Below are 57099 nucleotides of genomic sequence, written 5' to 3' on the forward strand. Positions count from 1 at the left end.
ACCCAGCGGACGCCGTCGGGGTCGAGGCCGTTGACCGGTTCGTCGAACATCAGCACACCCGGGTCGCCCAGCAACGCGCCCGCGATCCCGAGCCGCTGCCCCATGCCGAGTGAGAACGTCCCGGCTCGTTTGCCCGCGACGTCGGTCAGGCCGACCGTCGCGAGCACCTCGTCCACCCGGCTCGCCGGGAGCCCGTTGCTGTGCGCCATGGCCAGGAGGTGCTTGCCCGCGCTCCGCCCCGGGTGCAGCGCCTTGGCTTCGAGCAGCGCGCCGACCTCGCGCAGTGGATACCGCAGGTCGGCGTATGTCTTGCCGCCGATCCGGACCTCACCCGCGCTCGGCGCGTCGAGGCCGAGCGTCATCCGCATGGTCGTCGACTTGCCCGCGCCGTTGGGACCGAGGAAACCGGTCACCTTGCCCGGCTCGACGGCGAACGTCAGCCCGTCGACCACCGTCTTCTCGCCATAGCGCTTCGTGAGTCCTCGAAGCGTGATCATCCGCGTCCTCCTTCGTGTCCCCGAATCCTCTGACGCGGGGGCACCCGAGGGCATTGCCCTGAAGTCATCGGCCATCCCTTACTTTCGACAGGTGCCGCTCGGCACGAGTCGCCGCGGAAAGGCACAATCGGCGCCATGACCACCCGCGAACAACGGCGCGTGAATCCGCTCGACCTGGTGATGCTCGTACTCGCCGTGTTCTCCGTCGGGTTGCTCGCCTACGTGACGTTCTTCCCTCATTCGGAGGAGACGGCGCATCGCGTCTTCGTCATCGACACCGTGGTGTGCGGGATCTTCGCGCTGGAATTCCTCTGGCGGTGGCGGCGCACCGGCTGGGAGAAGCGATTCCCGCTGCGCAACTGGTACGAGATCCTCGGCATGATCCCCATCGCGCATCCGGCGCTGCGCGGGTTCCGGCTGCTGCGGATCGTCGTGGTGCTGGTGCGGCTCGCCCGTACGGCGGACCGCGCGTTCGGGGAGCGGTTCACGCAGCGGCTGGTCGAACGGCTTTCGCGGCCGATCGTGCTGGCGATCAAGAAGCCGATCACGATCGCCGTGCTCGACGAGGTCGTGAAGGTACTGGAAACCGGGAACTATCCGCAGAACCTCGCGCGCTCACTCGGGGAGAACCAGTCGCTGCTGCGGGGGATCATCGCCGAGAAGCTCAAGAACGATCCGCAGGCGGGACGGCTTTCGAAGCTGCCGTTCCACGACGAGGTGGTGCGTTCGGTGATCGACACCGCGATGCGCGTGATCCTCGAGGTGCTGACCGATCCGCGGACCGACGAGTTCTTCGCGCACGTGGTGCGGGAGAACCGGGAGCAGATCCGGAGCGCGGTGCAGCTGGGGTTGAACGAGCGTGAGGACGACGAAGAGCTGGCGGCGCAACTGCCGACCCGGCCGCAGCACCAGCTGATGGACTGAGCGGTCAGGTCCCGCCGCGCCGCGCGGTGCGACGGGTGGGCGCGGCGGTCATCGGGTCTTCGGGCCAGGGATGCTTCGGATAGCGGCCGCGGAGATCGGCACGCACTGCCGCGTAGCCGTTGCGCCAGAACGATTCCAGATCAGCCGTGACCGCGGCCGGCCGTCCGGCGGGTGACAGCAGGTGCAGTACGACGGGCACGCCCGCCAGCTCTGGCGTCGCGAGCCAGCCGAAGGTCTCCTGCAGTTTCACGGCCAGCACCGGCTGCTCACCCGAGTAGTCGACGCGGATCCGCGAACCCGACGGTACCTCCAGCCGGTCCGGCGCCAGTTCGTCCAAACGCGACGCTTCGGGCCAGGGCAGCAGTCCGCGCAGGGCGGCGCCCGCGTCCAGTGAAGCCAGATCCGACCGGCGGCGCGCCGTCCCGAGGTCGAGCCAGCTATCCAAAGTGGACAACAGTGTCGTCGAATCGACCGCGGGCCAAGGCGATCCCAGCACTCGATGCAGGAACGCCAGCCGTTCACGCAGTCGCCGGCCGTCCTCCGGCCATCGCAAGAGGCCGAGCCCTTCGGTGCGCAAGCCGTCCAGCAGTGCGGCGCGGATCGCGTCCGGCGCGGGCGAGCGCAACGGTTTCTCCGCGAGCACGATCGCTCCGAGCCGTCGCACCGAACGTGCCACGACGTCACCGGAAGACCAGTGCACTTCGTCCACAGAGGACACCAGATTCGGCGCCGCGCGGACGGCGAGGTCCTCGTCCGCGGGCGCGGCCAGCCGGATGACGCCCTGCGCGCGGCCGGGATCCCTGGTCGCTTCGGCCACCGCCAGCCATTCGACGTCGGCCAGTCCGCTGCCGCGCGGAAGTTCGGCCGCCGTCCCGCCTGCCATCAGGTACACCGGTGCCCCCGCGGAACGCCGTCGTGCGAGCCGCTCGGGATGGGCCAGCGCCACGACCAGCGCCGGATCGGAGGCCTTGCCGCCGTCGGGCACCAGCTTGGAAAGCCGCCGCACGTCACGCTTCCAGCGCTCGTCGCCGCGCACTCGCCGCAGTTCGGCTTCGAGGTCGGTCAGCGTGCCACCGCTGTCCAGCAGTGCGACGACTTCGGCCGCCGAACGCGCGTTGGTCCGCGCCGCGCCGTCCAGCAACGCCCTCGCGAGCCGCGGATGCAGGCCCAGCCCGGCCATTTTCCGGCCGCGTTCGGTCACCGTCCCGTCTTCCGCGGTCGCCCCGAGGGTGGTCAGCAACGCGCGACCGGCGGCCAGCGCGCCTTCGCCGGGCGGATCCCACCACGAGAGGGCGGAACCATCCGGAGTGGACCAGCACGCCAGCTCCAACGCGAACCGTGCCAGTTCGGCCGTCCGGATCTCGGGTTCGGGGTAGGCGGGCAGGGAACCTTGTTCGTGCGCCGCCCAGCACCGGTACGCACGGCCCGGCGCCTCGCGTCCGGCGCGGCCGGCGCGCTGCTCGGCGACCGCGGCCGAAACGCGGACCGTCGCCAGACCCGGCAGGCCGCGCCGATGATCGACACGGGGCACGCGCGACAGTCCGCAGTCCACCACCGCGCGCACGCCCGGAACGGTCAAGCTGGACTCGGCGACCGAAGTCGACAGCACCACCCGGCGGCGGGCGCGTTGGCGCAACGCGTCGTCCTGGCTCGCCGCCGAAAGCCGTCCGTGCAGGGGCAGCACATCGGAGTCCAGGCCGCTGAGCAGCCCGCTCACCCTGGCGATCTCGCCCGCGCCAGGCAGGAACGCGAGCACGTCACCGTCCCCTTCGGACAGTGCTTTGTGGATCACGCGGGCGACGGTCGCCTCGACCCGCTCGCCGCGCGCGGGCGGGGAGTACGAGACGTCGACCGGATAAGTCCTCGCGTGCGCGGTGATCACCGGCGCGTCCCCGAGCAGCGCGGCCAGCCGCCCGGAGGCCACGGTGGCGGACGTCGCGAGCAGGCGCAGGTCGTCCCGCAATCCGGCGCGCACGTCGAGAAGCAACGCCAGCAACAGGTCCGCGTCGAGATGCCGCTCGTGGCATTCGTCGAGCAGGACGGTCGAAACCCCGCTCAGTTCGGGATCGCCCTGCACCCGCCGGACCAGCAACCCCGACGTCACCACTTCGATCCGGGTCGAAGACGACACCTTCCGGTCCCCGCGGACCGAATAGCCGACCGTCTCGCCGACCCGTTCGCCCAGCAGGGACGCCATCCGCGCCGCCGCGGCCCGCGCGGCCAGCCGCCTCGGCTCGGCGACGACCACCCGGCCTTCGCCGTTGTCCAGCGCGAGCGGTACCAAGGTGGTCTTGCCGGTGCCAGGGGGCGCGACGAGCACCGCGGTGCCGTGTGCGTCGAGAGCGGCTTCGAGTTCGGGCAGGACGGCGCGAACCGGCAGATCGGGAAGGGTCACTGCTCGGTGACCTGCGGCGGAGGCGGGATCCGGTAACCGGACGGGCCGATGTTGCGGTTCAGCGATGCGAGCCACTCCCCGGACGAGATCATCTTCTGGATGGCCCTGGCCACCGCGGCCCGGCCCTCGGTGTCGTCCTTGCGCAGGCCGACACCGTATTTCTCCTTCGAGAACGGCTTGCCGACGACCCGCAGCAACTCCGGGTTCTGCGCCACGTAACCGGCCAGGATGACGTCGTCGGTGGTCACCGCGTCCACCTGTCCTGCGAGCAACGCCGTGACGCAGTCCTGATAGCGCGGGTACTCGACGAGCTGGACGGCTTGGGCGAACTTGTCGCGCACCTGCTCGGCCGAGGTGGTGCCGCCCACGGCGCACAGCTTGCGGCCGTTGAGGTTCTCGGGGCCGGTGATGTCGGTCGACCGGAGGCGGACGAGCAGATCCTGGCCGGTGTCGAAATAGGGCCCGGCGAAGGCGACCATCTGTTTGCGTTTCTCGGTGATCGAGTAGCTCGCCACCATCAGATCCGTGGTCCCGGAAGTAATGTCCGTCTCGCGGGACGAGGGCTTGCTGTCGTGCCAGGTGATGTGATCCTCGTCGACACCCAGTTCACTCGCGACGTACTTCGCCACATCGACGTCGAAGCCGACGTACCGGCCGTCGATCGTCCGTTTGGAGAGTCCCGGCTGGTCGAAGCGGATGCCGATGGTGAGTTCGCCGGACCCGACGGCGCGTACGACGAGGGAATCCGACGGACCGGTCTCAGTGGAACAGGCCGCCATTGTGACCAGCATCAAGCAGGCCACCAGCAGGCCGCGTCCCCTCATCGGGTGCCTCCGTCCGCCGCCTCACGTTGTTCTCAGGGTCGACGGTTAGCCTAGGCCCGTGCGTAGACCGCCCCAAGTCGTACTCGACGCCGTGGGCACACTCGCCCGGCTCGGACTGGCCGCCGTCTGGTTGGTTTCCGGAGCGCTGAAGATCAGCGATCCGGGACAGACCTACATCGCGGTCCAGGCTTTCGATGTCCTGCCGGACGGGCTCGTCCGCCCGGTCGCGATCGGGATGCCGCTCGTCGAACTGGCGCTCGGCCTGTTCCTGCTCGCCGGGTTCGTGACCCGGTGGGTGTCGGTGCTGTCGGTGCTGATGCTCGCGGTGCTCATCGCCGCGATCGCCCAATCCTGGGCGCGCGGGCTGAGCATCGATTGCGGCTGCTTCGGCGGTGGCGGTCAGATCGCCGCGGATCAGACGAGGTATCCGCAGGAGATCGCCAGGGACCTCGGGTTCGCGCTACTGGGTGTCTGGCTGATCGTGCGGCCGCGGACCTGGCTGTCCGTGGACGGCTGGCTCGGGAACTCTCGCGCCCCCGCGGACGACGACTATGTGGGTATCGCTGAAGGGAACGAATAATCGTGGGTGGAGCTGAGCGCAACGCTCGGAAACGCAAGCAGCAGCAGACGGCGTCGCGCTCGGTGGCACAGGCCAGGGGCGTCGCCGGCGGCGACAAGAAGAAGGTCGTCGCGATCGCCGTCGCGGTGGTCGTGCTCGCCGCGCTGGTGATCGGTGGCGTGATCTGGACGACGTCCAGCAAGGACAGCACCGAGGGCAAGGTGATCGGGGCACAGCCGACCGCCTCGGCGCCGGGTGTCGTGGAGAAGCGTGACGGGGCCGCCGTGGTCGTCGGCAAGCCCGACGCGAAGAAGACCATCGACATCTATGCAGACTTCCTTTGCCCGGTCTGCAAGCAGTTCGAAGAGTCGTTCAAGGGCCAGATCGAGGAGCAGGTGAACAACGGGACCCTGCAGGTCCGGTACCACATGCTGCCGATGCTCAACCAGCGTTCCGACCCGCCGGGCTATTCGCTGGACTCCGCCAACGCCTCGCTCGCCGCGGCCGACGCGGGCAAGTTCCTCGCCTTCCACGACGCGCTGTTCAAGGATCAGCCGGAGGAAGGCGGACGCGGGTTCGACAAGGCGCAGCTGATCAAGCTCGGCCAGGACGTCGGCATCACCGACCCGGCCTTCGCGATGGCGGTCAACGGTGGCGCCTACGAGCAGCAGATCCAGGACGCGTACAAGAAGATCTCGACGGATCCGGCGCTGCAGCAGGACTTCGGCAACGGACCGGGCTTCGGTACACCGACCGTCACCGCGAACGGGCAGGTCGTGAAGCTCGAGGCGGACTGGGTGCAGAAGGTCGTCGGCTAGTTCTCGAAGTACATGAAGGCCCCCTTCCTTGCGCCTAGGTACAGGAAGGGGGCCTTCATGTACTTAGGGCGGGGCGCGGCGTGGGGTGCGCGGCCGGGCGATAGCAAAGGTCCCTTGCTCCCTTTCCGCAGGTCTCGCCGCAAGTAGATGACGAATTGCGGGGGAGTCAGGGGAGCGAAGCGGAGGCGACAGCCGCGAAGGCCTGTACGCGGGCTGTCTCGGCGGAGCGCGGCCAGACGAGGCCCCACTCGACGTCGGGCGAACCGGCGAAGGGTACGAAGCGGATTCGCGGGTGGCTGAAGTACTCCTGTGCGTGTGCGGCGAGCGGGCAGATGCCGGCGCCGGTGGCGATCGCGGCGAGCAGTTCCTGAAACGTCGCGAAGGGCTTGCCTCGCGTCACGGGGTGACCGGCCGGTGTCAGCCACTGGCGTGGCTCTTCGATCCAGTACGGCTCCGGAGGATGCGCCGCACGAAGGACGGTGTCGCGGGCTAGGTCGTCGAGGGTGACTGATTTCCGTCGCGCGAAAGGATGTTTCGAGGACACCGCGAGCACCATCGGTTCGGTGTACACGGCCGGTCCGGTCGTCAGCTCGGGTTCGTCGGCCGGGAGCAGCGTCACCAGCGCGTCGATCTCACCCGAGCGCAGCATCGCGACCGGGTCGGCGAAATCGGCCTCACGGATGAGCAGTTCCGTGTCCGGGTGGCGCTGCCGGAAGCGGGCCAGCAGGTCTTCGATCAGATCGGCGACGCCGGGTGCCTCGAAGCCCAGCCGCAGTACGCCGCCGATCCCGCGCCCGGCCGCGACGGCGCGGTCGATGCCTTCGTGCAGCGCGCGGTAGGCGGGGCCGAGGTCGTCCCGCAACCGTTCGCCGATCGGCGTGAGCCGGACCCGCCTGCTGGTGCGGGCGAACAGTGGTGCGCCGATCCGGCGTTCCACCTGTTTGATCGTCTGGCTCACCCGTGCCTGCGAGACGTGCAGGTGTTCCGCGGTGCGGCCGAAATGCAGTTCGTCGGCCAGCGCCAGGAAGATCTCGATATCCCGCAGTTCCATAATCTCCAGGTTATCGATAGTGGCCGGTGCCGGTCAGCGGGAACCGTCTTTGTCGCAGGTCTAGACCATCGCTGCCGTGTCATGTGTTAATTCAAGCAATGAATTTACGCACTCGGCATGGGTGGTGAGGTATGACGAAATTCGTGGTCCGGCTCGCTCTGCTGTTCGTTTCGTGTCTCGCGTTGGCGTTGGCGCCGGTTTCGGCGCAGGCGGCGCCCGCGTTCAAGGTGCTGGCCTTCTACAACGGGACCTACGACGCGGCGCACATCAGCTTCGTCAAGGAAGCCAACCAGTGGTTCCCGAAAACCGCTTCACAGAACAACTTCGGCTACACCGCGACCAATGACTGGAACCGGCTGAACTCGCTGCAACCCTCGCAGTACCAGGTCGTGCTGTTCCTGGACGACCTGCCGCAGACCTCGTCGCAGCGCGCGGGCTTCGAGCGCTACATGAAGGCCGGCGGCGCGTTCTTCGGTTTCCACGTGGCGGCGTTCACCACGAATCCGTCCGGCTGGGACTGGTACCACAACAGGTTCCTTGGCACGGGGGCGTTCAAGTCCAACACCTGGGGGCCGACGACGGCGACGCTGAAGGTGGAGAACCGGCCGCATCCCTCGACCACGCGGCTGCCCGCGACGTTCACCTCGTCGGTGAGCGAGTGGTACGCCTGGAACAGTGACCTGCGCAGGAACCAGGACATCCGGATCCTCGCGTCGGTGGACCCGGTGAGCTTCCCGCTCGGGACCGATCCGAATCAGTCCTGGTACAGCGGGTACTACCCGATCCTCTGGACCAACACCAAGTACAAGATGCTCTACGCCAACTTCGGGCACAACAAGATGAACTACGAGACGAATCAGCCGCTTTCGTCGACCTTCGCCAGTGAGGTGCAGAACCGCTTCGTCGTCGACGGCCTGCTGTGGCTCGGCGGCGTGAAGGCCTCCTGACTGGGGTGCCGAGGGCCTGACAAGGCGCGTTTTCGCTGGTCAGGCCCTCGGTGATAGCAAAGGTCCCTTGCTACTCCTCGATGGCGCCGCCCACCGCGCGCAGGTGCTCCCGGAACGTCAGCGAAGGCGACTTCGCGCGCTCCGCGAGGAAGTCGGCGAAGCGCACCTGCTCGCGAAGGGACTCTCCGGCGCGGATCCGGTCGGCCTGGAGCCGTTCGGTGTCGCGGATGGCCTCGGCGCGGTCCAGGACCTCGTCCGCCCGGTCGGCAGGGATGAACAGGACGCCGTCCTCGTCGCCGAACACGAGATCTTCCCGCGTCACCGTCCAGTCCCCGACGACGGCCGAGTCGAGCGCGCCGTCCGGGCGGGCGGAGACCGAGAGCGGACCTGTCGGGATCGAGCCGAGGCTGAACACCGGCAGCCCGATCTTCTTGATGTCGGCGGTGTCGCGGTGCAGTCCCCAGATGACGACGCCGCTCAACCCAGCCCCTTCCGCTTCGAGAACCGCGAGGTCCCCGACGCAGCTCTCGTCGAGCCTGCCACCGTTGTCGACGACGAGGACGTCGCCGGGGTTCGCGGTTTCGTACGCCTCCAGGAAGACGTCGACGCTGCCGACGTGCCGGGCGGGGGTGACCCGCCCGGCCACGCGTCCGCCGGGTACGACCGAGTGCGTGCCGACGGGCGCGCATCGAACCGGGACGCCGGCGCGGACGCAGCCATCGGTCAGATGCGCGGTGGTCAGCTGGGAGAACCGCTGCCGAAGCTCCTCGGGATCCATATCCCGACTTTAGCCACGGCGCCACACCACGGGAGTGTTGTCGTGGCCGCGGCCCTGCAGCGCTCCCGGAAGATCTTGCCGAAGGCGCCGGTGTTGACGACTGTCGCCAGGTCGAGCATCGCGTCGATCCCGCTCTCGTTGCCGACGAATAGCCTCCGCGCTCGGGAGGGGCTCTGATAGCCCGGTTTCCTGCCAGACTGGTTCCTCACGGTGAGGAAACAGTCGACGGGGAGGTCGTGCGGGTGAACGCGGACGAGGACGCGAGGCGGCCGGCGTGGCTGCTCGACCAGCTGATCGACGCCGCCCGGTCACCGAGCACAGAAGCCTTCCGAGAGACACGCGAAAGGCTTCTGGTGGAGACGGCGAAGTTCGTGGCCACCGTGTCCCCTGAGCGCAGCGAACAGTTCGCCAGGTCGAACGGGCGCGATTCACTGCTGGCGACGATGGCCGCCCGGCTCGCGGTCACCGATCCCGCCCGTTCCGAGCGGCTGCTCGGCGGCGTCGGTCCGCTCTGGGACCGGTGGACGCTGGTGGCGATGGCCGAACTGGCGGTCGCGGTGGCACCCTCAGACCCCCGCCGGGCCAAGAAGCTGCTCAACGAAGCGGCATCTCGTGCCCACCAGGCCTCGTGGGCGGCATCGAAAGCACTGGCGGACATGGCGACAGTGGTGGCGCCCAGCGACCCTCGCCGCGCGACGCGCCTGATCGAGTCCGCTGCCAGGGTGGGCGAGGAGAACCGTCAAGTGGGTGTCCACTACGCGGCGATGGCCGCGACCGCGCTCGATCTCCGACTGGCCGAACGGATCGCCACCTCGGCGGGCCCTCGGCGGCATGGTCGCCTCCTGGCCGAGGTGGCGAGGGCGGCCGCGGCGACCGATCCCGATCGCGCCGTGAGAATCGCCCGTTCGTTCAAGGAACCGGCCGAGCTCGCACCCCTGCTGGCCGATATAGCGGCGAAGATGGCCTCTCGCACGGGGTCCCGTGCCGACAGTCTGATCTCCGAAGCCGATCAGCTGGCACGGCGGATCATGGACCAGCACGACCACACCGTGGCGATGACGTCCGTGATCAAGGCCCTCGCCACGCGCGATCCCGACCGGGCGGTGGAACGGGCCAAGGCGATCGCGAAGGAGACCGGAAGCCCGTGGCCGACAGGTGTCGTGGCGGGCGCCATCGGCGCCGCACAACCCGAGCGCGCCGAACGCATCGCGAAGTCCATCGAGAACGACCTCGAACGGACCGCAGCCCTGGCGGCGGCTGCCGAGGCCATGGCGGCAGTGGATCCTGAACGCGCGGAACGGCTCTGCGAATCCCTTCCTGACACCTACTTCGCGCTCCAAGAAGCCTTGGCGCACACGGCGATCGCCATGGCCCACGCCGACATCGACCGGGCGGAAGAGCTCGCGCTGTCGGTCACCCACCCCCACCACCGAGCCGAGGCCCTGCTCGAAGTACTGAAGGTGGTGACCGCCTGAGGTCAGCAGAACTGCTCGACCACCACCGCCGCGCCAGCCAAACGCACCGCGCCGACCCCCCGACGCGCCGTCAGCCATGCCGACCAGTGCCTGCCAGGACCAAGCTCGTACGTTTCATCGAATCCCCTGAGTTGTGTTCGTCCTGGTTAACGGGGGTGTAAGCCGCCTGTTTGAGTCACCTGACACGCAACGTGCCGTAAGTAACATCCGTTCAGACCTGTATGTAAGGGTTGATAAATACAGTCCTGTCTGTATCTTCAGTGGCAGCAGCGACCCGGCAACGGACAAGGAGCGTCGTGGTGGCCAACAAGGTGTACGTCGTCGGCGTGGGCATGACGAAGTTCGAGAAGCCCGGACGTCGTGAGGGCTGGGATTACCCGCAGATGGCCAAGGAATCCGGGACCAAGGCGCTCGAAGACGCCGGGATCTCCTTCGACGAGGTGCGGCAGGCCTACGTCGGCTACGTCTACGGAGAGTCGACCTCGGGACAGCGGGCGGTCTATGAACTGGGCATGACCGGGATCCCGGTCGTCAACGTCAACAACAACTGCTCGACCGGGTCGACCGCGCTGTACCTCGCCGCGGAAGCGATCCGGGGCGGCCGCGCGGACTGCGCGCTCGCGCTGGGCTTCGAGAAGATGCAGCCGGGATCGCTCGGCTCCACCTACGACGACCGCGAGCAGCCGATGGGCAGGCACCTCCAGGCGCTCGCGGAGATCTCCGAGGTGCTCTTCCCGCCGGCGCCGTGGATGTTCGGCGCGGCCGGCCGGGAGCACATGAAGACCTACGGCACCACCGCCGAGCATTTCGCCAAGATCGGCGAGAAGAACCACCGGCACTCGGTGAACAACCCGTACGCGCAGTTCCAGGAAAGCTATTCGCTGCAGGACATCCTCGACTCGCGGATGATCTACGACCCGCTCACCAAACTCCAGTGCTCGCCGACCTCGGACGGTTCCGGCGCGGCGATCCTCGCCAGCGAGTCCTTTGTGGACTCGCATGGGCTGGCGGAGCAGGCCGTCGAGATCGTCGGGCAGGCGATGACCACCGACTTCGCCAGCACCTTCGACGGTACCGCGAAGAACATCATCGGCTACGACATGAACGTCCAGGCCGCCCACCAGGTGTACGACCAGGCCGGGCTCGGCGCCGAAGACTTCCAGGTCATCGAACTGCACGACTGCTTCTCCGCCAACGAACTCCTGCTCTACGAAGCGCTGGGACTCTGCGCCGAAGGGGAAGCCGGGAAGCTCGTCGACTCCGGGGACACCACCTATGGCGGCAAGTGGGTCGTCAACCCGTCGGGCGGGCTGATCTCCAAGGGGCACCCGCTCGGCGCCACCGGTCTCGCGCAATGCGCCGAACTGACCTGGCAGCTGCGCGGAACCGCGGACAAACGCCAGGTCGACGGCGTCCAGGCCGCGCTGCAGCACAACATCGGACTCGGTGGCGCCGCCGTCGTCACCGCCTACCAGCGCGCCGAGCGCTGATCCCACCGAAAGGACGAACCATGGGCAAGATCAGTGCCTCCGTCGAACTCCCCGCCGCCCCCGACAAGGTGTGGGCGGAGTTCTCCAACCCCAACAACTTCGAGAAGTGGCTGACCATCCACACCAAGTGGAAGGGCGAGGTCCCGGCCGAATTCTCCAAGGGGGCGCAGGCTTCCGAGGTCGTCACGATGCTCGGGATGCCGAACACGATCACCTGGACGGTCGACGAGTTCGAGGCGCCGTCGAAGCTGGCGATCTCCGGCACCGGGATGGCCGGGGTGAAGGTCAAGTTCGAGCTGACCGTGGCGGCGTCCGGCGAGGGATCGCTCGCCAGCATCAACGCGGAGTTCGCAGGCCAGATGATCGTCGGCGCGCTCGGCAAGGCCGTCGAGAAGGACGGCAAGAAGAACCTCGACGCCTCCCTCGAGAACTTCAAGGCGCTGGTCGCGTGACCGACGAGCGATTCGATCCCGACGGCCTCGGCAAGTGGACCGAGGAGTCCCGGTTCGAGGTGACCCGCGAGCGGCTGATCGAGTACGCGAAGGCCACCAACGACCCGATCCCGGCGCATCTCGCCGGGGACGTCGCGAGCCCCGTGTTCGCGATCGTGCCGGTGTTCGAGTCGCTGATGGAACCCGCGCTCGAGGTCGTCCCGGTCGGGCTGTTCGGCCGGATCGTGCACGGGGAACAGGAATTCCGGTTCCACCGGCCGATCCGCCCCGGCGACAAGCTCGTTTCGCGGGCGCGGATGACGGGCTACGAAGGCTTGTCGAACGGCACGCGCGGCACCATCCACCTCGAATGCCGCACTGAAGACGACGACCTGGTCAACGAGCAGTACGTGACCTTGTTCGTGCGCGGGTTCGACACCGGTGAGACGCGGGGCGAACTCGGGCCGGAGCACAAGTTCGACGAAGGCCTGCGTTCGCGGGCACCGGTGGCGAAGGTGAACCAGCACGTCGACGACGACCAGACGTACCGGTACGCGCCCGCCGCAGGCGACCCCATGCCCATCCATCTCGACGAAGAGGTCGCGAAGGATTCGGGACTGCCGGGGATCATCGCGCACGGCCTGTGCACCATGGCGTTCACCTCGTGGGCGCTGCTGACCGAGGTCGCCGGGTCCGATGTGGACAGACTGAAACGGTTCGCCGTGCGGTTCGCCAAACCGGTGCTGCCCGGGCAAGACCTGACCACGTCCATCTGGAGCGCGGGTGGCGGGAGCTACGCGTTCGAAACCACCGTCGGCGAAACCGTCGTGATCAAAGACGGCCTCGCGGAATTCGCGGAGTAGGAGCAAAGCCATGGGAGCACTTGACGGGCGGGTCGCCGTCATCACCGGCGCCGGCCGGGGGATCGGCCGCGAGCACGCGCTGCTGTTCGCACGGGAGGGCGCGAGCGTCGTGGTCAACGACCTCGGCGGGGCGAACGACGGCAGCGGGGCCGACACCGGCCCGGCACAGGAGGTCGTCGACGAGATCCGCGCGGCGGGCGGCAAGGCCGTGGCGAACACGGCCAACGTCGCCGACTGGGCGGGCGCCGAGGAACTGGTCGCGCAGGCGGTGGGCGAGTTCGGCAGGCTGGACGTCGTGGTGAACAACGCGGGCATCCTGCGCGACGCGTTCATCGCCGGACTGGAGGAGTCCCAATGGGATTCCGTGATCGCCGTGCATCTGAAGGGGCACGCGGCGGTGCTGCGGCACGCGGCCGCGTACTGGAAGTCGGCGAGCAAGGCCGGTGAGCGGGTGGCGGGCTCGGTGATCAACACCGCGTCGGCGTCCGGGGTCACGTTGCCGAACGCCGGACAAGCGAACTACGGCGCGGCGAAGGCGGGCATCGCCGCGCTGACGCTGGTCGCCGCCGAGGAACTGGAACGCTACGGCGTGCGGGTCAACGCGATCGCCCCGATCGCGCGCACGCGGCTCACCCTGGCGACGCCGGGTATGGGCGCGATCTTCGCGCAGGAAGTGGAAGAAGGAGAGTTCGACGCGTTCTCCCCGGCCAACATCTCGCCGCTGGTTGCCTATCTCGCGACCGAGAAGTGCCGGCTCACCGGCAAGGTGTTCGCGGTGCAGGGCGGCGCGATCTCCGAACTCGCGGGCTGGCACGACGTCAAGGTGATCGAAACCGAGACCGCCTGGGAGATCGACGACATCGCCGCGAGGCTGCCATGATCGAGTGGTCCGAGACCGAGCTGCTGATCAGGGACACCATCCGGGAGTTCATCGACAAGGAGATCCGGCCGCACCTCGACGCGCTGGAAAGCGGGACACTGCCGCCGTACGACATCATCAGGAAGATGTTCGCGTCCTTCGGCATCGACGCGCTCGCGCGGGAATCGGTGACGAAACTGCTGGCGAAATCGCCCGGGTCCGGTTCAGGTGGCGGCGGGCTCGCGTTCGGCGGGCAGGAGGCGATGGCGCTCATCGCGGTGAGCGAACTGGCCGGGGTCAGCCTCGGCATCGTCGCTTCGCTCGGCGTGAGCATCGGGCTGACCGCGCAGACGATCCTGACCAAGGGCACGCAGGCGCAGAAGGAACGCTGGCTGCCTTCTCTTGTCACCTTCGAGAAGGTCGGCGCGTGGGCGATCACCGAACCCGATTCCGGCTCGGACGCTTTCGGTGGGATGAAGACGTCGGTGCGGCGCGAAGGTGACGAATATGTCCTCAATGGACAGAAGACGTTCATCACCAACGGCCCGTACGCCGACACGATCATCGTGTACGCGAAGCTCGACGACGGCGACGGTACCGCCGTCCGCGACCGCAAGGTGCTGACGTTCGTGCTGGACAAGGGTATGCCCGGGCTCACGCAGGGCAAGCCGTTCAAGAAGATGGGCATGATGTCGTCACCGACCGGCGAGCTGTTCTTCAGCGACGTCCGGCTCGGGCGGGACAGGCTGCTCGGCGAATCCGAGACCGGCCGCGACGGCGACAGCAAGGCCGAGGTGAAGTCCGGGTTCGCCGTCGAGCGGATCGGGGTCGCGGCGCTGGCGCTCGGGATCATCAACGAATGCCACCGGCTCTGCGTGGACTACGCGAAGAACCGGAAGCTGTGGGGCCAGGAGATCGGGCGGTTCCAGCTGATCCAGCTCAAGCTGGCGAAGATGGAAGTCGCGCGGATCAACGTGCAGAACATGGTGTTCCAGCTGATCGAGACCCTGCGGGCGGGCAAGATGCCGACGCTGGCCGAGGCTTCCGCGATGAAGCTGTACTCGTCGGAGGCGGCCACCGAGGTCGCGATGGAGGCCGTGCAGCTGTTCGGCGGCAACGGGTACATGGCGGAGTACCGGGTGGAGCAGCTGGCGCGGGACGCGAAGTCGCTGATGATCTACGCGGGAAGCAACGAGATCCAGGTGACGCACATCGCGAAGGGTCTGCTGGGCCGCTGAGGGAGCAAGGGACCTTTGCTATCGCGTGGGTGAGACGGCCGGCGGACGTGCAATGAAGGGGCCTTTCATAGCAAAATTTGCTATGAAAGGCCCCTTCATTGCGCTTGCGCTGGGTGGGGAGCGCCGGGGGTGGCCGCAAGTAGGTGACTAATTGCGGCAGGGCGGCGGGGTCAGCTGCGTTCGATCAGGTGGCCGACGACCTCGGGGCCCGGGTGGGCGTGGCCGGAGCCATCGCGCCGGACGTCGGCCTCCGGCAGTTCCACCGGGTCACCGGTGCGCGACGCGCCGGCGGGACGCGGGCCGATCCAGCCCACCACCAGCCGCGTTTCGCCCTTGAGGAACCGTTGTGCCCGGACACCGGCGGTCGCCCGGCCCTTGGCCGGGTACTCGCTGAACGGGGTCACCTTCACGCTCGCGCCGGTCGCGGTGACGACCATCGGCTCGCCGTGTTCGGCGTCGTCGGTGCGGATCGCGCCGAAGAAGACCACTTCCGCTTCGCCGCGCACGGTGATCCCGGCCATGCCGCCGCCCTTGAGGCCCTGCGGCCGCACGAGCGACGCCGGGTAGCGCAGCAGTGACGCTTCGGACGACAGAAACGCCAGCGTCTCGTCGCCGTCGGTGAGCCAGGTAGCGCCGACGACCTCATCGCCGTCCTTCAAGCTGATCACGTCGAACTCGTCCGAGCGGACCGGCCATTCCGGCGCGCACACCTTTACGACGCCGAGTTTGGTGCCGAGCGCGAGACCAGGGGAGCCTGCCGCCTGATCGCCGAGCGGCGCCAAGCCGATGACGCGCTCGCCCTTCTCCAACGGCACCAGTTCCTTCGCGGCCATCCCGCCGCGAAGCGAAACGGTGCCAGCCTGCTCGGGCAGCACCGGCAGCGGCAGCACGTCGGTCTTGAACGCGCGGCCGCGGTTGGTCACCAGCAGCACCTGACCGCGTGCGGTCGAATGGACCACCGCGGACACCGAGTCGTGTTTGACGCGGCCGTTGCGGCGCCGCACTTCCGACGCCTCCTCCGATTCCGCCGCCGTCCGCGCGACCAGCCCGGTGGCCGACAGGATCACCTGGCACGGATCGTCGGCGACCTCCAGCGGACCGGACGGCTTCGACGCGGCGAGGACCTCCTTGAGGTCACCGTCGATCAGCGCGGTGCGGCGTTCGGTGGGGGAGTCCTTGGCGACCTTGGCCAGCTCGGCCGAGACGACCTTCTTCAGCACCGACTCGTCGTCGAGGATCTTCGACAGTTCGGCGATCTCCTCGCGCAGCTTGTCCTGCTCCGCCTCGAGTTCGATCCGGTCGTACTTCGTGAGCCGCCGCAGCGGGGTGTCCAGGATGTAGGTCGCCTGGATCTCCGAGAGCTTGAACCGCTTCATCAGGCCGTCCTTCGCGGCCGCGGCGTTGTCGCTGTCGCGGATCAGCTTGATCACCTTGTCGATGTCGAGCAGGGCGATCAGCAGACCGTCGACCAGGTGCAGGCGCTCCTCGCGCTTGCGGCGCCGGTAGCGCGTGCGGCGGGTGACGACCTCGTAGCGGTGGCTGAGGAAGACCTCCAGCAACGCCTTGAGCCCCAGCGTCTGCGGCTGCCCGTCCACCAGGACGAGGTTGTTGATGCCGAAGGACTGCTCCAGCGGCGTCAGGCGGTACAGGTCCGCCAGCAGGGCCTGCGGGTTCACGCCGACCTTGCATTCGACGACCAGCCGCGTGCCGTTCTCGCGGTCGGTGAGGTCCTTGACGTCGGCGATGCCGGTGAGCCGCTTGGACTTGTTGACCTCGTCGGTGATCTTCTCGATCACCTTCTCCGGGCCGACGCCGTACGGCAGCTCGGTGACGGTGATCGCCTGACGGCCGCGGCTGCCCTCGAGCGGACCGGTTTCAGCGCTGGCGCGCATGCGCACGACACCACGGCCGGTCTCGTAGGCGCGGCGGACCTCGTCGAGTCCCAGCAGCGAGCCGCCGGTCGGCAGGTCCGGGCCGGGGATGAACTCCATCAGCTTGTCGAGAGTGGCGTTCGGATGGTTGATCAGCCACCGCGCCGCGCCGATGACCTCGGTCAAGTTGTGCGGGATCATATTGGTCGCCATCCCGACCGCGATCCCGGACGTGCCGTTGACCAGCAGGTTCGGGAACGCCGCGGGCAGCACGGACGGCTCTTCGAGCGAACCGTCGTAGTTCGGCCGGAAGTCGACGGTGTCCTCGCCGAGTTCGCCGGCCAGCAGCATCGCTTCGGGGGACAGCCGCGCCTCGGTGTACCGCGAGGCGGCCGGGCCGTCGTCGGGGGAGCCGAAGTTGCCGTGCCCGTCGACCAGCGGGACGTTGAGTGAGAAGTCCTGCGCGAGGCGGACCATGGCATCGTAGATCGCCGTGTCGCCGTGCGGGTGGTACTTGCCCATCACGTCGCCGACCACGCGGGACGACTTCACGTACGCGTGCGTCGGCCGGTAGCCGTTCTCGTTCATCGAGTACATGATCCGGCGGTGTACCGGTTTCAGCCCGTCCCGCGCGTCCGGGAGCGCCCGCGAGTGGATGACCGAGTACGCGTACTCCAGGTACGAGTCCTCGATCTCCGTCTTCAGCGGGTTGTCGAAGACGTTCGCACCGGGCCTGTCGAACGCGGAGGGGTCGACCTTGGTGGTGGTGCCCTTACGGCGTGCCATTGCTCAAAGCTCCTTGAATAGCAACGAAATCAGGCGTCAATGGCGTCGCGGTCGACCCGGTCGGAGGACTCGACGAGCCAGTTGCGGCGGGGTTCGACCTTCTCGCCCATCAACAGTTCGAGCGCGTTCTCCGCGGCTTCGGCGTCGTCGAGGGTGATGCGGCGGACCGAGCGGGTGGCGGGGTTCATCGTGGTGTCCCACAGTTCGTCGGCGTCCATCTCGCCGAGACCCTTGAACCGCGGCACCGGCGTGACGATCTGCTTGCCCGCCCGCTCCAGCTCCGCGAACTTGGTCTCCATCTCCTTCTGGCTGAAGGTGAAATGGGTTTCCGGGTTGCGGCCCTTGGTGACCAGTTTGTGCAGCGGCGGCATCGCGGCGTAGAGCCTGCCGTCCTCGATCACCGGCCGCATGTACTTGGCGAACAGCGTGATCAGCAGCGTCCGGATATGCGAACCGTCGACGTCCGCGTCGGCCATCAGGATCACCCGGCCGTAGCGCATGGTCGACAGGTCGAACGTGCGCCCGCTGCCCGCGCCGAGCACCTGCACGATCGAGGCGATCTCGGCGTTCTTCAAGGTGTCGCCGAGCGATGCCTTCTGGACGTTGAGGATCTTGCCGCGCAAGGGAAGCAGCGCCTGATACTCGGAGACGCGTGCCATCCGCGCCGAACCGAGCGCGCTGTCACCCTCGACGAGGAACAGCTCACTGCGGGAGACGCCGGTGGTGCGGCAGTCGACCAGCTTCGGCGGCATGGCAGCGCCTTCGAGCGCGGTCTTGCGCCGGGCGGCGTCCTTCTGCTGCTTCTGGGTGAGCCGGACGCGTGCCGCGTCGACCACCTTCTGCAGCACGACCTTCGCCTCGGACTTGGTCTTGCGCTCCTCGGTCCAGGACCGGATGTGCTTGTCGACGACGCCCTGGATGACGCGGGTGATCCCGGCGGTGGACAGCTCGTCCTTGGTCTGCGAGGTGAACTGCGGCTCCGGCAGCCGGACGTGGACGACCGCCGTCATCCCTTCGAGGACGTCCTCGACGGTCGGCATGTCCTCCTTGGGTTTGAGCAGCCCGCGGGTTTTGGAAATGGCGTCCTGCAAGGCTTTCAGCACCGCGCGGTCGAAACCGCGGCGGTGTGTGCCGCCGTGCACGTTGCGGATGGTGTTGGTGAAGCACTCCACCGTGCGCTCGTAGCCGGTGCCCCAGCGCAGCGCGACCTCGATCTCCGCGTGACGCACCACATTGGACTGCATGACACCGTTGGCGTCGGCCGCGTTCTCCTTGTACGTGCCCTCGCCGTTGATGATCAGCGTGCCGCAGACGGGTTTCTCGCTGTCCGGGGCGAGGAAGTCGACCATGTCGGCGAGGCCGTTCGGGAAGTGGAAGGTCTCTTCGCTGATCGAATCGTCGACGGCGGTGCGCAGGACATAGGTGACGCCGGGGACCAGGAAGGCGGTGTTGCGCATCTTCGCGCGGACACCCTCGACGTCGAGCGAAGAGCCGGTCTCGAAGTAGCGCGAGTCGTACCAGTACCGGATCGACGTGCCCGAGCGCTCGCCGCGTTTCATCTTCCCGGTGACGTTGAGCCCGGACTTGCGGGTGAACTTGGCCTTCGGGCCGGGTCCGTCGAACACGCCGGGGACGCCGTGCGCGAACGACATCTGGTGGACCTTGCCCTCTTGCTTCACCGTGACGTCGAAGCGGTGCGACAGCGCGTTCACCGCCGAAGCGCCGACACCGTGCAGGCCACCGGAGGTCTTGTAGCCCGAGCCGCCGAACTTGCCGCCGGCGTGCAGCCTCGTCAGCACCAGCTCGACACCGGACAGACCGGATTTGGCGTGGGTGCCGGTGGGGATGCCGCGGCCGTCGTCGTCGACCTGGACGCTGCCGTCGGCGTGCAGGGTGACCACGATCTTCGTGGCGTGACCGGCCACACCCTCGTCGGTCGAGTTGTCCACGACCTCGGAGAACAGGTGGTTGATGCCTCGGCTGTCGGTGGAGCCGATGTACATCCCGGGGCGCTTGCGGACCGCTTCCAGACCCTCGAGATGCGTCAGGTCGTCGGCCCCGTACAGGGTCTCAGCAGTCACTGGGTACTTCTCCTGGAGTCATGGCTCGCGAACTAGCTCGTGGAGGTGGTGTTCAACGCGACACCGTACTGGAGGATATCCGTCCCCTCCGACAGCTTCGTCCTCCCGAGCCCCCGGTGTGGCGGATCACGCCGTCCCGGTGGCCGGGTCACGGGTGGGGAAAGCAGCTTCCTAGCGGCGTGGATGAGGCGTTATCGTTCCCGGTGTCACAGGGTGACGGGGGGAACAAGGTGACCGTCGGAGTCGGTCCCACACGCGTCTCGACCGTACAGCGCGTCGTGAGTCTCTGGTATTTCGTGGTGGTCGTCGGGTCGTTCGGCATGCTCGCGTTGATACCGGTCGCGCATGCCGCGATCCGGTTGCGGCGCGCGGTTCTCTGGCTGTTCGTGCTGGGCTATGGCGGTGTCGCCGTCGGGATGACGTTCCTGCTCGAGCGGGCGGCGACGGAGGGCGAGTCGGAGGCGATGCTGTCGTTCGCCTGGCTCTTCGGCACGATCCTGTTCATCACCGGGACCTGCGTACACCTCGCGCTGTTGCGGAACAAGATCCTCTATCCGCCGCCGACGGCGTGGGTCGAGTCCGGTATGCACTGCGGGCTGTTCTCGATCGACATCGCCGGATTCGGCCAGGTCGGGCGCAGCAGCGAGATCTTCGTGCAGGTCCGGCGGATGCTCTTCGGCCTGCTCTCCACCGCCTTCGAGGCCAGCGGGATCGCCTGGGACGCCTGCCTGAAACGCGACACCGGGGACGGCATGATCGTCGTGGTCCCACCGCATTTCCCGAAGTTCCGCCTGGTGTACCCGCTGGTTTCCCGGCTGACCGCGGAACTGGCCAGGTACAACGTGGTCACCGAGCCCGGCCTGCGGATCCGGGTGCGGGTGGCCATCCACGCCGGCGAGATCGCGCTCGACGAGTACGGCGTGACGGGACGCCCGAAGGTGCTGCTCGCCCGGCTGCTCGATTCGCGGGTGCTGCGGGACGCGCTCGCCGCGGCGCCGGACGAGTCACCCGTGGTGGTGCTCGTCTCCGACCGCTTCCACGAGGACGTCCAGGACCAGGGCGGCCCCGGTCTCGACACGATGAGTTACCGGCAGGTGCTCGTGCACGAGAAGGAGACCGAGGTCCGCGCCTGGCTGCATGTTCCGGATCCGGTGCTCAGAGGGCTGCCGTGAGGACCTCCAGCGCGCTGTGCTGACGGGCGGCGTCGATCTTGTCGACCGGCCCGGCCCAGCGCAGGCCGTGCTGATCGAGCGACGTGCGGTTGTTCGCGATCGTCGAGTTCGCCTGCCGGGTCAGGTAAGCGCGGTACGGCCTGCCGGAGAGGGCCCGGTCGAGCTCGCCGAGCCCCCTGGCGTACGCGCCCTTGAACGACGGCCCGTCGGCGCCGCAGTCGCCGGACTCGCACGGGTCGCGCAGGATCCCGTTCGCGTGCAGCAGCGACGTCGTGGTGGAGGCGTCCGCGAGCCGGCGGGCACGGGTGAGCAGGGCGGCGTCACCGGTGGCACGGTTCAGTTCGACCAGCGCGCCGAGGACGATGCCCTGGTTGTAACTCCAGACGGCCTGCCCGTTGTTGGCGCAGGAGGAGTTCAGCCCGTCGTTGATCAGGTCGGCGCCGTTGATCATGCCGCTCGCGCGGAACCAGTCCCAGACCTCGCGTGCCCGTGCGAGCTGGACGGTGTCGCCGGGGAGCCGGTTGTGCAGTGACGCGGCCACCTTGACGTACAACTCGTTGGTGACGGCGTTCTTGTACGTCTTCGCCGTCGACCACCAGAGACCGCCGCCGCAGGTCCCGTCGCGGTAGGAGTACATGTAGTTCGCCGCGATGACGGCGGTGTCGAGGTAGCGGCGGTCCTTGGTCAGGTCGTAGGCGCGGATCCAGGCGAGCGCCCACCAGCCGGTGTCGTCGATGTATTCGTTCGTGAAGTTGTTGCCACGATTGCGGTCGAAGGTGTTGGCGATGGCGTAGCGGTAGTTCGGCGAACCGGTGCGGGTGCTGTAGTCGAGGATCGCGGTGAGCGCGTTGGCCGAGTTCCACCAGCCCGTGGTCTGCCAGAGGCCGGTGCTGTTGTCGTAGAACTGCATGAGCGCGGTCGCCGCCGCTTCGGCGCGGTCGTTCGCGGCGACCGTGGTGCGGAACCACGGTGTGCAGGCGATTTCCGGCCGGTTGCTCGCCTTCCCGCAGGCGCGAAGGGCACCGAAACGGTGGGTGGCGGGGTCGTCGACGTTGAACATCAGGGTCCGCCAGCCGCGTTGACCGGCGGGGATCTTCGTGTCACCGATCCGGCTGTCGCCTGCCCAGGTGCGGCCGCCGTCGAAGGAACGGTCGAGCCAGACCTCGTCGCCGGGGTCACCGTTGCCGATGCTGCCCCAGCCCATGTTGTCGCCGTCCGAGAGATGCAGCGTGATGCCGCGGCCCCAGACCGTCGCGGTGCCGGGTCTTCTTTCGCCGACGGCCAATGCCGGGTCGCGGCTGTCGCAGTACTTGGCGCAGATCGTCGCCGCGACGGTGGGTTCGGGAGTGGTGGTCACCGGCGTGAGAGCGAATGTCAACGTTGTCACAAGCAGGGATGTGAGCCACATGGATTCGAGTGTGAGTGCGGCCACTTTCCCGGCCGATCAAGTCACCCTTTCAGCTCGCGCCGATGGTCTGGAATACTTCTTGCGCGCGTGAGGTTGAACGCTCAAGCAACGTAACCCCGGCCCAGGGAGCAGGTCATGCAGTTCGGAATCTTCACGGTGGGCGATGTGACGACCGACCCGACCACCGGGGAGGCGCCCAGCGAGTACGAGCGGATCAAGGCGATGGTGCGCATCGCGCTCAAGGCCGAAGAAGTCGGCCTCGACGTCTTCGCGACCGGCGAGCACCACAACCCGCCCTTCGTGCCTTCTTCGCCTACGACGATGCTCGGCTACATCGCCGCGCAGACGTCGAAGATCATCCTTTCCACCTCGACCACGCTGATCACCACGAACGACCCGGTGAAGATCGCCGAGGACTTCGCGATGCTCCAGCACCTCGCCGACGGCCGCGTCGACCTGATGATGGGTCGCGGCAACACCGGACCGGTGTACCCGTGGTTCGGACAGGACATCCGGCAGGGCATTCCGCTGGCCATCGAGAACTACCACCTGCTGCACCGGTTGTGGCGCGAGGACGTGGTCAGCTGGTCCGGCAAGTTCCGGACGCCGCTGCAGGAGTTCACCTCGACCCCGAGGCCGCTCGACGGTGTCCCGCCGTTCGTGTGGCACGGCTCGATCCGCAGCCCGGAGATCGCGGAGCAGGCCGCCTACTACGGCGACGGGTTCTTCGCGAACCACATCTTCTGGCCGAAGGAGCACTTCCAGTCGCTGATCGACCTGTACCGCGAGCGGTACGAGCACTACGGGCACGGCAAGGCGGACCAGGCCATCGTCGGGCTCGGCGGCCAGGTGTTCCTGCGGCCGAAGTCGCAGGACGCGGTGCGGGAGTTCCGGCCGTACTTCGACAACGCGCCGGTGTACGGGCACGGGCCGTCGCTGGAGGAGTTCACCGAGCAGACGCCGCTGACCGTCGGGAGCCCGCAAGAGGTGATCGACAAGACGCTGACCTTCCGCGAGCACTTCGGCGACTACCAGCGTCAGCTGTTCCTGATGGACCACGCCGGACTGCCGTTGAAGACCGTGCTGGAACAGCTCGATCTGCTCGGCGAGCACGTGATTCCGGTGCTGCGCAAGGAACTTGACTCACTTCGTCCTTCTCATGTGCCCGAAGCGCCTACGCACGCTTCGCTTTCTTCGGGGGTTTTGGCATGACGACGATCGCTGTCGTGACCGCGGGACTGAGCCAGCCGTCCTCGACGCGGCTGCTCGCGGACAAACTCGCCGCGGCGGTTTCCACCGCGCTGCCGGACGCGGAGATCGAGGTGATCGAACTCCGCGACCTGGCCATCGACGTCACGAAGAACATGCTGACCGGATTCCCTTCGCCTGCCCTGCGCGCGGCCATCGACACGGTGACCGCCGCGGACGGCCTGATCGCCGTGACGCCGGTGTTCACCGCGTCGTACAGCGGACTGTTCAAGTCGTTCTTCGACGTGCTGGACCAGAAGGCGCTCGACGGGAAACCGGTGCTGATCGGCGCCACCGGCGGAACCGAACGGCACTCGCTGGTGCTCGACTTCGCGCTGCGTCCGCTCTTCGCTTACCTTCGCGCCGAGCCTGTCGCGACGGCGGTGTACGCGGCTTCGTCGGACTGGGCGTCTCCGGGGGATCTCGACACGCGGGCTTCGCGGGCGGGGCGGGAGCTGGCTTCGCGGCTGTCGTCGGAGGGGACGGCCTTGGCTCCTGACAGCGGGTTCGTACCGTTCGAGCAGCTGCTGCGTGCGGGGGAGTGAGCAAGGGACCTTTGCTATCACTTCGCAGGTCGGGAGCAACATCAGCGAGTGAAGGCCCCCTTCCCTCGGCTCAGCCGAGGGAAGGGGGCCTTCACTCGCTTCAGGGGGTCTGCCAGATCGGCCGGATCTCGATGGTCGCGAACTTCGTGACCGGATGCGTCGAGACGATCTCGATCGCCTCGTCGAGATCGGCGCACTCGATCAGGTCGTAGCCGAGGATCTGTTCCTTCGTCTCCGCGAACGGCCCGTCCGAGACGAGCAGTTCGCCGTCGCGGCGCCGGACGGTGGTCGCGGTGGCCGCCGAACGGAGCCTGCTGCCGGACAGCCGGACCCCGCGAGCGGTCATCTCGTCGACCCACGCCTGCGTCTTTTCGTCCAGCGGGTCTTCGCTCTCGTCCGCGCCGGGGTACGGGCTTCCGCAGATCAGCAACATGTAGCGCATCGGTCCTCCTTGGGCTGAACTGTTCATCACCCCGACGAACGGGTTCGTCAGAAACAGACCATGCCAGGACCAGCGCGTTTCCGGCCCGACCGGCACAATCGAAGGAAAGGCGAAGGCGAGGAGACGACGGTGGGCATCGGAAAACCCGTGAAGCAGGTCCTGATCCTGATCGCGGGCGGAATTCTCCTGCTGGTCGGTATCGCGCTACTCGTGCTGCCCGGGCCGGGTCTGCTGCTGGTGCTAGCGGGTCTGCTGGTGCTGGCCTCGGAGTTCCCCGTGGTGGAGAAGTACGTCGATCCGATCCGCGACAGGGCGATGAAGGCGGCCGAGGACAGTGTTTCGTCGCCGCTGCGCATCGCGGGTTCGGTGCTGGCCGGGCTGGGCCTGCTGGCCGCGGGGGTCGTCTGGGGGCTCGTGCCCGGGCTGCCGCTCGGCGGCTGGAGCACCGGTTCGAGTCTGATTCTCTCCGGGCTCATCCTGTTCGCGTTGCTGATCTGGAGTTACAAGCGGGTACAGGCCAGGAGGGCCGCGAAGGCCGAATAACAGCCGGGTGGTCTGGTACGGTGCGGCGCGTGGCCCCCGAATTCCAGCGCGCGCGGCGGCCGGAACAGGTCGAGGCCCGGCGCGCGGCGATCCTCGGAGTGGCGCGCGAGTTACTGGCCGAGCGGCCCGTGTCCCGGATCAGTTTGCGGGAGCTGAGCGATCGGGTCGGCCTGGCGAAGTCGAATGTGCTGCGGTACTTCGACAGCCGCGAGGCCATCTTCCTGGAAGTCCTCGACTCGATCTGGGTCGCGTGGCTCGACGAGCTCGAAGGCGAGCTAGGCGCGCCTGACGCCGCGAAGCCGGGGTACGAGCGCGAAGTGCGCGTCGCGACCGTCATCGCGAAGTCGCTCTCGCGGCAACGCCTGCTGTGCGAGCTGATCAGCACGATGGCCGCCGTGCTCGAACGCAACATCTCCGTGGAGACCGCCAGGGCGTTCAAGACCCGGGCGGGTGAACGGACCGAACGGCTCGCCGACGTCGTCCGCGATCGGGTCCCGTTGGACGCCGAAGCGGCCGGACACTTCGCGAAGGCGGTCTTCATCCTCGTCGCGGGACTGTGGCCGTACGCGAACCCAGGCGAGGCAGTGGCGACGGTCCTGGCCGAACGCGGAGCGCCCGCCGGCCACGACATGTTCGTCGACGGGCTGACCGAAGGGCTGGCCAACCAGCTGGTCGGCCTCGTCGTTCGCGCAGGTCAGGGCCCCGGGCGATAGCAAAGGTCCCTTGCTCCCTTCCCGCACGCGCCGGGGCGGCCGGACCTGCATAAGGTGAGCCGAACCCACTTGCACAAGGAGCGATCATGAGCCCAGGCGGCACCCTCACCCTCGGCGATCTCACCGTGAGCCGGATGGGCTACGGCGCCATGCGGCTGTCCGGCCCCGGCATCTGGGGGCCGCCGAGCGACCGCGAAACCGCGATCGCCGTCCTCCGCGAGGCGGTCGAGCTGGGCGTGACCCATATCGACACCAGCGACTTCTACGGCCCGCACACGACCAACGAGCTGATCCGCGAGGCACTGCACCCGTACCCGGACGAGCTGCACATCGTCACGAAGGTCGGCGCGAAGCGGACTCCGGACAAGGGCTGGCCTTCGGCGCTCTCGCGGGAGGAACTGACCTCCGCGGTCCACGACAACCTGCGCAACCTCGGCGTCGACGCGCTCGACGTCGTCAACCTGCGGCTCGCGGGGGAGCACGGCGTCTTCCCGATCCCGGTCTCGATCACGGAGCCGTTCGAGGTGCTGGCCGAGTTGCGGCAGCAGGGCCTGATCCGGCATCTCGGTCTGAGCCACGTCTCGGCGGAGCAGGTCAAGGAGGCCCGGGCCATCGCGCCGGTCGTCTGCGTGCAGAACGAGTACAACGTCGCGAACCGCGCCAACGACGGCCTGCTCGACGCCCTCGCGGCGATCAGCGTCCCGTTCGTGCCGTACTTCCCGCTCGGTGGATTCACGCCGTTGCAGTCCGGTGTGCTCGACGACTGCGCCCGCCGGGTCGACGCGACGCCGATGCAGGTCGCGCTCGCGTGGCTGCTGCGGCGGTCGCCGAACATCCTGCTGATCCCGGGGACGTCTTCGCTGCAGCACCTGCGCGAGAACGTCGCCGCCGCGAAGCTGGAACTGCCCGCGGACGTCATCGCCGACCTCGACGCCCTCGCCTGATCGCGCGTGAAGGCCCCCTTCCCGCGGCTCAGCCGAGGGAAGGGGGCCTTCACGCGCGTTCAGAGGACATCCCGGCGCCGCAGCAGCCAGCCGCCGAGACCGGCGAAGACCACCAGATAGCCGGCCACCACCAGCGTCGCCTGGGAGACGCCGACGAGTTCCCCGATTCCCGGCGTCGCGCCCGAAGCGCCGAGCGACGCGGCCAGCGAACCGGCGTTGGCTCCCGGCAACGCCAGCTGGAGCGTGCCGACCCAGTCCACCAGCGGGGCCGCGACGCCGAACAGCAGGTTCTGGACCACCAGCAGCCACACCAGGCCGAGCCCGATCGGCAGCGCCACCCCGCGCATCGCGATGGCGAGCGCCGCGCCGAGGGCCGTCCAGGTCATCGCGATCAGCCAGCCCGCCCCGATCCCGGTGACGATCTCGCCAGGCGACGGCCAGTTCATCGGCTCGCCTTCCGAGGAGGCGATGAGCGCGCTAGTGACCGCGCCGGTGGCGAAGCTCGTCAGCACGACGGTCAGTGCCGCGACGGCCAGCGCGAACAACTTTCCACTGTAGACGGTCAGGCGCGAAGGCCCTTGTGTCAGCACGGTTTTCCACGTGCCCCAGCCGTATTCGGTGCCGACGGCCAGCACGCCGAGCACCAGCAGGATCGCCCCGAGGAACACCGGCAGCCCGCCGATCGCGTTGCCGACCAGATTCGACGGCGCCGTCGCGGCCAGCCCGCGATCCGTACCCGGCGCCCCGCTCGACGAACCCGCCGCGCCCGCGAGCGGCAGCAGATAGGTGAAGGTCAGGCCGAGCACGACCGCGATCCCCAGCATGAACCAGTTCGCCGGCCGCCGGACGAGTTTCGCCAGCTCGGCGGTGCAGCTACCCCACATGATCCGCCACCTCTCCGGTGAGTTCGAAGAACACCTGTTCCAGATCGCGTTCGCGGACATGCAGTTCGCGCACCGCGATCCCTTCCGTGACGAGTTCGCGGTTCAGCCACGACGCGCGTTCCGGGTCCACGGTCAGATCGAGCCCTGTCCCGCTCGCGCGCACGTTCTCCGCGCCGATCCGGCGCCGCACCAGGTCGGCGGCGTGCAGGTTGTCGTCGGTCTCGATATGCAGCACCGTGCCGCCGCGGAGTTCGGCGACGGTGTTCTCCGCGACCAGCCGCCCGCGCGAGACGACGCCGACGCGGTCGCAGATCTGCTGGACCTCGCCCAGCAGATGACTCGACAGCAGCACGGTGCAGCCTTCCGCGCCGAGCCGCCGGATCAGCACGCGCATGTCGGCCATCCCGGCCGGGTCCAGCCCGTTGGTCGGCTCGTCGAGGATCAGCAGCCGCGGATCCTTCAGCAGTGCCGCCGCGACCCCCAGCCGCTGCTTCATGCCGAGGGAGTAGGTCGAGTACCGGTCCTTGCCGCGATCGGCGAGGTCGACCATCGCGAGCACCTCGCCGACGCGAAGCGGATCCGTTCCGCTGTAGCGGGCGAGCACCTTGAGATTGTCCGAACCGGACAGGTACGGGTAGAAGCCGGGCGATTCGATCAGCGCGCCGACTCCGTCGAGATCCCCGGGCGGCCTGCCGAACAGCCGCACGCCGCCGGAGGTCGGCCGGACGAGGCCCAGCAGCATCCGCAACGTCGTCGTCTTGCCCGCTCCATTCGGGCCGAGGAAGCCGTAGACCTCGCCGGGCAGGACGGTCAGTTTCATCCGGTCGACGGCGAGGTGCTCGCCGTACCGTTTCGTGAGTTCATCGGTGTCCACGGGAAGGTTCATGGTGACGAATGGTGTCCCGTGGGAGGCCCTCGGCACATCCGTTCCCAGGCGGCACCCGGCGTACGTCGTCGGACGTAGTGCGTGGCCGGAATCCTGCGATATCCGTCGAAAACACCGCTATCGGAGGCCGGGTTGACGATCATAGGCTCGGTCGCGTGTCCAAAGTCCTCTTGATTCTCCACGTGCTCGCCGCCGTGATCGCGGTCGGTCCGGTCACCGTCGCGGCGAGCATGTTCCCCGCCGCCGCGCGGAAGGCGTTCGCCGAACCGGGTTCCGGACTGTCGGTGCTGCGCGCGCTCAACCGGATCTGCCGGGTCTACGCCGTCTTCGGGGTGGCGGTGCCGTTCTTCGGGCTGGCGACGGCGGGCAGCATGCGGGTCTTCGGCGACCTGTGGGTGATCGTGTCGATCGTGCTCACCGCCGCGGCCGCCGGTGTGCTGGCGTTGCTGGTCCTGCCGGGGCAGAACGCGATCCTCGCCGCGCTGGACGCCGAGCCGCCCTCGGAACCGCTCACGGCGGGGCGGGTGGCGATGTACACCGGGATGTTCAATCTGCTCTGGGTCGTGGTGACGGTATTGATGATCGTGCGGCCGGGGTCGACCACCGGCGCGTAAGCCTCGTGAGTGGTAAGGACGGTTCTAGCCGTCCTTACCACTCACGAGACGCGAGGATGAGCGGACGGCTCCTTCAGCGCTTCCGATGGTCCCGGCGCCGAGCTCTTATGTCGTGAAGGGCACCTTTGAGACGTTCATCGTCTCAAAGGTGCCCTTCGCGACATCCCGACGACCGCGACCACTTACGTGAGCGCCTGACTGGAGTCCTTCACAGACTCGCGAGACCGGCTCACCCGCCGTAGGTACCTAAGACAACCTTGGCTCTAGCCGTCCTTACCACTCACGAGCTATTGGTTACGAGCTCAGCAACTGGTTGAAGAACGACCGGTAACGTCGCAGCGCGATCCGGAGGTCTTCGGTGGCCGGTTCACCCTGACTCCACGCCGATTCCAGTTCCTTCTTGTGGTCCGCGAAGGTCGTGGCCAGATTCTGGATCACGACGGCGACGAGTTCGTCGGCCTCCTTGACCGCCCGCCGCGGATCGTCCACAAAGGCCGTCTGGATGTCCTGCCAGCTTTCGCGGAACCGGTCCACGTCGACGTTGTCGAACAACGTCTGCGCCTCGTCTTCGCCGGTGCGTCCGGAATCGTTGTTGCGTCCGGAATCGGTGGCCACCAGGTCCTCGGTGCTCAAGGCCTGCCCGGTGTCGCCGTCGCGACCGTCAGCGATCCGTTCCTCGTCGGGCCGTTCCGTTCCCTCGGCTTCCAGTGGCCTGCGTTCCATGGCTTTCCGCTCCTTCGCCGGCGTCTGTCAACAGATCTTCGAACACTTCGCGGTAGTGCTTCATCGCTTCACGCATGTCCTCTGTGGACATCTCCGATTCCCGATGGCGCTCCAGCGTGTCGTGCCCGGCGCGGTAGTGCCGCAACGCGTTCGCGTGCCGGACGGACAGATCCGCGACCTGCTGCTCGTATCCCTCGGTCGGGTAGCCGCGCTCGGCCATCAAGGAGACCAGTACCCGGTCCGCCTCGACGACGGCGCCGGACGGGCGGTCGACGAACTGTTCCTGGATCAGCGCCCATTCCTGCGCGTATCGGTCCTTTGTGGACTTGGGCAGCGGGCGGATGTCGAGATCCGAATGGCGTTTCACCCGCGACGTGAGCTCACGTTCCGCTTCTCGAGGGTTCTCGTGTTCCTTGACGGCCCGGTCGTACTCGGGCCCGAACGTCTCCTGCAAGCGACGCTTGCGTTGTCCCGCGACGACGAACCAGGCCACCGCTCCCAGTATCAGGATCGCGGCGATGACGATGATGATGACCAACCACGTGGGCATCGTTATCTCCTCCGGATTTCTGCCGGTCAACCCCCGACGGGCCATGGGTTCCCCCGCGTTCTCGGCCGAAAACCCTTGTGCCGCAAGAAGTTTTGGATCTTAGGCCGGATGGCGCAGTGAGAGGTCGCCGGTTCGCCGCCGTTGCGGAAGGCGGCGCGAGCCTTGATAGGCCATTCGACAGAAGTCGTAAGGCTTGCTAACCAGGCGTCCCTCTTATGGGTGCCGCCGATGACTCAGTGTAGGTAAAAACTCCCGATCACTGCTCCGTTGTGGCACTATTGCCCCGTTCGCAGGAAGAGGGCCCGCGAACGGAGGGGGCCGCCGTAATGGGGCTGCCTGGTACGACAAAGAAAGATCATCAGGGGAGGAGATCGCCCAATGTCGACGCCTACCGACGTCAAGGACCCCATCGGCGAGGAGGAGCCGCTAGACCCGGCTCAGCCCGCGCCCGACCAGGGAGAACACCAGCACACCGCGGACTGCGTGCATCAGAACGAGCGAGTCCGGGACTGCCCGGGCGGATGCGCTCAGACGCCGCCGCCCACTCCCTGACCAGCGCTCCTGGCTGAAGAGGTTTCGCCCGTCACCCGGGTTCGAACCGGTGGCGGGCGACTCTCGGCTACGGAGTGTGCTGTCATAGAACAGTGGTGGTAACACAGCTCGATCAAGGCGAGGTCATTCGCAAGGCGCGCGAACTCCAGCGTGCCGGCATCGATGCCGCGTGTTCGGCCCGCCAGCGCGAAGGCATTCTCCTGCTCCGCCGGGGGATGGCCTTACTCGATTCGATCCATCCGGTCGCCGAACGGATGCGGCACGAATGGCTGGCCACCCGGATCCGGCTGGCCTCCAGTATCGCGACCGTGGGCTCCGAGACCAGCGGAGGCGTGGCCTCGGGCCTCGCCGGCCTGGACGACGTCCGCCTGTTGCTCAAAGCGGTGGACGAACCCCGCCTTTACGCGGAATTGCGCGGCCAGCTCGACCACAATTACGGACTCCTGCTCATGGCGGTGGGGCGGAACGAGGAAAGCACGGCGTATTTCGACTCCTCCCTGGCGCACAAAGAGGCCATCCTCGCCATGGAAAAGGATCCGGCGGCGTTGCTCGACCCGTATCTGGGCACGCTGACCACCCGGGGACTCGCTTACACGCGGCTCGGCGACATCCGCCGGGCCAGGCGCGACCTCGCCAGCGCCGTGGACCTCGCCGAACGGAACGGCCTGCGAGTCCAGGCCGCGGACGTCCGCCGCCCGCTGGGCACGCTGGAACTCCGCGTCGGGAACGTGCCCGCCGCGTTGCGGCTCTACGACGAGAGCGAGCGGATCTACCGATCGCTCGACCTGGAGATCCCGTCGCTGCTGAGGTGGGAGCGGGCCGAAGCGTTGTTGACGGCGGGCCTCGCCGAGGAGGCCGGGGCCCATCTCGACGAGATCCTGCCGGTGATGCTGGAACAGCGGAGCATCACCAGGGATCTGGGTGGGGTGGAGCTGTTCCGCGCGTCCGCGGCGCTGATGACCGACGACCTGGAGCTCGCGCGGACCTACGCTGCTTCGGCCCGGCGGCGAACGCTGCGCTGGGGCTGTCAGACCTGTGTCGCCAACGCGACCATCGTCGGCCTTCGCGCCGACGTGCAGGATGCCTTGCGCACCAACGAAATCCCGTCCAGCCTGACCTCGCGCGCGTTGCGTGCGGCGAACGGGATGCCGATGCCGCGGCTCGCCGATCAGGCGGCGCTGGCTCGGATGCTGGCCGTCCGGGTCGAGCTGCGGAAGGGGAAACGCAAACGCGCCGCCGAGCTGCTCGAGCGGATTCCGCGTCCGGGGCGGTTGACCTCCGTCGATTATCGGATGTTGCGCAGGCTTTGCCGTGCGGAACTCGCGGTGGCCGAGGGTGACAAGACCAGGGCGCTGGCGGAGATCCGGGCCGGGCTCACCGAACTCGACCGGGTCCGCGACCGGATGGGCGGCCTGGAGCTGGTGTCCGGGACGGCGTTGCACGGCAGGGAGCTGGCGGATCTCGCCGTCAAGATCGTGCTGGAGCGCGCCGACGCGGCCCGGCTGTTCAGCTGGACGGAGCGGACACGCGCGCAAAGTTACCGGTACGAACCAGTTGTGGCGAGCGACCCGGAGCTCGCCGAGCGGGTCGGTGAGGTGCGGGGGCTCGATCAGGCCATCCACCAGGCGCTGCACGACGGGCATCCGACGTCGGCGTTGCGAGCGAAGCACGCGGAGCGGTTGCGTGAGGCGCATCGGCTCGGCTGGCATACGGGGCGCTGGGGCAGGCCGCGGCCGGTCGCGCGGCTCGCCGAGGTCGCCGGCGAGCTGGGCGAGCGCGCGTTGGTGAGTTTCGCGTCCTCGGGGGACGACCTGGTGGCGATGGTCGTCGTCGAGGGGCGATGCGAACTGGTGCGGCTCGGCTCGGCGGAGCGGGCGGCGGAGTCCGCACGCATGTTGAACGTCGATCTCGATGCCCTCGCACCGGATCGGCTGCCCGCTCCACTGGTCCAGTCGGTGCTCGGTTCGGCGCGGAAACAGGCCGAACGACTCGAAGTCCAGCTGATCCGGCCACTGGAACACCTGCTCGGTGACCGGGGCCTTGTCGTCGTGCCGACCGGACCGTTGTTCGCCGTTCCCTGGGGGGTGCTGCCGGCGCTGCGGTCGCGGCCGATCGTCGTCGCGCCGTCGGCGACGGCGTGGCTGGGCGCGGAGCGCTCGACGGTGTCGCGCGCGCGGAAGGTCGTCCTCGTCCGCGGTCCCGGCCTGGTCGGGAACAGGGGTGAGCTGGACAAACTCGCCACGCATTACCGGACCGCGCACACCTTGGCCGGACCCGACGCGACCGTGGCGTCGGTGTTGTGCGCGCTGGACGGCGCGAAGCTCGCGCACATCGCCGCGCACGGCGCGCACGAGCCCGAGAACGCCTTGTTCTCCCGGCTCGAACTGGCCGACGGGACACTTTTCGCGCACGAGATGGCCGGGCTCGCGCAGCCGCCGTCGCAAGTCGTCTTCGCGGCGTGCGAACTGGCGTTGAACCGGATCCGGCCCGGCGACGAGGTGCTCGGTTTCGCCAGCGCGTTGCTCGCGAGCGGTTCGCGGACGGTGATCGCGCCGTTGAGCCGAGTCGGTGACGAGGCCGCGGCGGCCGCGATGGACGACTACCACCGCGGACTGGCCGAAGGGGCCGGACCGGCGACGGCCTTGGCGGACACCATCGCCGTTGACCCGTTCCGGCGACCGTTCGTCTGTTTGGGTGCCGGCTGATCCTCCGGCTTGACAACCCCTGTTCGATCTTCACGACTCCAAGCGGCCGGTTGGTTACTCTTGACCGAGTCGTCTGAACCAATTATGGTCTAGACCACATTCGCCTGCTCGGCGCTTTGGCGGATGTGTCCCAACCTTCAGTGGTTTTCGCCCTCCGTGGCCCAAGAACCTCGAGTCCGCGGACTTTCCCGACCGGGCAGGCGGTGGGTGCAGAGATGGGAAAGGGGTAGGCATGAGCTTCAAACGACGGCTTTTGACCCTGGCGGCGGGTGCGGCGATGGTGCCGGCGGCGCTGGTCGCGATCCCGGCGGGCACCGCCAACGCACACGGCTATGTTTCCTCGCCTGCGAGCAGGCAGGCGCAATGCGCCCAGAACACCGTTTCCTGTGGCTCCATCAAATGGGAACCGCAAAGCGTCGAGGGCCCCAAGGGGCTCATGAGCTGTAACGGCGGTGTCGGCCGTTTCGCGGATCTCAACGACGACAGCAAGGGCTGGAAGGTGCATTCCCTCGGCCGTACCACCACGTTCCGGTGGACGCTGACGGCTCGCCACCGCACCAGCACGTGGGAGTACTTCGTCGACGGCGCCAAGGTCGCCAGCTTCAACGACAACGGCGCGCAGCCGGGCGCCACGGTCACCCACAGTGTGAACCTGCAGCAGAGCGGGCGGCACAAGATCCTCGCCCGCTGGAACGTCTACGACACGGCGAACGCGTTCTACGCCTGCATCGACGCCAACATCGGCTAGGTGCCGGGTCTCGTGAGCGGTAAGGGCGGTGCTAGCCGTCCTTACCGCTCACGAAACGCGAGGATCTTGTGTCGTGAAGGGCCCCTTTGAGACGTTCATCGTCTCAAAGGGGCCCTTCACGACATCTCCACGACCGCGATCATTTACGTGAGTGCCTGTCTGGAGTCCTTCGCGGACCGAGCCTGAGATCAACCGCGGCCGGAACCACGTTGGAACCAGGCCGGGTCCTGCAAGTCATGTTCGCGGTCTTCGCGCCCAGGCGGTCCTTGACGACACGGGCGATCCGTCTACCGGGCGACGCTGTGGGCGGGCCGGGGGAACTGACCCGGAGGCGAGAGCAAAGGTCCCTTGCTCTCTTGCGCGGTGACCGTGTGGATTTCGGGTCATCCAACGCCCCAAAATCCACACGGTCACCGATGGCCCTGGCAGCGAGTGAGGGGTGTGTGGATATAGGGACACTCAACGTCCCTATATCCACACACCCCTCCCGCGATACCAAAGGTCCCCCGCTGTCTTTCAGCAGGTCAGCACGCCAGGCGATACTTACAGGACGCGGCCTAAGCCGCCCTTGGGTTCCAACCGTCCTTACCGCTCACGAGGCTTTTATGTCAGGCTCACCCCATGAGCGATGACGAACGCGACGGGGTCAAGCTGACCAATCTCGATCAGCCGTTGTTCGAGGGCGCGACGAAACGCGACCTGGTGGACTACCTGGACGCCGTCGCGGACCGCATCCTCCCCGTTTTGGCGCACCGGCCGCTTTCGGTGATCCGCATCCTGCGTGGCCAGGACCCGTTCATGCAGAAGAATCTGCCCAAGTACACGCCCGACTGGGTGAAGCGCTCCGAGATCTGGGCGGAGACGTCGAAACGGCAGGTGTCGTACGCCCTGTGCGACGACCGCCGCACCCTGCTGTGGTTCGCGAACCAGCGCGCCGTCGAATACCACCCGACGCTGATGACCACGGACGCCGACGCGGGTCCGACCCATCTCGTACTGGACCTCGACCCGCCCGCCGGCGACGATTTCGCGCACGTCGTGAAGGCCGCGTGGCTGGTGCGCCAGGCCCTCGACGACTGCGGCCTCGCCGGGGCGGTGAAGACCAGTGGTTCCAAGGGAGTGCACATCTTCGTCCCGCTGACGCCGGGGCAAGGCTTCGAAGACGTCGCCGCCGCGACCCGCGCGCTCTCCGCTCGCGCGGAGCAGGTCGACCCGTCTCTCGCGACGACCGCGTACATCGTCGAAGACCGCGAGGGAAAGGTGTTCCTCGATTCGACGCGGGCGGGCGGTAACACGGTCGCCGCGGCGTACAGCCCGCGGTTGCGTCCGGGGCTGACGGTTTCGTTCCCGGTGGCCTGGGACGACCTCGAGAACGTGGTCCCCGCCGATTTCACCGTCTACACGGCGCCCGGTCTCCTGGCGGACAAGGATCCGTGGGCCGAGTCGATGCCCGCGCCGCAGACGCTGCCCGCGGATCTCGTCGAACAGGGGCACACGATCCCCATCGCGCGAGTCGTGGCGATGCACGAAGGGAAACGCCGGGCACGTTCGCGTGCCAAGAAGGACTGAACGCCGACGACGGCACCCCGTTTTGTGTACCTTGGACCGCGCTGGGGGAGGGCGAAGGTACTGGGGGCTTTCGTGGGAAAGATCGATGCCGATGTAGTGATCGTGGGGGCGGGTCCGGCCGGACTGGTGCTGGGGAATCTTTTGAGGGCGGCCGGAATCGACTGCCTGATCCTCGAACGGCAAAGCCGGGAACATGTGGAAACCCGGGCCAGGGCGGGGTTTCTGGCCGCGAACAGTGTCCGTGTGCTCACTGAGAACGGGCTCGCCGGCGGGCTGCTCAGGAACGGTGTCCGGCACGACACCTGCGCGTTCCGTAATGATCAAGCCGAATTCGAGCTCAAGTACAGCGAACTCGGGAACGGTGAGGTGCACACCGTTTACCCGCAACAGTTCCTGGTCACCGACTTGATCGCCGAGTTCCTCGCGCGCGGCGGGGAGATCAGGTTCGACACCGAGGCGTCCTCGGTGTCGGGGATGGACGCGACGGTCATCGCCGATGATCTTCTGGTGCGTGCCAAGTACATCGCGGGCTGCGACGGCAGGCGCGGTGTCTCGCTGAGATCCGTGCCCGCGCGGGTCTTCCGGCGGGACCACGACATTTCGTGGCTCGCGATCCTCGCCGAAGCACCGCCGAGCATGTCCGCGATCGGTTACGCCATTCACGAACGCGGATTCGCCGGGCATATGGCGAGGACGTCGACGGTGACGCGTTACTACCTCGAAGTCCCGCGCGGTGAGGATCCGGAGAACTGGCCGGACGACCGGATCTGGGACGAACTGCACCTGCGGATGCGTGCCGATCGCTACGGCGAGCTCAAACGCGGCGCCATCATCGAACGCCGGATCGTCGACATGGCTTCGCGGGTGATGGACACGATCCAGCGGGGAAAGCTGTTCCTCGCGGGGGACGCGGCGAGCCTGATCAGTCCCGCCGCGGCGAAAGGCGCGAATCTCGCGCTGATGGAGGCCGAGATCCTCGCGGCCGCGTTGATCGAAGCCCATGCCGGGAGCGACACGACGGCACTCGAGCGGTATTCCGCCGACTGCCTGCCGCGGATCTGGCGCGCGCAGGAGTTCTCGCTCTGGATGATCAATCTCCTGCACGGTCCGGCGGGATACGACGACGAGGCGGTCTTCCAGCGGGCCCTGCGGGACGCGCGGCTGGAGAGCCTGCGGGTTTCCCGTGCGCACCAACACTTCTTCGCCGAGAACTACGTGGGGATCTGAACCGATCGCTCGTCGCGTCCGTATCAGTGCAAGAGGGTCTTCGCGGAGTGGAAGGACGAACGACGATGCCGGTACGCATTCGCTGGACGCCGTTGAACCCGCATCCGAACCGTCCCGGCCCCGTGGAGGAGCCCGAGCCGGAACCGCTAGCCCGCGCGGACCGCGGGTGCCTTGGGCCGCTCGACGCGGAGGAGCAGGACGTCGCCTGAGCGGTCTCTTCCGGGCTCCTCCTCGGTGACGAACCGCAGCGCCCCGGTGACCTCCCTGGTCACCATCCGCGCGCCGTGCCAGCCTGCCGGGACCCAGCCGGCACGCAGTTCACGTCGTACCTTCTCGGCCCTCTTGACGTGGCGGGCGAACGAGTGCCGCCGGATGACCCGCCCGCGCGCGACTTGGCCCGCGCGGGCGACCTCCGGATCGACGTCGAGCCACAGCAACCGGACGGGACGGCGGCTCAGCAGGCCGAGCAGGGCCAGCAGTCCGCGGGTGGTCGCGCGGGTCGACGGCTCGTGCACGACGAGCGGGCCGCCGTCGGCCAGCGCGAACCGGACGACCCGCGCGCGATGCCACAGGTGGACCAGCGGCCGGTAGCACCGGTACGGCAGCACGGCCGGCAGCCGTTCCCGCAGCCGCGCGCGGACCTGGTCGGAATCGAGCACCGGTATCGCGCCGGTCGCCGCCCGGGACAGCAGGGTGGTCTTGCCCGCCCCGGGAATCCCGGCGACCACGAGCAGATCGCGGCGGCCGAGCTGGAATGCGATGCGATCGGTCATAAGGCCTCAACGACCCGGCCGAGGATAAAGGTTCCTTTACCTTGATCGGCACAGGTCAGGCCGTCACCCGCGTCCCCGCCACCGCCGTCTTGTCCGGAAGCAGCGTCCCGCCCTTGGTGAGCCACGCCACGCCGAACGCGAGGATCGCCACCGACTCCAGCCACAGCGCCGGATACAGGGACCTGGTCTCCGCGTCGAAGACGAGGCCGCACAGCACGATCAGCGCCAGGCACACCAGCATGACCACGCCCGAGGCGACGTAGAGCCGGTTCCGCTCGGGTTTGCGGGCGCCGGGGATCTCCTTGTCCGACTTGGTGAACAGCACGATGCAGAAGAACGCCAAGGTGAGGAAGAAGACCGCGGCGAAACCGAGGTGCAGGATGCCGATGATCTCGTCCACGCGGTCGCCGTTCGACGGGGTGGTGGGGAAGAGCGCCACCCCGACCGCGGCCACCGCCGCGATGTTCCCGGCGATGTCGTCGACACGGCCGTAACCCCGGTAGGACAACAGGAAGACGCCGATGGCGCACATGACGCCGACCCAGACGTCGCGCATTCCCGAGTAGTAGTAACCGCTGATCGAGTTGAGCAGGCCGCCGCCGTCGACGGCCAGCTTCCCGAAGATCAGCACGAAGGGCAGTCCGATCCCGAGGAAACCTATGGCACGCCGCAAGAACAGGTAGTTGTGGACGAGGTTGTCGGATGCCGTTCGCGGGCTCATGGTCGCCTCCGTGCTCAGTGCTTTCCGCTACCGAGGAGTATCGACCACAGGAGCACGGCAAATGACGGTTTGTGACGACGTTGAGACCGTGTGTTATCGAATTGCTCGCTAGCTGGTCTCCAGTACGACAGCCGCGACGTAGCCGCCCATCCCGATCGACGTCTTCACGGTGAGCCCGCCCTCCGGCCGGGAGGGCCCGTCCATCAGCCGCGGATGCCCCTCCGCCACCGGTTTCGGCGCCGGGACCAGATCCCGTTCCGCCGCGAGGCAGATCGCCGCGATCTCGGTCAGCGCGCTGCCCGACTGGCTGTGCCCGGTCAGCGGTTTGATCGAGTAGATCTCGGTCTCACCGGGAAAGACCGCTTCGAGGATCCGGGATTCCGTACGGTGGCAGAGTTTCGTACCCGTTCCGTGCGCGTTCAGGTAGCGGACGTCCGACGGCGCGGCGCCGGAGTTCTCCAGCGCACCGGTCACCGCCGCGACCGCGTTCGTCGGATCGGGGTCGAGCGCCATCGCGTTGTGCGCCTCGTGGGTCATGGCGCCGCCCCGCAGGGTCGCGTACGCGTCGGTCTTCCGCTGGGTCAGCACCACCGCGACCGCGGCCTCGGAGAAGGTGAAACCCCTTGTGCCCTCTTGGAAAGGGCGGCACGCCTCCAGCGGGGGCACGTCGGTGATCGCCACCCCGCAGTGCACGAAATTGCGCACCATCGGCCTGGTCGCGGACAGATCGGTGGTGACCACGACGACGTCGTCGGCCATTCCCGCCTCCAGCCACATCTTCGCGGTGAGCACCGCGGCGCTGCCGGTCGCGCACATCGCGGACGTTGCCATCGAGGGGCCGTGGAAGCCGAACTCCGACATCAGCGTGGCGATCGGGGTCGAGGGCATCATGCCGATGAACTCGCGCCGGTACATGAGCTGTTCGCCGAGTTCGGTGAGCCTGTCCCAGGTTCGCAGGTCCTCGCGGACGCCGCCGGAGATGACGCCGACGCGGCGTCCTGGCGACCAGCCTCGTGCGCCGGCGTCCGCGATCGCTTCCCGTGCCGCGGCGAGCAGGGCGCGGGCGTGCAGGCTGCCGTCGCGTGCTTTGCCGCCCTCGGGGACGTGTGCGACCCAGCCCGGCAGATCCGGGGTTTCCCCGAAGCCGTCGGTGAATTGGGCGCAGGGGACGCCGCCGGCGAGGCCCTCCCACAGTGCTTCGCGCCCCCAGCCGTAGGCGGTTACGGCGCCGATGCCGCAGATGTCTGTTTTGCTCCGCACGTGTTTCCCTTCAACTACATTCTGTCAACGCTGGGGTGGAATGGCCGCACCGATCAGCTGTCCGAGGGGGACGGCTACGTCGATTTAGTGATCTAATCGGAAGCTACATCAGTCGAGTAGGGGGTTTGGATCAGATGGATCCTGACGATCTCGACGGTGGGACTCCCGACACCCACCGGCCCTCGGATCAGGATTCCTCGCCAGCGAACGGCACCGCGACCCGCACGGTGGGAAAAACCGAGCGGCACGCGTCGCTCGTCCGTCTGCTGACCGAGTTGTCCGCCGAGAGGGATCACCGCGGTGAACCCGCGCTCGCCTTTCTCGGCAAGGGGTACCGCCTTTTGGAGCAAAAGTCCGACGGCGGCGCATTGGGAACGCAATATCTCACCATGGTCGAAGCGAGCCCATACGGGATCTGCGTCCATCAACGGGGCAAAGTCGTGTTCGTGAACTCGGCCACCATGCGCTTCGTGGGGGCGAAGGTGTCGACCGAGATCATCGGGACGCACATCACGGATCTGGTCGACGCCGGCTCGCAGGACGCGCTGCTGGCGCGGATCGGTTCGCTGGACTCGCCCGGCTCGTTCAGCGAACCGACCGAGATGACACTGCGGACCCTTCAGGGCCGCGGTGTCACCGTCGAGTCCCAGGCGGTGCTCACCACCTGGGAGGGCAAACCCGCGTACCAGGTGATCATGCGCGACCTGACCACGCAGAAGGCGGCCGAGTCGGGCCTGCGGTTTCAAGCCGCGCTGGTCGGCCACGCGAGCGACGCGATCATCGCGACCTCGCCCGACGGCCTGGTGACGAGCTGGAACCCGGCGGCCGAGGCCGTCTACGGACACGACCTCGACCAGGTCATCGGTGCCCCGGTGGCCGAGGTCGTCGGCGCGCCGATGAGTCCGCGGCAGGTCGTCGCCGCGGGCGGTGTCGTGCAGGCGACGCATTTCAGCGCCGACGGCACGGCGCTGGCGGTGCGCGTCTCCGCGGCCGAGATGTTCGACGGTTACGTGCTGCTGTGCGCCGACGAGACGGCGCAACGCCGGGCCGAAGCCGAATTCGCCACGGTCGTCGAAACGCTCGACGAGGGGGTGTTGCTGGTCGGCCCCAGCGGGCGGATCGAACTGGCGAACTCCGCCGCGCACCGGATCGCCGGTGTTCCGGCCGGCGCACTGGTCGGCCTGGAGAGCCGGACGCTGCGGCTGCACGACGAATACGGCGCCCCGGTGCCCGTCGACGACCTGCCGTCCGCGCGGGTGCGGCGGTCCGGGAAGGTCGAGACCGGGCGGGTCCTGCAGATCCGGCGGCGCGACGGCGCGCACCGGTGGCTTTCGCTGACCTCCGGTCCGCTGATGGCGCCGGGCCAGAGCGTGCCCTCGGTGCTGACGTCCTTCGCCGACATCACCGAACGGCGGGCGATCAGCGAACGGCTGGCCTACGAGGCCACCCACGACCCGCTGACCAGGCTCGCGAACCGCACGCTCGCGCTCGACCGCCTGCGCCGCACGATCGCCGATCCGGCGCGCACGACCACCGTGATGTTCATCGATCTCGACAAGTTCAAGATCATCAACGATTCGCTCGGTCATACCGTCGGCGACCAGGTGCTGCGCATCGCCGGCGACCGGCTGAGGGCCGCCGCCGGGGCCTCGGACCTGGTCGGACGGCTCGGCGGGGACGAGTTCCTGGTCATCACCACCGGTTATACCGAGGCCGCCGAAGTGCGGGCGCTGGCCGATCACCTTCAGCGACGGCTCGCCGAATCGCTCACCGTGCACGGCCGCGAACTGCATATCAATACGAGTATTGGAATAGTGATCGCCGAACCCGGCGATACCCGCAGTGCCGACGAATTGCTGGAAGACGCCGATCTGGCGATGTATCAGGCGAAGACATTCGGACCCGGCCGTTATGCGTTCTATACGCCGATCATGCGTAAACGGGTGCAGGACCGTTTCGCCTTGGAGCAGGATCTGCGGAACGCCGTCGCGGACGGCCTGGTCGAGACCGTTTATCAGCCCGTCGTCGATTTGCGGACCGGTGACATGGTCGCGGTGAAGGCGAAGTCCTGTTGGAATCACCCCGTCCGGGGACCGATCGATCCGGCGGAATTGGCCGAGATCGCCGACGACGGCGATCTTTTGACGGTCATCGGGGCGGAGGTTCTCGCCAAGGCCGCCCGCGAGATCTCTCGATGGCGTGCCGATCATGGTGTGCACTGTAATGTGACTGTGAGCCTGTCGGTCCGCCAGCTGGGCGATCCCACGTTGCTGCAAGTGGTTCAGACAACGCTGGAAGATGCGGGGCTGGTGCCGCAGGACCTGAGCCTCGATGTCGACGAGACGGCGTTGAAGGACGCGGCCGACGCCGTCGACGCGCTGCGGAAGACCGGGGTGCGGGTGACCGCGGAACGGTTCGGTGCCGGGTATTCGTCACTCGCCCAGCTGTGCCGCCTCGATCTGAACGTGGTCGAGATCGACCGGTCGTTCGTCGCCGATCTCGGGAGGTCGAGCGACGCCGAGCCGATCGTCGCCGGGATCATGGCGATGGCGCACGCCGTCGACCTCGTGGTGGTCGCCGAAGGGGTCGAGACCGCGCGGCAACTGGAGGTCCTGCACGAACTCGGCTGCGATTGGGCGAAAGGGCCGCTGGTGGCGCCGCCGGGTCCGGTGGACGCCTTGAAGTCCGCGTACGAGCACGTCGTGCGGTGAACCGGGCGGCCGCCGTGTCCGTGGTCCCCAGTGAGAACCTTCCTCGCCGCTGACGGGACCAAAGCCTCCTGTTGCTCCGGCTCTTCCCGGCGCACCCTTGTCGGTGGGGGACCGGTGAAGGAGGCCGTCGTGTCGCTGATCTTCCTGTGGCGCCGGATCCACCTCGGCCGGAATCCGCTCGCACGCGGCTGGGACCGGATCGAGGCGGCGATCCTCGTCGGCGGCGTGGTGACCGCGCTGCTCGGTGTGCCGCTGGCCGCCGCGGCAGGCTCGGAGGCCTACGCGACCATGATGGCGCGCTCGGCTCTCGAAACGGCCATGCGTCATTCGACGACCGCGTTCCTGCTCGAAGACGCTCCGTCGGCACGCGTCGGCCTCGATGGGATCCCGTCCGCCGAGACGGCTTCGGTCGCGGCTCGCTGGGCGTTGCCGGACGGCACCTTCCGAGAGGCAAGCGTGACCGCCGACCTCGGCGCTTCGACAGGCGACGCGGTGACGGTGTGGCTCGACGAGTCCGACGCCGTGGTCGATCCGCCGGTGATGCCGCTCGACGCGACCAGTACGGGGATCGGCGTCGGGGTCGGGGTGTGGCTGATCGCGGTGACGCTGCTGGCGGCCGGGTACCTGCTCGCGCGGCAGCTGCTGAACCGGGCGCGGTCGGCGGCGTGGGACCGGGAGTGGGAGCGGTTCGGGCAGGGCTCGCGTTCTTGAGGCTCGCCTTCATGCGCCTTGGGTGTGAATCGTGAGGTTGTTGGGGCACATGTGGCGACCTGGCTGTCCGTGAAGGCCTCCTTGAGGGACCCAGGGTCCCTCAAGGAGGCCTTCATGTACTGGGGAAGGCGCAATTAGTCGACGAACTGCGAAAAGTGGCCGCTGACCTGCGGGTCCTCGCGAAAGTGATAGCAAAGGTCCCTTGCTCCCGCCGCGTCGCCTTGTCTCTGTACCTACTGGTATGTACGGTCAGGAGGTGGACAAGAGGGAACGGCTTATCGAGAGCACTCGCGAGCTTCTGTGGGAGCGCGGTTACGTCGGCACCAGCCCGAAGGCGATCCAGGAGCGGTCCGGCGCCGGCCAGGGCAGCATGTACCACCACTTCCAGGGCAAGTCCGACCTCGCGCTCGCCGCGATCGCCCGCAGCGCCGAGGACCTGCGGGCCAGGGCGGAGGCCGAGTTCTCCGGGCCCGGCCCGGTCGTCGAGCGCATCACCGTCTACCTGCGCCGCGAGCGCGACGTGCTCAAGGGGTGCCCGGTCGGCAGGCTCGCCCAGGATCCCGACGTGATGGCCGACGCGGATCTGCGCAAGCCGGTCGAGGAGTTCTTCGGCTGGCTCACCGGCCGTCTCGCCGGGCTGCTCGACGAGGGGCGCGCGGCCGGCGAACTCGACCAGGCGCTCGACCCGCTCGCCACGGCGACCGCGCTGGTCGCGGTGTTGCAGGGCGGCTACATCCTCGCCCGCGCCGCGGGCTCACCGGACGTGTTCGCGAAAGCCGTCGACGGCGCCCTCGGCCTGCTCGCCACCAAGGAGAACTGACATGCCCTTCGTCCGTATCGACGCCATCGGGACCGACAAGCTCGAAGCCCTCGGCAACGCCGTCCACGACGCGATGGTCGAGACGCTCGGCATCCCTGCCGACGACCGCTTCCAGGTCCTCAACGGCCGGAGCACCCTGAAATACGACGACTACCTGGGGATCCACCGCGACGATGGGGTCGTGTTCGTCACGATCACCATGCGGTACGGGCGCACCGACGAGCAGAAGAAGGCGCTGTACCGGCGGATCGCGGAGCTCGCCGAGGAGTACTCGGGCACCGAGCCGCGGAACGTGCTGGTGATGATCACCGAGACCGATCCGGTCAACTGGTCGATCGGGAACGGCGAAGCGCAGTACGCGTGATCACGCGGCGTCGGCCGTCACGCGCCGAGCGGAACCGAAGGCGTGCTGCTCCAGCAGCCACCACGTGTCGCGCCCGAACGACCACGTCAGCAACCCCAGCGCGCCCAGCGTGACCACGAAACCGGCCCAGAACGGCAGGACCGTCGAAGCCACCGCGACCAGCGCGATGCCCTGCACCGCCGCGACCGTCTTGCGCGCCAAGCTCGGTGGCAGCGGCGAGTTCAGCCATGGCCACAGCCTGCTCGCGGCGACGAAGAGGTAGCGCATCCCGCCGATCGTGAGCACCCACGGGCCCAGCGACTGCGCGACGACCACGCTCAGGATCAGGATCAGATACGCGTCGACCTCCATGTCGAACCGCGCGCCGAGCGGTGACGCCGTCCCGGTGCGGCGTGCGACCTGGCCGTCGACGGCGTCCAGGGCGAGCGCGACCGACGCGAGGACGACGATCGTGACGATCTCCCGGCCGGCGGTGTCGACGACGAGCGCGGTCACGCAGCCGACCAGACCGGAGCGTGCCAGGGTCACGGCGTCGGCGGGGCCGAGGGAGCGCGCGGTGCTCCGGTTCAGGCCGTAGGTCAGGAATCCGCCCACCGCGAGGCCGTACGCCGTGCCGGCGAGCCAGCCCAGCGTGCCCAGCCCGGCGACGGCGTCCAGCGTCCCCAGCAGCGCCAGCTGGACGAGGACCCCCAGGAAAATTCCGGGGTTGATCACGAGGCCTCCTCGTTATGGTGACGATGGCCCCCTCGAAGGGGCCGACATGAGAGGACACGATGGAACGCGCCTTCTGGTTCAGTGGTTCCGGTGACGGTGAGCTCAGGTCGGTCACGCTCCCTCCGGTCGGCGACGGCGAGGTGCTGGTCCGCACCCTGTGCACGGGCGTGAGCCGCGGCACCGAGACGCTCGTCTTCCGCGGCGAGGTCCCGCCGAGTCAACGCGCGGCCATGCGCGCGCCGTTCCAGGAGGGCGACTTCCCGGGGCCCGTGAAGTACGGGTACCTCAACGTCGGCGTGGTCGAACAAGGTCCGGCGGAACTTGTCGGTCAGGTCGTCTTCTGCCTGTACCCGCACCAGACGCGCTATGTCGTCCCGGCGGCCGCGGTCACGCCGGTGCCGCGCGGGGTGCCGCCGGAGCGCGCGATCCTCGCGGGCACGATCGAGACAGCGGTCAACGCCGTCTGGGACGCGGCGCCGAAACTCGGCGACCGGATCGCCGTGGTCGGCGCCGGCATGGTCGGCAGCAGCGTCGCGAAACTCCTGGCCGGCTTCCCGGCGACCAGGGTGCAGCTGATCGACATCGACTCGGAGCGCGCGAAGATCGCCGAAGCACTCGGAGTCGACTTCTCGACACCGGAGGACGCGCTGGGTGACTGCGACCTCGTCGTGCACGCCAGCGCGAGCGAGGCGGGGCTCGCGCGGTCGCTGGAACTGCTCGCGCCGGAGGGCGAGGTCATCGAACTGAGCTGGTACGGCGACCGCCGGATCAGCGTCCCGCTCGGCGAGAACTTCCATTCACGACGGCTGGCGATCCGCAGCAGCCAGGTCGGCATGGTCTCGCCGTCCCGCCGCCTGAACCGGAGCTACGGCGACCGCCTGGCCCTCGCTTTGCGGATTTTGTCGGACCCCGTCTTTAAGGTGCTGGTCAGCGAGGAATGCCGGTTCCATGAACTACCGGACGTTCTGCCGCGTCTGGCCGCGAATGAACCGGGAGCGCTCTGTCTCCGTGTCACCTATCAGGTGGAGGACACGCGCTAAGGGCACGATCTGGGAGGTCCGTTGTTCAGTATCACCGTCCGCGACCACGTCATGGTGGCCCACAGCTTCCGCGGCGAGGTCTTCGGACCCGCGCAGAAACTGCACGGCGCCACCTTCGTGGTGGACGCGACGTTCCGCCGGTCCGAGCTGGACGCCGACAACATCGTCGTCGACATCGGCAAGGCGACCGAAGAGCTCAAAGCGGTGCTCGCCGACCTGAACTACCGCAACCTCGACGACGTGCCCGAATTCGCCGGGATCAACACCTCGACCGAGTTCCTCGCCAAGGTCGTCGCCGACCGGCTCGCCGAGCGCGTCCACGCGGGCGCGCTCGGCGAGGGCGCCCGCGGGCTCGAGGGGCTCGTCGTCTCACTGCACGAATCCCACGTCGCGTGGGCGAGTTACGAGCGTGCGCTGTGAGTGGCCTTCACGTCGTCCTGCCCAACGACATCGACGACGTGAGCGCGCCCAGTGGCGGCAACGTCTACGACCGCCGCCTGTGCGACGGCCTCGTCGCGGCGGGGGTGGAGGTCCACGAGATCGCCGTGCACGGGAACTGGCCGCGGCCCGGCACCGAGGCGCGCACGGTACTGGCGCGCAAGCTCGCCGAACTGCCGGACGGTTCGGCGGTCCTGCTCGACGGCCTGGTCGCCTGCGGGGTGCCCGAGGTGATCGTGCCGTCGGCGCAGCGGCTGTCGATCGCGGTGCTGGTGCATCTGCCGCTGGCCGACGAGACCGGGCTTTCGCCTTCGCTCGCCGCCGAGCTGGACAGGCTGGAGGCCGAGACACTCGGCGCGGTCGAGGCCGTGGTCGCGACCAGCGAATGGGCGGCGCGGCGGCTGATCGAGCACCACGACCTCGCTCCGCACCGGGTGCACGCGGTGCCGCCCGGGGTCGACAGGGCCGACGTCGCGTCCGGGAGCCTGGACGGGACGCGACTGGTCTGCGTCGCCAACGTGACGCCGCGCAAGGGCCAAGGCCTGCTCGCGGACGCGTTGAAGTCGCTCAAGGATCTCCCGTGGAACTGTGAATGTGTCGGCGCCATCCGCCGCGAGACCCGCTACGTCGAACGCCTGCGGCGACACTCCCTCGGCGATCGGTTCACCCTGACCGGCCCGCGGTCCGGCGAAGCGCTCGAAGCGACGTACGCGGCCGCAGACCTTCTCGTGCTTCCTTCGCGCGCCGAGACCTACGGCATGGTCGTCACCGAGGCGCTCGCGCACGGCGTTCCCGTGCTGGCGACCGCCGTCGACGCCCTGCCGGACACGCTCGGCCGGTCGCCCGACGGCAGTGTGCCCGGGATGCTCGTCCCCGGCGAGGACGTCAACGCGCTGGCCACGGCCCTCCGCCGCTGGCTCACCGAGCCCGATCTGCGAGACCGTCTTCGCGCCTCCGCCCGCCTTCGCCGCGAGACGCTGCCCGGCTGGGACGAGACGGCCCGCGGCGTCGCCGCCGTGCTGCTGAACGAAAGGACGGCGGCATGACCAAGTACGCCCCCAGCTGGCTTCAGCTGCGTGAAGACGCGGACGCCTCGGCCCGCGCGACCGAGTTGATCGAGCCGGTCCGGGCGTTCTTGCGCGAACAGGACGAGGTGGTCATCCGGGATCTCGGCTGCGGCACCGGTTCGCTCGGTCGCTGGCTGGCCAGGCGGCTGCCCGGCCGCCAGCACTGGATCCTGCACGACCGCGACCCCGAACTGCTCACCCACGCGCTGGCCCGCACCAGCCGTCCGGAGCACGCGGTGGACGGAAGCGAAGTCACCGTCGTCACCGAACAGCGTGACATCACCGAGTTACGCGCGGAAGACCTCGCCGGGACGTCGCTCGTGGCGGCGTCGGCGCTGCTCGACCTGCTCACCGCCGAAGAGATGTCCCGGTTGGCGGAGGCATGCGTCGAGGCGGGCTGCGCGGTCCTGTTCACCTTGAGCGTTTCGGGCCGGGTGGTGCTGTCGCCCAAGGACAAGTTCGACATCGAGATCTCCGACGCCTTCAACGCGCACCAGCGCCGGGTGACCGACGGCCGGTGGCTGCTCGGCCCGGACGCGGTGGACGTCGCCTTCGGGGTCTTCGAACGGCTCGGCGCCACCGTGCGGCGCGCGCCGAGCCCGTGGCGGCTCGGGGCGGATCAGGCCGCGCTGACCGCGGAATGGCTCACCGGCTGGGTCGGCGCCGCCCGCGAACAGCGGCCGGAGCTGGCGGCGGATGGTGACACGTACTTGCGGTGGCGGCTCGCGCAATGCGCGGCCGGTGAGCTGAACGCGATGATCCAGCACGAAGATCTCCTGATGGTGCCGTCGTGAAACGGTTCTGGCCCTGGCTTCGGATCCTCGGCGCGCTCGGCATCCTCGGCGTGCTCGTCTGGCAGCTGGGCACGGGCGCGTTCCTGGACGGGCTGCGCGAGGTCGACGCGGGCGGTGTCGCCGCCGCGCTCGGGATCGGTTTCGCCACCACGGTCTTCAGCGCTTGGCGGTGGTGCCTTGTCGCGCGACGGCTCAGTCTCCGGTTATCGCTCCCGAACGCCGTCGGCGAGTACTACCGCGCGTTGTTCCTCAACGGAGTCCTGCCTGCCGGAGTGCTCGGCGACGTCAACCGCGCCGTGCAGCACGGCCGCGAGTCCGGCGACGTCCCGCGCGGCGTCCGCGCGGTGGTGCTGGAGCGGACGGCCGGGCAGATCGCGGTGATCGGCGCTTCGGTCGCCGTCGTGCTCGGCACGCCTTCTGTGGTGCCGCCGCCGATCGACGGGGCCGTCACGGTCGCCGGGATCGTGGTCGTCGCGCTCGCCTTCGCGGCCGTCGCCACCGGGATGACGGCGGGAAAGCGGTGGATCCACAGTGGATCGAAATGGCGCCGCGGATTCGCCGTCACCCTCGCCGACGTCCGGCTGGGCCTCCTGACCAAGGAGACCTGGCCCGGCGTGAGCCTGCTTTCGCTCGCCACCCTTGCCGGGCATCTCGCCCTGTTCGTCGTCGCCGCGCGCGCGGCCGGGGTCACCGCCCCGATCGGTGATCTGCTGCCGCTGATGATCCTCGCCCTGCTCGCGATGGGACTGCCGCTGAACATCGGCGGCTGGGGCCCGCGCGAAGGCGTTTGCGCGCTGCTGTTCGGCGCGGCGGGCCTCGGTTCGGCGCAGGGCGTCACCGTGGCCGTGGTCTACGGCGTGCTCGCGCTCGTCTCCAGCCTTCCCGGTGCGGGCGTTCTGCTCGCGCGCTCGGTCATGAGTCACCGAACAGACAGGAGAAACGCGATGACCGTCGAGAGGGTCGTGGAGACCCGACTGCCCACCCGTTACGGCGTTTTCCGCGCATACGGTTATCTGGACGCCGACGGCGCCGAGCAGATGGCGCTGGTGCACGGCGACGTCGCGGCCTCCGGCACGCTGGCGCGGGTCCATTCGGAATGTCTCACCGGAGACGTGTTCAGCTCGATGCACTGCGAATGCGGCGACCAGCTGGCCGCCGCACTGCGCGCGATCGTCGAGGAAGGCGCCGGAATCCTCGTGTACGCCCAGGGACACGAAGGACGCGGAATCGGCCTGCTCGCGAAGCTGAAAGCGATGCGGTTGCAGGAAGACGGGCTCGACACCGTCGAGGCGAACATCGCGCTCGGGCTGCCCGTGGACGCGCGCGATTACCGTGCGGCGGCGGAGATCCTGACCGATCTCGGGGTGACATCGGTGCGGCTGCTGTCCAACAACCCGGCGAAGGTCGACCAGCTCGAACTGCACGGGGTCGTGATCAGCGAGCGGGTGCCGCTGCTGGTCACGCCGAACGACGAGAACCTGCGCTACCTGCGGACGAAACAGGAACGGATGCACCACTTCCTGCCGCATCTGGACGCGATCGAGTCGGTGGGCTCCTGAGGGATTCAGCCCAGCGCGGCCAGGGTCTCCCCGAAGCTGTCCACCAGGGATTCCAGCACTAGCCGTCCCTTCTCCGCCGTCGCCAGCGAAGGCCGCCCCACCACGCCGGACTCCGAATACGGCCGCAGTCCTACCGTGAGCAGGTGCCGCCTGTCGTCGGCGAGGTGGTCCGCCTCCGCGAAACCGGGCCGGACCAGTGACGGATGGGCGTGCAGCAGAAGGGAGGTTTCCAGCTCCCCGGCGTGCATGTCGCTGTCCAGCGACGTCTCCAGCCCGGCCGCGTCGTGCGCCGCCTGCCAGCCCTCGACACCGGGGAAGAGCGCCATCGGCGACGTCGACTCCTGTACCACGTTGGACAGGACATAGTTGCCACCGTGCGCGTTCACCAGCACCAGTTTCGGCACCCCGGACCGGCGCAGCGAGGCGGCGACGTCGTTCACCACGGCGTACAGCGTCGTGGCCGAAACGCTGACCGTGCCCGGCCAGTCCGCGTGTTCGTGCGAGCAGCCGATCGTGATCGGCGGGAGCCGCAGCACCGGGTACGCGGCCGCGACGGCGTCGGCGATCGTCGTCGCGATCACCGTGTCGGTGGTCAGCGGGAGGTGTGCGCCGTGCTGTTCGAAAGCGCCGATCGGCAGCACCGCGACGTCGGCGCCTCGCGCGCTTTCGTCGGCCGTCGTGGCGGTCGGGAACAGGTCCATTCCGGCTACGGTACCCATATGACCGACCATGCCGCATTGTTGTCCGTCGCCGCCGAAGCCGTCGCCAAGGCGACCGGCATCATCCGCTCGATGACGTCGTTTTCCGTTGCCGCCAAAGGTGATCGCGACATGGTGACCGACGTCGACCTGGCCGTCGAGGACGCCGTCCGTGACTTCCTGACACGGGAGACCCCGGAGATCGGCATTCTCGGCGAGGAGCGAGGGCACCAAGGCGACGAGAACCTGTGGTGGGCGCTCGACCCGGTCGACGGCACGGCGAACTTCGCGCGCGGGATCCCGCTGTGCGGTGTTTCGCTCGGCCTCGTCGACGGGTTGAAGAGCACTGTCGCGGCGATCTCCTTGCCGTTCCTCGATGTCACCTACACCGCTGCCGAAGGCCAGGGCGCGTACGCGGGCGAAGAACGTCTCACGGCCTCGAAGGCGACGGAGCTTTCCGACGCGATCGTGTCGATCGGCCACTTCGCGGTCGGCGAGGGCGCGGAGGTCAAGAATCGCGTCCGGATGGCGTTGCTGGCCGAACTCGGTGGCCGCGTGCAGCGCGTCCGGTTCCTCGGCTCCGCGGCGATCGACCTCGCCTGGGTCGCGCACGGCAAACTCGACGCGAGCGTCATCCTCGCCAACCAACCGTGGGACACCATGGCGGGTGTCCTGCTGGTACGCGAGGCCGGGGGAGTGGTGGTCGACGCGGACGGCGGTGATCACACGGTGCGCTCGGCGGCCACCATCGCGGTCGGCGCCGGACTGCGTGACGACCTCGTGGCCGCGATCGCGCGGGTGAACGGGTGAAAACTTCGCGCCGCGAATGGTGAACCGATCGGGCGCCGCAGCCGTGTCTCCTGATAAGGCGCCCGCATCTGGAGGTAAACCGTGTACACCTCAACCGTTCGTGGCACGGAGCCGGTGGTGTTCGTCCTGCCGGGGGACGTCGAGGATGCCGGCGGCGAATACGACCGCCGCATGTGCCAGAACCTCCCGGCCACCGGCCTCCCGCTGCTGGAACTGCCGATCGCCGGCGAATGGCCGATGCCGGGGCCGCTGTCCAGGTCGAGATTGGCCCGTTCGCTCGCCGCGTTGCCCGACGACACCGTCGTCCTGATCGACGGCACGGTCGCCTGCGGGGTCCCGGAGATCGTGGTGCCGCACGCCCGGCGGCTGCGGCTGGCCGTCCTGGTCCACCGGCTGCTTGCAGACGATCCCGCGCTCGACCCCGCGCAGGCCGCCGAACTCGACGCGTGCGAACGGGAGACCCTGCGGCTGGCAGGCATGATCGTAGCCACCGGGCCGTGGCTCGCGCGGCAGCTGATCGACCGGCACGACCTCGACCCGACCCGCGTCTACGTCGCGACACCCGGAACCGACGCGGCCCCGCTCGCCGCGGGCGCGGACGGCGTCTCCCGGCTGCTGTGTCTCGCGCCCATGACCGCGCGCCACGGCCAGGACGTGCTCATCCGGGCGCTCTCGACCATCGACGAACTGGCGTTCAAATGCGTGTTCGCCGGGGCGACGCACCACGATCCCGCCTACGTCGACGAACTGCGCTGGACGGTCGAGCGGCTCGGGCTCGGCTCCCGGATCAGCCTCATCCGGCCGCCGGACGATCTCGACCTGGTCTACGACGGCGCCGATCTGCTCGTGCTGCCCGCTCGCGGCGGCACCTCCGGACTGGTCGTCGCCGAGGCACTGGCACGCGGGATCCCCGTGGTGGCCACCGAAACCGCCGGCGCGCACGACGCGCTCGGCACGGCGCCCGGTGGCGGGGTCCCCGGCATGCTGGTGCCGCCGAACAACCCGTCGGCGCTCGCGACGGCGTTGCTGCGCTGGTCGCTCGACGCCGAACTGCGCCATTCGCTGCGGACGTCGGCGCTCGCGCGGAGCAGCGTCCTCGAGGAATGGGACGTCGCGGCGGGCAGGCTCACCGACGTCCTGTCCCGGTTGCAGACCACGCCGCGTCAGCTGGCTTGATCATCGCCCGGAAGCAGCTATCGGGGGAGATGATCGGCTCGGTTGACTTGGCGGCATGCGAATCGTCGATCTTGCGTCCCGTCCCGATCTCCTCGATCCCGCGCTGAACCTCGGCGACGTCGGCGGTGAGTTCATCTACGCCGGGTTCAGCGGCAAGATGATCACGCCGGAACGGTTTCTGCGCCACTGGGCCCGGTACTTCCTCATCGCGCTGGACGACGACGGTGAACCGATCGCGCGGGCGCTGTCCGTCCCGCTGACCTATCCCGCCGAAGACCGCCACGAGTTGCCGGCACACGGCTGGGACGAGGCGATCCAGTGGGCCGCGCAGGACCTCATGGACGGCCGCGCGCCGGACACCCTGTGCGCACTCGAAGTCGTTGTGGCGCCGCGAATGCGCGGGACCGGCCTGTCCACGCCGATGCTGAAGGCGCTCAAGGCGCGCGCGGCCGAGACGGGGCTGAAACGGCTGATCGTGTCCGTGCGCCCGATCGGCAAGGAGGACGAACCGGACGTACCGATGGAGGAATACGCCGTCCGGCGCCGCGAGGACGGCCTGTTCGCCGACCGCTGGCTGCGCACCCACGAACGGCTCGGCGCGAGGATGATCAAGGTGTGCCCGTTCGCCGTGACCATTTCGGGTTCGATCGCGGACTGGCACGAGTGGACCGGCGTCAAACTCGCGGACGGCGACAACGTGATCCCCGGCGGGATCGCGCCGGTGCACGCGAACGTCGAGCGGGACCGCGGGGTGTACGTGGAGGCGAACGTGTGGATGGAGCACCCCTTCTGAGCCCGGCCGGTGCGGTTGGTCGTGAGTGGCCAGGACGGTTCTGGTGAGGGGTAAGGCAACCTGGCGTATGGGCTGCGCGCTCTCCGGTCGACAGCTACGACGCCCGCACGAAGTTCGTGCCACGAAACAGGCCTCACTCCGAGACGGCCGCACCCGAATCGTAGTTCCCGCATTCCGCCGTGATCTCGGCCGTCGCCTGCGCCGCGGCGAAGAAGTCGTCGGTCAGCGGAGAGGTGCGCGATGCCGCCATCGCGAGGCACACCTGTTCGGGTGCGAGTTCCGGGATGGGAACGTAGCTGATGTCGGGCCGTGAGTAGAACACGGTCTCCGAACGTCCCACGAACGAGATGCCCCGGCCGGCCGCGACGTGTTCGAGCTTCTCCTCCACGCCGCGCGCCCGGAGCCCGGAGTCGGGGTGCGGGCGCCTGGTGGGCTGTGTGCTCGGGCCGGCGTGCCAGACCAGCGGCTCACCGGCCAGGTCGGCCTCGGTGACCTCTTCCTTGCCTGCCAACCGGTGGTCGGCGGGCAGCGCCACCATGAGCGGCTCGGTGTACAGCGGGGTCACGCGCAGTCCGGTCTCGTCGATGGGCAGCCGCACGAAGCCGACATCGATGCGGCCGTCGAGCAGCATCGGGGCCTGGTCGTCCCATTCGATCCGCTGCACGTCCAGAACCACGTCCGGATGCCTGGCCTCGAACGCCCGTGCCGCCGGGATGACCGGGATGCCCGTCCGGAAGCCGACCGCCAGCCGCAGGCCGCCGCGGGCCGCCACGGTCACCCGGCGGCGAACCGCGTGTGCGGAGGCGAGCAGCGGACCGGCGTCGGTCACCAGTTGCCTGCCCGCGTCGGTCAGCGCCACGCCGTGGCGATCCCTGGTGAACAGCGGGGCACCGAGATCCTGTTCCAGCGCGCGGATCTGGCGGCTGAGCGCCGGTTGGGCGATATGCAGTTCCTCGGCGGCGCGGCCGAAGTGCAACCGGTCGGCGACGGCGAGGAAGTAGCGCAGTTTGCGCAGGTCCAGATCCACGGCGCCTCCCGGGCTGGTGATGCCTTCAGGGTATCACCACGACCGAAAGCGGTCTTGGACACCCACTCGGGTCAATGGCAACCTGAATAAGTAACGGATGGGCCGAGAACGAATTCGACACGAGAATTCGGAATAAGGAATCCAGTGCCGTCCATCGCGTTCTTTTCAGCTCCAGAAAGCAGGCACACCAATGCGCGTTTTCGTCACTGGCGGGACCGGCCATGCCGGTTCGTACATCATTCCCGAGCTCATCGCCGCCGGGCACGAGGTCACCGGTCTGGCCCGGTCGGACACCGCCGCGGCGGCGGTGTCCGCGCTCGGCGCGAAGGTGCGGCGCGGCGACCTCGAGGATCTCGACGGGCTCAAGGAGGCAGCCGCGGATTCCGACGGCGTCATCCACGTCGCGCACCGGCAAGACCTGCTTCCGTCCGGCGGGATCGACGCCGTGGCCGCCGCGGAGCTCCCGATCATGCTCGCGTACGGGGAGGCACTCGCCGGAACCGGAAAACCGCTGGTCGCGGCGGGAAGCATCGGCTCGCCAGGGAACCTGGGCCGACCGGTCACAGAGGAGGACCCGGCCCTTCCCGGCGGCGATGAGTACCAGGGCACGCTGCGGGTTCGTAACGTCGTGGAAACCGCGGTGGTCGGCCTCGCCGAGCGGGGAGTGCGGTCTTCGATCGTGCGGATCGCCACCATCGCGCACAGTACGACCGATCGCGCCGGCTTCCTCGTGCAGCTGATCGCGCTCGCGAAGGAGAAGGGCTTCGTCGGCTACCCCGGAGACGGCGCGAACCTGTGGAACGCCGTGCACATCCGCGATGCCGCCGCTCTGTTCCGCCTGGCACTGGAGAAAGGGCAGGCCGGTGAATACTGGCACGCGATCGCGGACGGCGGCATCCCGCTCCGCGAGATCGCGGAGGCCATCGGCAGCCGTCTTGGCCTGCCTGCCGTGAGCGTTCCCGCGGACGTACTGATGGTGCCGGGATATTTCGGTTTCCTCGCGAACATGGTCACCCAGAACTACCCGGCGTCCAGTCTCACCACCCGCCGGACCCTCGGCTGGGAACCCGCACAGCCCGGCCTGCTCGCCGATTTGGACAACGGCCATTACTTCTCCGCCTGCTGACGCATTTACCTATTAATTCAAAGGAGTGACCGTGGGAAAGCTCGATGGCAAGGTAGCGGTGATCACCGGCGGATCCACCGGCATGGCCTTGGCGGGCGCCGAACTGTTCGTCGAGGAAGGAGCGCACGTCTTCATCCAGGCCCGGCGGCAGGAAGCGCTGGACGACGCCGTCGAGCTGATCGGCCGCAACGTCACCGCCGTTCAGGGTGACGCGGCCGATCTGGACGACCTGGACCGCTTGTACGACACCGTCAAACGGGAAAAGGGCTCGATCGACGTGCTGTGGGCCAGCGCCGGGATGGGTGAACCCGCCGTTCTCGGCGAGATCACCGAGGAACAGTTCCACCGCGCCTTCTCGCTCAACGCGCGCGGCACCCTGTTCACCGTGCAGAAGGCACTGCCGCTGATCAACGACAACGGCTCGATCTTCATGACCGGATCCAACGCCTCCCTCGGTGCCTTCCCCGGCTGGAGCCTCTACGCGGGAAGCAAAGCCGTCCAGCAGGCCTGGGCCCGTGTCTGGCTCAACGAACTGCGCGACCGCAAGATCCGGGTGAACGTCCTGACCCCCGGCCAGGTCGCCACCGCCAAACAGGAAGAACTGTTCGACGAGGCGACCAAGGACGCGTTCGAATCCCTCATTCCCCGCGGAAAGATGGGCCGTCCCGAAGAAATCGCCACCGTCGCCCTGTTCCTCGCCTCCGACGACTCCAGCTACGTCAACGGCCTGGAACTGGTCGCCGACGGCGGCACCACCGCCGTCTGAACCGCGCACCAGTAAACCTCGAGAACAGGAAGAGAGCACATCTCATGAGCGGCATCACCCTCATCGGTACGGGGAACATGGCCCGGGCCATCGGCACGCTCGCGGTCGCGGGCGGCAACACCGTCGAGGTCATGGGACGGGATCAGGCCAAGGCCGATGACCTGGCCAAGGCTCTGGGCGGCGGCGCGACGGCGGGCGAGTGGGGCGCTGCCCCGGCCGGGGACATCGTCATCACGGCGCTGTTGGCCGACGGTGTCGTTCCGGTCGTCGCCGAGTACGGAGACGCCCTCGCGGACAAGGTCATCGTCGACATCAGCAACCCCTTCAACGCCACGTCCGACGGACTGGCCCACCGCGAGGAGACCTCGATC

At 68.3% G+C, this 57099-nt stretch carries 55 protein-coding genes (2 of these 55 only partly in view); 36 read left to right on the plus strand and 19 right to left on the minus strand.

What is annotated here, in order from left to right:
* Positions 1–497, minus strand: the 5' portion of a protein-coding gene (locus DL990_RS39170) for an ATP-binding cassette domain-containing protein (protein ID WP_125801695.1). The gene continues 421 nt to the left of window position 1, outside the view; the window shows 497 of its 918 coding nt (coding positions 1–497); the start codon lies at positions 495–497; its stop codon lies off the left edge, out of view.
* Between the two features lie 135 nt (positions 498–632).
* Here DL990_RS39170 and DL990_RS39175 point away from each other — a divergent pair, with 135 nt between their 5' ends.
* Positions 633–1421, plus strand: coding sequence for an ion transporter (locus DL990_RS39175; RefSeq protein ID WP_125789229.1), 789 nt, complete (start codon positions 633–635; stop codon positions 1419–1421).
* A gap of 4 nt (positions 1422–1425) precedes the next feature.
* Here the strand turns inward: DL990_RS39175 and hrpB are convergent, their stop codons facing one another.
* Both hrpB and DL990_RS39185 read right to left on the minus strand, forming a co-directional pair.
* The gene (gene hrpB, locus DL990_RS39180; RefSeq protein ID WP_125801696.1) at positions 1426–3816 is read right to left on the minus strand and encodes an ATP-dependent helicase HrpB; all 2391 of its coding nucleotides are present in this window, start codon (positions 3814–3816) and stop codon (positions 1426–1428) included.
* Entirely contained in the window at positions 3813–4640 is an 828-nt protein-coding gene (locus tag DL990_RS39185) for a glutamate ABC transporter substrate-binding protein (protein WP_125789231.1), read from the minus strand. The genes hrpB and DL990_RS39185 overlap by 4 nt, the downstream gene beginning before the upstream one ends.
* A gap of 91 nt (positions 4641–4731) precedes the next feature.
* Here DL990_RS39185 and DL990_RS39190 point away from each other — a divergent pair, with 91 nt between their 5' ends.
* Both DL990_RS39190 and DL990_RS39195 read left to right on the plus strand, forming a co-directional pair.
* A complete protein-coding gene (locus DL990_RS39190; protein ID WP_125789293.1) occupies positions 4732–5220 on the plus strand; it encodes a MauE/DoxX family redox-associated membrane protein in 489 nt (162 codons plus the stop codon).
* 2 nt (positions 5221–5222) lie between these two features.
* The gene (locus tag DL990_RS39195) at positions 5223–6017 is read left to right on the plus strand and encodes a thioredoxin domain-containing protein (protein ID WP_125789232.1); all 795 of its coding nucleotides are present in this window, start codon (positions 5223–5225) and stop codon (positions 6015–6017) included.
* Between the two features lie 166 nt (positions 6018–6183).
* On the opposite strand, the gene DL990_RS39200 is transcribed toward DL990_RS39195, so the two are convergent.
* Positions 6184–7068, minus strand: coding sequence for a LysR family transcriptional regulator (locus tag DL990_RS39200; RefSeq protein ID WP_125789233.1), 885 nt, complete (start codon positions 7066–7068; stop codon positions 6184–6186).
* A 131-nt stretch (positions 7069–7199) separates the two neighbouring features.
* On the opposite strand from DL990_RS39200, the gene DL990_RS39205 reads away from it, so the two are divergent.
* Positions 7200–8015 (plus strand): ThuA domain-containing protein, encoded by an 816-nt coding sequence (locus DL990_RS39205; RefSeq protein WP_125801697.1) that lies wholly within the window; start codon positions 7200–7202, stop codon positions 8013–8015.
* Between the two features lie 70 nt (positions 8016–8085).
* Here DL990_RS39205 and DL990_RS39210 read toward each other — a convergent pair whose 3' ends face one another.
* Positions 8086–8793: an RraA family protein gene (locus DL990_RS39210; protein WP_125801698.1), complete on the minus strand. Its 708-nt coding sequence runs from the start codon at positions 8791–8793 to the stop codon at positions 8086–8088.
* 242 nt (positions 8794–9035) lie between these two features.
* On the opposite strand from DL990_RS39210, the gene DL990_RS39215 reads away from it, so the two are divergent.
* The 6 genes from DL990_RS39215 to DL990_RS39240 all read left to right on the plus strand — a co-directional run bounded on the left by DL990_RS39215 (position 9036) and on the right by DL990_RS39240 (position 15149).
* Complete coding sequence (locus DL990_RS39215; RefSeq protein ID WP_125801699.1) at positions 9036–10268, plus strand: hypothetical protein; 1233 nt, start codon at positions 9036–9038, stop codon at positions 10266–10268.
* A gap of 296 nt (positions 10269–10564) precedes the next feature.
* Positions 10565–11758 (plus strand): lipid-transfer protein, encoded by a 1194-nt coding sequence (locus tag DL990_RS39220; RefSeq protein ID WP_199746786.1) that lies wholly within the window; start codon positions 10565–10567, stop codon positions 11756–11758.
* A gap of 20 nt (positions 11759–11778) precedes the next feature.
* The gene (locus tag DL990_RS39225; RefSeq protein ID WP_125789239.1) at positions 11779–12210 is read left to right on the plus strand and encodes an SRPBCC family protein; all 432 of its coding nucleotides are present in this window, start codon (positions 11779–11781) and stop codon (positions 12208–12210) included.
* Positions 12207–13052 carry a MaoC/PaaZ C-terminal domain-containing protein gene (locus DL990_RS39230; protein WP_125789240.1) on the plus strand — a complete coding sequence of 282 codons (846 nt, stop codon included), beginning with the start codon at positions 12207–12209 and terminating at the stop codon, positions 13050–13052. Before DL990_RS39225 ends, DL990_RS39230 begins: the two co-directional genes overlap by 4 nt.
* A 10-nt stretch (positions 13053–13062) precedes the next feature.
* Positions 13063–13932 carry an SDR family oxidoreductase gene (locus DL990_RS39235; protein WP_125801701.1) on the plus strand — a complete coding sequence of 290 codons (870 nt, stop codon included), beginning with the start codon at positions 13063–13065 and terminating at the stop codon, positions 13930–13932.
* Complete coding sequence (locus tag DL990_RS39240) at positions 13929–15149, plus strand: acyl-CoA dehydrogenase family protein (protein ID WP_125789242.1); 1221 nt, start codon at positions 13929–13931, stop codon at positions 15147–15149. The genes DL990_RS39235 and DL990_RS39240 overlap by 4 nt, the downstream gene beginning before the upstream one ends.
* Positions 15150–15319: 170 nt before the next feature.
* Here DL990_RS39240 and DL990_RS39245 read toward each other — a convergent pair whose 3' ends face one another.
* Together DL990_RS39245 and DL990_RS39250 are read right to left on the minus strand one after the other, a co-directional pair.
* A complete protein-coding gene (locus tag DL990_RS39245) occupies positions 15320–17806 on the minus strand; it encodes a DNA topoisomerase (ATP-hydrolyzing) subunit A (RefSeq protein WP_125801702.1) in 2487 nt (828 codons plus the stop codon).
* Positions 17807–17835: 29 nt separating this feature from the next.
* Entirely contained in the window at positions 17836–19887 is a 2052-nt protein-coding gene (locus DL990_RS39250) for a type IIA DNA topoisomerase subunit B (RefSeq protein WP_125789244.1), read from the minus strand.
* Between the two features lie 278 nt (positions 19888–20165).
* Between DL990_RS39250 and DL990_RS39255 the strand changes: the two genes are divergently transcribed.
* Complete coding sequence (locus DL990_RS39255; protein WP_233620704.1) at positions 20166–21059, plus strand: hypothetical protein; 894 nt, start codon at positions 20166–20168, stop codon at positions 21057–21059.
* On the opposite strand, the gene DL990_RS39260 is transcribed toward DL990_RS39255, so the two are convergent.
* Positions 21043–22467 (minus strand): glycoside hydrolase family 76 protein, encoded by a 1425-nt coding sequence (locus DL990_RS39260; RefSeq protein ID WP_125801704.1) that lies wholly within the window; start codon positions 22465–22467, stop codon positions 21043–21045. The genes DL990_RS39255 and DL990_RS39260 overlap by 17 nt on opposite strands.
* Positions 22468–22602: 135 nt before the next feature.
* Here DL990_RS39260 and DL990_RS39265 point away from each other — a divergent pair, with 135 nt between their 5' ends.
* The gene (locus tag DL990_RS39265; protein ID WP_125789247.1) at positions 22603–23679 is read left to right on the plus strand and encodes an LLM class flavin-dependent oxidoreductase; all 1077 of its coding nucleotides are present in this window, start codon (positions 22603–22605) and stop codon (positions 23677–23679) included.
* Positions 23676–24260: an FMN reductase gene (locus DL990_RS39270; protein WP_125789248.1), complete on the plus strand. Its 585-nt coding sequence runs from the start codon at positions 23676–23678 to the stop codon at positions 24258–24260. The genes DL990_RS39265 and DL990_RS39270 overlap by 4 nt, the downstream gene beginning before the upstream one ends.
* A gap of 100 nt (positions 24261–24360) precedes the next feature.
* Here DL990_RS39270 and DL990_RS39275 read toward each other — a convergent pair whose 3' ends face one another.
* Positions 24361–24702: a YciI family protein gene (locus DL990_RS39275; protein WP_125801705.1), complete on the minus strand. Its 342-nt coding sequence runs from the start codon at positions 24700–24702 to the stop codon at positions 24361–24363.
* A 129-nt stretch (positions 24703–24831) separates the two neighbouring features.
* On the opposite strand from DL990_RS39275, the gene DL990_RS39280 reads away from it, so the two are divergent.
* The 3 genes from DL990_RS39280 to DL990_RS39290 all read left to right on the plus strand — a co-directional run bounded on the left by DL990_RS39280 (position 24832) and on the right by DL990_RS39290 (position 26902).
* Complete coding sequence (locus DL990_RS39280) at positions 24832–25245, plus strand: PGPGW domain-containing protein (protein ID WP_125789250.1); 414 nt, start codon at positions 24832–24834, stop codon at positions 25243–25245.
* Between the two features lie 20 nt (positions 25246–25265).
* Entirely contained in the window at positions 25266–25958 is a 693-nt protein-coding gene (locus DL990_RS39285) for a TetR/AcrR family transcriptional regulator (RefSeq protein ID WP_233599248.1), read from the plus strand.
* Positions 25959–26044: 86 nt separating this feature from the next.
* Positions 26045–26902, plus strand: coding sequence for an oxidoreductase (locus DL990_RS39290; RefSeq protein ID WP_125801706.1), 858 nt, complete (start codon positions 26045–26047; stop codon positions 26900–26902).
* A gap of 59 nt (positions 26903–26961) precedes the next feature.
* On the opposite strand, the gene DL990_RS39295 is transcribed toward DL990_RS39290, so the two are convergent.
* The gene (locus DL990_RS39295; RefSeq protein ID WP_125789253.1) at positions 26962–27786 is read right to left on the minus strand and encodes an ABC transporter permease; all 825 of its coding nucleotides are present in this window, start codon (positions 27784–27786) and stop codon (positions 26962–26964) included.
* Positions 27776–28672 carry an ABC transporter ATP-binding protein gene (locus DL990_RS39300; protein WP_125801707.1) on the minus strand — a complete coding sequence of 299 codons (897 nt, stop codon included), beginning with the start codon at positions 28670–28672 and terminating at the stop codon, positions 27776–27778. Before DL990_RS39300 ends, DL990_RS39295 begins: the two co-directional genes overlap by 11 nt.
* A 155-nt stretch (positions 28673–28827) precedes the next feature.
* Between DL990_RS39300 and DL990_RS39305 the strand changes: the two genes are divergently transcribed.
* Complete coding sequence (locus tag DL990_RS39305) at positions 28828–29286, plus strand: hypothetical protein (protein ID WP_125801708.1); 459 nt, start codon at positions 28828–28830, stop codon at positions 29284–29286.
* 294 nt (positions 29287–29580) lie between these two features.
* Here the strand turns inward: DL990_RS39305 and DL990_RS39310 are convergent, their stop codons facing one another.
* Both DL990_RS39310 and DL990_RS39315 read right to left on the minus strand, forming a co-directional pair.
* Positions 29581–30009 carry a hypothetical protein gene (locus tag DL990_RS39310; RefSeq protein ID WP_125801709.1) on the minus strand — a complete coding sequence of 143 codons (429 nt, stop codon included), beginning with the start codon at positions 30007–30009 and terminating at the stop codon, positions 29581–29583.
* Entirely contained in the window at positions 29948–30559 is a 612-nt protein-coding gene (locus DL990_RS39315; protein ID WP_125789257.1) for a hypothetical protein, read from the minus strand. Before DL990_RS39315 ends, DL990_RS39310 begins: the two co-directional genes overlap by 62 nt.
* Positions 30560–31203: 644 nt before the next feature.
* On the opposite strand from DL990_RS39315, the gene DL990_RS39320 reads away from it, so the two are divergent.
* From DL990_RS39320 to DL990_RS39335, 4 genes are all read left to right on the plus strand, one after another.
* Positions 31204–33816: a CHAT domain-containing protein gene (locus DL990_RS39320; RefSeq protein WP_125801710.1), complete on the plus strand. Its 2613-nt coding sequence runs from the start codon at positions 31204–31206 to the stop codon at positions 33814–33816.
* A gap of 232 nt (positions 33817–34048) precedes the next feature.
* A complete protein-coding gene (locus DL990_RS39325; RefSeq protein ID WP_125789259.1) occupies positions 34049–34564 on the plus strand; it encodes a lytic polysaccharide monooxygenase auxiliary activity family 9 protein in 516 nt (171 codons plus the stop codon).
* Positions 34565–35185: 621 nt separating this feature from the next.
* Complete coding sequence (gene ligD, locus DL990_RS39330) at positions 35186–36133, plus strand: non-homologous end-joining DNA ligase (protein WP_125801711.1); 948 nt, start codon at positions 35186–35188, stop codon at positions 36131–36133.
* A 72-nt stretch (positions 36134–36205) separates the two neighbouring features.
* A complete protein-coding gene (locus DL990_RS39335) occupies positions 36206–37360 on the plus strand; it encodes a 4-hydroxybenzoate 3-monooxygenase (RefSeq protein ID WP_125801712.1) in 1155 nt (384 codons plus the stop codon).
* 146 nt (positions 37361–37506) lie between these two features.
* Here DL990_RS39335 and DL990_RS39340 read toward each other — a convergent pair whose 3' ends face one another.
* The 3 genes from DL990_RS39340 to DL990_RS39350 form a co-directional block, all read right to left on the minus strand.
* On the minus strand, positions 37507–38133 hold the full coding sequence (locus tag DL990_RS39340; protein ID WP_125789262.1) for an AAA family ATPase: 627 nt from the start codon (positions 38131–38133) through the stop codon (positions 37507–37509).
* Positions 38134–38188: 55 nt separating this feature from the next.
* Positions 38189–38854 carry a DUF998 domain-containing protein gene (locus DL990_RS39345; protein WP_125789263.1) on the minus strand — a complete coding sequence of 222 codons (666 nt, stop codon included), beginning with the start codon at positions 38852–38854 and terminating at the stop codon, positions 38189–38191.
* 108 nt (positions 38855–38962) lie between these two features.
* Positions 38963–40114, minus strand: a complete 1152-nt coding sequence (locus DL990_RS39350) for a beta-ketoacyl synthase N-terminal-like domain-containing protein (protein ID WP_125789264.1) — start codon at positions 40112–40114, stop codon at positions 38963–38965.
* Positions 40115–40248: 134 nt separating this feature from the next.
* Here DL990_RS39350 and DL990_RS39355 point away from each other — a divergent pair, with 134 nt between their 5' ends.
* The 4 genes from DL990_RS39355 (at position 40249) to DL990_RS39370 (ending at position 44720) form a co-directional block, all read left to right on the plus strand.
* Entirely contained in the window at positions 40249–42825 is a 2577-nt protein-coding gene (locus DL990_RS39355) for a bifunctional diguanylate cyclase/phosphodiesterase (RefSeq protein WP_125801713.1), read from the plus strand.
* Positions 42826–42954: 129 nt separating this feature from the next.
* Positions 42955–43536 carry a hypothetical protein gene (locus tag DL990_RS39360; protein ID WP_125801714.1) on the plus strand — a complete coding sequence of 194 codons (582 nt, stop codon included), beginning with the start codon at positions 42955–42957 and terminating at the stop codon, positions 43534–43536.
* Between the two features lie 256 nt (positions 43537–43792).
* On the plus strand, positions 43793–44356 hold the full coding sequence (locus DL990_RS39365) for a TetR/AcrR family transcriptional regulator (RefSeq protein ID WP_199746787.1): 564 nt from the start codon (positions 43793–43795) through the stop codon (positions 44354–44356).
* A 1-nt stretch (position 44357) separates the two neighbouring features.
* On the plus strand, positions 44358–44720 hold the full coding sequence (locus DL990_RS39370) for a tautomerase family protein (protein ID WP_125789268.1): 363 nt from the start codon (positions 44358–44360) through the stop codon (positions 44718–44720).
* Here the strand turns inward: DL990_RS39370 and DL990_RS39375 are convergent, their stop codons facing one another.
* Positions 44721–45434, minus strand: coding sequence for a CDP-alcohol phosphatidyltransferase family protein (locus DL990_RS39375; RefSeq protein WP_125801715.1), 714 nt, complete (start codon positions 45432–45434; stop codon positions 44721–44723).
* Positions 45435–45493: 59 nt separating this feature from the next.
* On the opposite strand from DL990_RS39375, the gene DL990_RS39380 reads away from it, so the two are divergent.
* Genes DL990_RS39380 through ribA form a run of 5 tightly spaced genes read left to right on the plus strand, consistent with a single transcriptional unit; the run spans position 45494 to position 50332 of the window.
* Positions 45494–46474 carry a zinc-binding alcohol dehydrogenase gene (locus DL990_RS39380; RefSeq protein ID WP_125789270.1) on the plus strand — a complete coding sequence of 327 codons (981 nt, stop codon included), beginning with the start codon at positions 45494–45496 and terminating at the stop codon, positions 46472–46474.
* A gap of 21 nt (positions 46475–46495) precedes the next feature.
* A complete protein-coding gene (locus DL990_RS39385; protein WP_125789271.1) occupies positions 46496–46894 on the plus strand; it encodes a 6-carboxytetrahydropterin synthase in 399 nt (132 codons plus the stop codon).
* Positions 46891–47958, plus strand: a complete 1068-nt coding sequence (locus tag DL990_RS39390; RefSeq protein WP_125789272.1) for a glycosyltransferase family 4 protein — start codon at positions 46891–46893, stop codon at positions 47956–47958. The genes DL990_RS39385 and DL990_RS39390 overlap by 4 nt, the downstream gene beginning before the upstream one ends.
* Positions 47955–48773: a class I SAM-dependent methyltransferase gene (locus DL990_RS39395; protein ID WP_125801716.1), complete on the plus strand. Its 819-nt coding sequence runs from the start codon at positions 47955–47957 to the stop codon at positions 48771–48773. Before DL990_RS39390 ends, DL990_RS39395 begins: the two co-directional genes overlap by 4 nt.
* Complete coding sequence (ribA, locus tag DL990_RS39400) at positions 48770–50332, plus strand: GTP cyclohydrolase II (RefSeq protein WP_125801717.1); 1563 nt, start codon at positions 48770–48772, stop codon at positions 50330–50332. Before DL990_RS39395 ends, ribA begins: the two co-directional genes overlap by 4 nt.
* A gap of 5 nt (positions 50333–50337) precedes the next feature.
* On the opposite strand, the gene DL990_RS39405 is transcribed toward ribA, so the two are convergent.
* A complete protein-coding gene (locus tag DL990_RS39405) occupies positions 50338–51033 on the minus strand; it encodes a creatininase family protein (protein ID WP_125789275.1) in 696 nt (231 codons plus the stop codon).
* A gap of 18 nt (positions 51034–51051) precedes the next feature.
* Here DL990_RS39405 and DL990_RS39410 point away from each other — a divergent pair, with 18 nt between their 5' ends.
* The 3 genes from DL990_RS39410 (at position 51052) to DL990_RS39420 (ending at position 53809) form a co-directional block, all read left to right on the plus strand.
* Positions 51052–51840, plus strand: a complete 789-nt coding sequence (locus DL990_RS39410) for an inositol monophosphatase family protein (protein ID WP_125801718.1) — start codon at positions 51052–51054, stop codon at positions 51838–51840.
* A gap of 81 nt (positions 51841–51921) precedes the next feature.
* Complete coding sequence (locus tag DL990_RS39415; protein ID WP_125789277.1) at positions 51922–53016, plus strand: glycosyltransferase family 4 protein; 1095 nt, start codon at positions 51922–51924, stop codon at positions 53014–53016.
* A 55-nt stretch (positions 53017–53071) separates the two neighbouring features.
* A complete protein-coding gene (locus DL990_RS39420; protein ID WP_125789278.1) occupies positions 53072–53809 on the plus strand; it encodes a GNAT family N-acetyltransferase in 738 nt (245 codons plus the stop codon).
* 133 nt (positions 53810–53942) lie between these two features.
* On the opposite strand, the gene DL990_RS39425 is transcribed toward DL990_RS39420, so the two are convergent.
* A complete protein-coding gene (locus DL990_RS39425; protein WP_125789279.1) occupies positions 53943–54836 on the minus strand; it encodes a LysR family transcriptional regulator in 894 nt (297 codons plus the stop codon).
* 190 nt (positions 54837–55026) lie between these two features.
* Between DL990_RS39425 and DL990_RS39430 the strand changes: the two genes are divergently transcribed.
* The 3 genes in view from DL990_RS39430 to DL990_RS39440 are tightly spaced (at most 44 nt apart) and all read left to right on the plus strand, a layout consistent with a single transcriptional unit that may run on beyond the window.
* The gene (locus DL990_RS39430) at positions 55027–55962 is read left to right on the plus strand and encodes an SDR family oxidoreductase (RefSeq protein WP_125801719.1); all 936 of its coding nucleotides are present in this window, start codon (positions 55027–55029) and stop codon (positions 55960–55962) included.
* A 31-nt stretch (positions 55963–55993) separates the two neighbouring features.
* On the plus strand, positions 55994–56728 hold the full coding sequence (locus DL990_RS39435; protein WP_125801720.1) for an SDR family NAD(P)-dependent oxidoreductase: 735 nt from the start codon (positions 55994–55996) through the stop codon (positions 56726–56728).
* A gap of 44 nt (positions 56729–56772) precedes the next feature.
* On the plus strand, positions 56773–57099 hold the 5' portion of the coding sequence (locus tag DL990_RS39440) for an NADPH-dependent F420 reductase (RefSeq protein ID WP_125801721.1). 297 nt of this gene lie beyond the right edge of the window; the window shows 327 of its 624 coding nt (coding positions 1–327); it begins with the start codon at positions 56773–56775; its stop codon lies off the right edge, out of view.

The sequence above is a fragment of the Amycolatopsis sp. WAC 01416 genome (genome assembly GCF_003947485.1).
Lineage (GTDB): Bacteria > Actinomycetota > Actinomycetes > Mycobacteriales > Pseudonocardiaceae > Amycolatopsis.

Bases quoted from the DNA above. Each gene is read 5' to 3' on its own strand.
- DL990_RS39235 (WP_125801701.1), top strand. From the start codon at position 13,063: ATGGGAGCACTTGACGGGCGGGTCGCCGTCATCACCGGCGCCGGCCGG.
- DL990_RS39430 (WP_125801719.1), top strand. From the start codon at position 55,027: ATGCGCGTTTTCGTCACTGGCGGGACCGGCCATGCCGGTTCGTACATC.
- DL990_RS39410 (WP_125801718.1), top strand. From the start codon at position 51,052: ATGACCGACCATGCCGCATTGTTGTCCGTCGCCGCCGAAGCCGTCGCC.
- DL990_RS39300 (WP_125801707.1), bottom strand. From the start codon at position 28,672: ATGAACCTTCCCGTGGACACCGATGAACTCACGAAACGGTACGGCGAG.
- DL990_RS39370 (WP_125789268.1), top strand. From the start codon at position 44,358: ATGCCCTTCGTCCGTATCGACGCCATCGGGACCGACAAGCTCGAAGCC.
- DL990_RS39225 (WP_125789239.1), top strand. From the start codon at position 11,779: ATGGGCAAGATCAGTGCCTCCGTCGAACTCCCCGCCGCCCCCGACAAG.
- DL990_RS39260 (WP_125801704.1), bottom strand. From the start codon at position 22,467: ATGTGGCTCACATCCCTGCTTGTGACAACGTTGACATTCGCTCTCACG.
- DL990_RS39270 (WP_125789248.1), top strand. From the start codon at position 23,676: ATGACGACGATCGCTGTCGTGACCGCGGGACTGAGCCAGCCGTCCTCG.
- DL990_RS39175 (WP_125789229.1), top strand. From the start codon at position 633: ATGACCACCCGCGAACAACGGCGCGTGAATCCGCTCGACCTGGTGATG.
- DL990_RS39245 (WP_125801702.1), bottom strand. From the start codon at position 17,806: ATGGCACGCCGTAAGGGCACCACCACCAAGGTCGACCCCTCCGCGTTC.
- DL990_RS39240 (WP_125789242.1), top strand. From the start codon at position 13,929: ATGATCGAGTGGTCCGAGACCGAGCTGCTGATCAGGGACACCATCCGG.
- ligD (WP_125801711.1), top strand. From the start codon at position 35,186: ATGAGCGATGACGAACGCGACGGGGTCAAGCTGACCAATCTCGATCAG.
- DL990_RS39295 (WP_125789253.1), bottom strand. From the start codon at position 27,786: ATGTGGGGTAGCTGCACCGCCGAGCTGGCGAAACTCGTCCGGCGGCCG.
- DL990_RS39265 (WP_125789247.1), top strand. From the start codon at position 22,603: ATGCAGTTCGGAATCTTCACGGTGGGCGATGTGACGACCGACCCGACC.
- DL990_RS39355 (WP_125801713.1), top strand. From the start codon at position 40,249: ATGGATCCTGACGATCTCGACGGTGGGACTCCCGACACCCACCGGCCC.
- DL990_RS39325 (WP_125789259.1), top strand. From the start codon at position 34,049: ATGAGCTTCAAACGACGGCTTTTGACCCTGGCGGCGGGTGCGGCGATG.
- DL990_RS39420 (WP_125789278.1), top strand. From the start codon at position 53,072: ATGCGAATCGTCGATCTTGCGTCCCGTCCCGATCTCCTCGATCCCGCG.
- DL990_RS39290 (WP_125801706.1), top strand. From the start codon at position 26,045: ATGAGCCCAGGCGGCACCCTCACCCTCGGCGATCTCACCGTGAGCCGG.
- DL990_RS39380 (WP_125789270.1), top strand. From the start codon at position 45,494: ATGGAACGCGCCTTCTGGTTCAGTGGTTCCGGTGACGGTGAGCTCAGG.
- DL990_RS39200 (WP_125789233.1), bottom strand. From the start codon at position 7,068: ATGGAACTGCGGGATATCGAGATCTTCCTGGCGCTGGCCGACGAACTG.
- DL990_RS39395 (WP_125801716.1), top strand. From the start codon at position 47,955: ATGACCAAGTACGCCCCCAGCTGGCTTCAGCTGCGTGAAGACGCGGAC.
- DL990_RS39310 (WP_125801709.1), bottom strand. From the start codon at position 30,009: ATGGAACGCAGGCCACTGGAAGCCGAGGGAACGGAACGGCCCGACGAG.
- DL990_RS39275 (WP_125801705.1), bottom strand. From the start codon at position 24,702: ATGCGCTACATGTTGCTGATCTGCGGAAGCCCGTACCCCGGCGCGGAC.
- DL990_RS39185 (WP_125789231.1), bottom strand. From the start codon at position 4,640: ATGAGGGGACGCGGCCTGCTGGTGGCCTGCTTGATGCTGGTCACAATG.
- DL990_RS39405 (WP_125789275.1), bottom strand. From the start codon at position 51,033: ATGGACCTGTTCCCGACCGCCACGACGGCCGACGAAAGCGCGCGAGGC.
- DL990_RS39205 (WP_125801697.1), top strand. From the start codon at position 7,200: ATGACGAAATTCGTGGTCCGGCTCGCTCTGCTGTTCGTTTCGTGTCTC.
- DL990_RS39340 (WP_125789262.1), bottom strand. From the start codon at position 38,133: ATGACCGATCGCATCGCATTCCAGCTCGGCCGCCGCGATCTGCTCGTG.
- DL990_RS39345 (WP_125789263.1), bottom strand. From the start codon at position 38,854: ATGAGCCCGCGAACGGCATCCGACAACCTCGTCCACAACTACCTGTTC.
- DL990_RS39315 (WP_125789257.1), bottom strand. From the start codon at position 30,559: ATGCCCACGTGGTTGGTCATCATCATCGTCATCGCCGCGATCCTGATA.
- DL990_RS39210 (WP_125801698.1), bottom strand. From the start codon at position 8,793: ATGGATCCCGAGGAGCTTCGGCAGCGGTTCTCCCAGCTGACCACCGCG.